This window comes from Vibrio sp. MED222, from assembly GCF_000153005.1.
Lineage (GTDB): Bacteria > Pseudomonadota > Gammaproteobacteria > Enterobacterales > Vibrionaceae > Vibrio > Vibrio tasmaniensis_A.
The window spans coordinates 161,042-218,712 of the sequence record NZ_CH902606.1; the positions used below are offsets into that span (position 1 = coordinate 161,042).

Here is a 57,671-nt window from a genome sequence, read left to right on the forward strand (position 1 = left end):
TGGCATTAATGCTATTGATGTGTGGCTTTTTTGCAAAAATTGCAGTGACCGTTATCGGTGTTTCTTGGGGTATCTCAAACGATATCATTCAATCGCCGTTCATTTTCTCATTGTCATACCTTTTCTTCTTGGTCGTAGTGACTTACGTTTGGTTTGCATACCGCGATAAGTTGACGCTTAAAAAGCGCGCTAAGCAGGTAGAAGAGTCTCGCAAACAAGCCGCTGTATAATTCAGAATTCTAAAAAGGAGCCTTCTTCGGAAGGCTCTTTTTGGTCTTGCCTACCTGAACTCTATTTTTGGTTATGACGGTAGATAAAAGAAACCCCAGTATGGTGACATACTGGGGTTTCTTGTTATTCGAACGACTCGCTTTTAAAAAGAAGGAATCGTTTACTTCTTCATCAACTTCGCTAGATCGGCAAAAGGGTTGTGGGTCGCTGATTGGTGGTCGTCTAAACGAGCCTTGGCATCAACGCCATAGCGGTCATGGTCTGTGTATTTTGAGTGTTCATGATCGTGACAGTAAAGGCACAATAGTTCCCAGTTACTTCCGTCTTCAGGGTTGTTTGTATGGTCGTGATCGACGTGGTGAACGGTCAGCTCTCTTAAGTTCGAGTAAACAAATTCACGCGCGCACTTACCACAAACCCATGGGTACAGTTTCAGTGCTTTTTCACGGTAGCCTTTCTCTTGGCGAGCGTACGCTGCACTCGAGCCAGTGTAATCAGAAGACATTGCCAAATCCTTATCAATTGTAATCTCCCGATTTTATCACAGCTTTCTTTAACCTGTAGGCATGTCGTGACTAAATCATGTTTCGTACTAACCGTTATGTGGCTTAGGTTTGATTGGACACTTATCTTTTACGTGTGCTATCTCATAAAGCAGGTTATTTCTTTCTGGAATAAGCCATGCTTAACAGTTTGAAAAGAAATTGTATTTAGGGGTTTTAACCAAGGGAGCGTGACCTAATATCAGTTAAAGCTACCCTATATTAATGAGGAAATATCATGTCAGAACAATACACACCGCCAAAAGTTTGGGTTAACGATACTGATGGTGGTAACAAGTGGGCAAATATCAATAGTCCTGAATCTGGCGCTCGCTTTGATAAAGAGCTTCCTGTTGGTGACCATGCTTTTCAATTGTATTCTCTTGGTACACCTAACGGTCAAAAAGTCACTATCTTGCTGGAAGAGTTGTTAGCGGCAGGTGTTAAAGAAGCTGAATATGATGCGTATTTGATTAACATTGGTGAAGCTGAACAGTTCTCTTCTGGTTTTGTTGGAGTGAATCCAAACTCCAAAATACCGGCACTCGTTGATAAGTCTGGTGCTGAAGATGTGAATGTTTTCGAATCGGCATCTATCCTGATGCACTTAGCTGAAAAGTTTGGTCACTTCTTGCCAAAAGAAGGGGCAGCGAGAACACAAACCATTAATTGGTTATTCTGGGCGCAAGGTTCAGCACCATTCCTAGGTGGTGGCTTTGGTCACTTCTACGCTTACGCTGATGAAAAGCAAGAGTACCCAATTAACCGCTTTGCGATGGAAGCTAAGCGTCAGTTAGACGTGTTAGACAAACAACTCGCCAATAGCGATTTTGTAGCGGGAGAAGAGCTAAGCATCGCTGATATCGCAATTTGGCCTTGGTATGGCAACCTTGTACTAGGAAAAATCTACGATGCCGCTGAGTTCCTACAAGTTGAGTCTTACACCAACGTTGTGCGCTGGGCGAAGCAACTAGAAGCGCGCGAAGGTTTCCAACGAGGTCGAGTAGTGAACCGTTCATTCGGTGAAGAGTGGGAGCAAGTCCCCGAGCGCCATTCTGCAGAAGACATTGACCGAGTTTTAAAGCTTAAGCCTTAGTCGCTTCAAAATTAACTCGCTGTACATAACTAGAGTTTGTTTTTGATTACTTCGAATAACAGACTCTAGTTTTCTCATTTCAAATTGATCCTTCCGAAAGCAAGCTCACCTATTTAGATTTAGCTATTAAAGGCGGTTTAGGTATAAACTTGCGACATCATAATTCTAAAGGATGGTGCCATGTACCACGGTCATATCTATTTCCCTCTGCGCTTTGCAGAGCAAGCAGAAACACTGCGTCAGAAAATCCTCTCAGAGCGTAAAGATGTGTTAGAGACTTTCCCATTAATACAGCGTTTGGTTGGTCCGCATAAGATGCCGATGTTTGAGATTCACTTTGCGAACAAAGAGTCGGGCATTGTTGAATGGCTTGAAAAAGAACGCGGTGACATGTCGGTGCTTATTCACCCGGTAACAGGCGGTGAAGAAACGCTAGACCACACAGTACGTGCGACTTGGCTTGGCCGTGAGCTCGGTGTGTTTGAATATACATTAAGTAGCTAATTTAATTTGCGCCCGACGGTTTGTAGCTAACCAATGTTCTGAATAAACATAGCTGCTGTCGGGTGTATCAAAGCTCACTAATTTTCGAACGATTTCCTTATTAAATACCTAGCTTCTCCAGCTATTTCCGAGTAACAGCGATACCGCTACCGACACGCCTAATGCGATTAGGATATTAGGTAAGTAAAGACCCCAAATCGCGACACAAACCGCCACGGTTACCACAGCCCATAACAGTGTTTCTAAAATCCAAGTACCCATAAAATAACTCCTAACTAGATTGTGCGACTAGCATAACCAAGCAAGGGTAAACTTTTGGTCACCATAAAATAACCATTTGGGCAAATTGCTACAGTATGACTTTAACGATGAACTCATTGTTGTTGGTTTTATGAGTAAACTGCCAACCTTGGTTCTGACAAACGCGATCAATGAGCTCTAGTCCGATACCAAAAGAGGTTTGTTGTTCAGAGTCGTTTGCTAGGTTTTCATCTTCCAAACGGTTGGTTACCTCAAACTGATGTTCTGTCAGTGTGATGCTGATATCTCCGCTACCACCATGTTGAAATGCATTTCGGATTAAGTTGGTGAGTACAACCTCAGTTAACTCGCGCGGCAGAGTATGTTCTTCTTGCTCAACCTTGGTTTGAATGTCCACTTCTTTGTTTTTTAAAAGATAACGTTGGCTTTCGATAATGTTATTGAGCAGGGGAGTCAGCTTGATTTGCTCATAGTTGGTTTCCATCTCGTTATTACGGCTCATCCATAGCAGAGTTGTCACTAAGGCTTTCATGTTGGTGGCTGAGCGTTGGATTCGTGCGACGGCTCGTTGGCCGCTGTTGGGAATACTTTCAGACAACCGCACCAGCATATCGCCACTGGCTGAAATAGTGGCAATCGGTGTTCTTAATTCGTGGCTAGCTGCTCTTAAGAAAAAGCTCTCACGCTCATTGGCCTGACGCTCACCTTGTACGCTCTTAACAAGCTGTGAAGCCAACTGGTCGATTTCTTTGTATCGAAACTGAGTCAGCCCTTCAGTGTTGCCCACATCCAGAGATTCAGACCATTTTGATAGCGTAATAATCGGTTTGGTGACTCGATGTATCAGAAGGCGAATGATCAAAAATACCAAGAGTAAAAGGGCACCTATAGCGATAAAGGCGTTGTTAATTTGGTTCACTGAATCGGGTGGGTTCAGCTCGAATAGAGTCAAGTAAATCGCTTCATCATATTCCGAAATGATGTATAGCGCTTCTTCGCTACCTGATATCGGATGCTTGGCTGCGTAGAGGTACTGACCTGACTCGCTGTTCGATGAAAGCTCGTAGTGTTCATAAATTGCATCGTTATCAAATGCTTTCCAATCAAAAGCTTGTTGGAACTTAGTGGGCAGTTCCGAATAACTTAGAAAGGCTTGGAATGTCGGGTTTTGATAGTCTGGTAATTGCCCTGTTTCGATGTATTGTTGCTCTGCGACTTCCAACTCATATAAGAATCCATATTTTGCCGATTCATTGAGACCGATGTGATAGCTCTGAGACACCATCAAGCTGTAGATGGCTGTGAGTAATACGACGATGCCAAATAAGTAGAGGTAGATATCACGCTTGATACTGACTCGGTTCATGTTTGCCTGTTTCATGATGACTCCCCATGTAAGACAACACCAATCCCATGAACCGTGTGGATTAGCTTTGAATCAAAGGGCGCATCAACCACTTGTCGAAGCTTAAACAGGTGCGCTTTCATGCTATCAGAGCTTGGCATTTCGTCTTCCCATGCTTCCTCAAGCTTGGCTTTGCTCACCACGTTAGGGCTGTTTCGCACTAACATTACGAGCATTCGCCAACATACTGGCGAGAGCTTCAATAGCTTGCCGTCTCTAATGGCTTGGTGCTTGTCCAGGTCCAGTTTGAGGTCTGCCACGGACAATGAAGTCACTGAACCTTGAGAACGACGCACTAATGCCATCAACCGTACTTTCAGTTCTTCCATCGCAAAAGGCTTCACTAGATAGTCATCCGAACCTACTTCGAACCCCGCGATCTTGTCCTGTAGCGTGTCTCTTGCGGTCAACATTAGGATCGGTGTCGTGACACCTTGTTGGCGAAGTGATTGGCAGACATCAAGCCCGTCCATTTTCGGCATGTTGATGTCCGTCAAAATGATGTCATAACGCCCCTCTAACGCAAGGTTGAGCCCTGCGCAGCCATTGTAGGCAAAATCGAATTCGAAACCGTCGAGTTCCATATAGTCTGCAATGGCTTCTGCCAAGTCACTGTCGTCTTCAATCAGCAGGGCGTTAATGCTCATAAGTGTCCTTACTTTGTTTCTCGTTCTCTTTTCCAAGCCCAAATAGGCGGCTGAATAAGAAGCTGTAGTCGATAATTCCAATTTGGCGCATGCCATAACTGTTGGCACAGTTTAACGTAGCCGTGGAAATATACCTTAAATGGGTTCACAGAGTTGATTCTCGGGAACACGCCATATCTGACTTCTTCCTCTTCTTTAGCGAAGGTACCGAACATCTTGTCCCAAATAATGAAGATGCCTGCATAGTTCTTATCAAGATACTGCTTGTTGGTTGCGTGATGCACTCGGTGGTGTGAAGGCGTATTAAATACCGCTTCAACTGGGCGAGGCAAGCGTTTAACGGTTTCAGTGTGCAGCAGTGTTTGAAACAGTTGAACAAAGGTTTCACACATCAGAACCACAAACGGATTAAAGCCGAGCAGAATTAACGGCAAGTGGAAGAAGAACGGGAAGAACCAATCCAAAGGCCCAAAGCGGTAAGCGACCGAGATATTAAAGTAAGGCGAGCTATGGTGAACTGAGTGCGTTCCCCATGCTAAACCGTTGCTGTGCAAGAATCGGTGCTCCCAGTAGTACGCGAGATCGGCCAAGATCAAGCAACCCAGAATTGTCCAACCGGATATCGGTAGTTGAGTTAGGCTGAAATTCTCGTAGGCGTAAACAAACGCGCCGACATAGGCTAACCCGACAAAGAAAACGGTAACCAACAAGAAGAACAGAGTGACTAAGTTAGTCGCGCTGTCTCCCAACATATTCCAGCTGAGTTTTTTCTTAAAGGCATAGCGGATAAGCTCAAAGATAAACAGAGCCAGAGCAAGCAGCAGAAAATTATCATCTACCCAAGTTTCGGTTAGGATGATGCTCGTTTCTGTGAATGTTTGAGAGAGAAAATTCCCAATGCTATCCATAGTGAAATTCATAACTAAATCCTTTACTGATTGTTCTTATAATAGACGTATAACTCACTAGAATCTGGCAAACCATGCTGGTTCAGCTGGTGATGTTCTATAACCATATCCACTTCTTTTAGAATCGCGATACCTTCCCAAGCATGTGCTAGTTCTTGTTCAGTATGTTCGCCTTTACCTAGCAGAAGGGTGCCTTTGGATTTGCTTGGAATCTTAATTAATGGTTTTTTTTTATTTAATTTTGATTGCTGAGTCGGGAAGCCAATGGTGACAGTAGCCGTGCTGAAGTCGGAACTGATGTCCTGATAGATCACGACCACTTTCTGTTGCTGTGCGATCTCCTCATCTTTTGCTTCCAGGTTTTGGTAGAAATCGACCCACAGTTCAGGCACGTCCTCTAAAGGGATAGTCTTGCTCAAACCTTGCAGGTAAGTGGTATTTACAGTCGCCTGTTGTTTGACCTCTACGGACTTGTTTTTTGGCTGTTTGTCGATTGATGACTTGTTCGTTGATAACTCAGCGATTGGCTGCTCCGTCGATGCATCCGCAATCGCAGGCTGAATATGTAATAGCCCCCAGACAACACCAGTAATACCGACTGTCGTGAGTAATGAAGCGAATAATTTCATGCTCTTTCCTTGTTGTTCATTTTTCTTATCAAGGACAATAAAGGAGGCGAGGTAAACAAAAGGTAACCGAGCTAGTGACTAAGCGAGTCTGTCGTCTAATTTGTTAATACAGCAATTTGGGACACTTTTTTCCATGTTGGATTGGTAATACTGGCGCCATATTCATTTATGGGCTCAATAATGCTATTCAAACATCCCATCTCTCTGCTGACGATTATTCGGCTTAATCCATTAAAGGTCGCCGCGACTTGGTTAATGGTATTGGCTGAAAACGTGATGTTTATTCTGCTGCCACTGTTTATTGGTCACGCCATAGACGGAGTGCTAAACCAAAGCTTTCAGCCTTTGATGATGTTGGCACTGATTCTTTTTGTACTGGTGATCATCAGTGTCGTTCGCCGTTTTTACGATACCCGTGTGTATGGTGCTATTCGCGTAAAACTGGCAAACCTTGTTGAGCGTAACCTGCGCGGTTTGTCTATTTCGACCAAAGACGCCCGGCTAACCATGTCTCGTGAGCTGGTTGATTTCCTAGAAGATGATTTGCCTACTTTGATGACCGCGATAGTTCAGCTGGTCGCGACGGTGGTTATCCTCTCAACGTTTCACTTCTCATTGGTACTTTGCATGTTGTTTGCAGGGCTGTCGATTCTGGTTATCTACGGCGTATTCCACCGAACCTTTACACGACTCAATGGCCAATTTAACGACCAAGTTGAACAGCAGGTGAAACTACTGAGTGGTGTTCGCTTGTCAGCACTTCGTTGGCATTTTGAGCGCTTAAAACAGTGTGAAATCAAGCTTTCAGATACGGAAGCTGTTGTCTATGGGCTGATTTTTATCGTGTTGTTTGGCGCGGTCATCGGCAATTTATGGATGGTGAGTCAGCTTATCGAACCGACCGCTGGTCAAGTGTTCTCCATCGTTACTTATTCACTCGAGTTTGTTGAAACCGCAGTGATGCTACCAATCACGCTACAAACCCTTTCTCGTCTCACTGAAATCAGTCAGCGCCTTAATCACACCGCCACTCAACAGGTTACCAAGGAGATACCTCATGAAATTTAAAAAGCCACTTTCTGTATTAGTCGGTTGCGCAGCCATCTTTATCGCGTTGGTTGTTGTTGATGAATTGGAACCTGAAGCTACCCAGCCAGTGAAGAAAGAAGCCGTCCTTGCCCCAGTTTCAGTGTTAGAGGTGACACCATCACAGCATCAATCGACGTTAACGGTATTAGGTGTAACTGCTGCGCGTTGGCCTGTGCAGTTGAAAGCATCCAGTAGCGCACAGTTGAAATGGCTAGATGAAAGCGTTGAACCGGGGAATTTGGTTAACAAAGGCGATGTGTTAGCAAGGTTAGATACTAGCGCGGTTGATGCGAACTTGGCTCAGGCGTTGAGCTCATTGAAACAAGCAGAATTAGAATTGAAGCAAGCTAAGCATGAGCAAACGGTCGCGTTAAAAATGCTGAACCCGAAAACGAGTTCGTCTTTTGCTCGTAGAGAGCCTCAATTACTTGTAGCGAAAGCTAACCTACAACAAGCGAAACAGGCTTACCTGAGTGCACAGAAGTTGTTGGACGAATCAGTGATTACTGCGCCCTTTAATGCGGTGATCATGAAACGCCATATCAGTCCGAGAGAGTGGATAGAGGCGGGGCAAGTGACCTTTGAATTGGCTGCCAGTGATTCGATTGATATTGAGTTGCCGATTTCTGAAATGCATTGGCAACAAGTTCAAGCAGCCCTTACTGAGCCGAGTATCACAGTGGTGAACCGCTCTGGGGAGCAGTGGTCTGCAAAGGTGCGCTATGTGTCGCCGCAAGTTGACTCGGTCACTCGCCAAAGACAAGTCGTGTTGTCGGTTGAGGCGCCTTATCAAAGCAAGCCAAGATTGTTTCCAAATCAACAGGTTCAGGCTGTGGTTAATCTGGGGCTGAAGGATAACGTAGTCAGCGTGCCTTTAAGTGCGATGACACGAGACGGATATGTGTGGACGTTAGACACCAATGATCGTCTACGTAAAGAGTCGGTAACGCTTATTGGGCAAGGCAGCCAAGAGCTTGATATTCGCTTCAATGATCGCAGTGATAAGGCTCGTCGCGTGGTGCAGTATCCGCTTTCTTCGATGTTAATCGGCAAACAAGTCGCGCCTAGGTTCAATGGAATCCATTCTGAAGCTATGCTCGTGGGTAAATCTGATGTCACACAGATTAAGGAATCAAACCAATGAGTTGGATGACAAAATGGTTTATCAATAACCCTGTTGCTGCCAATTTGTTGATGATGGCGATTGTTATCAGTGGTGTGCTTGCGTTCGGACAATTGCGTGTCGAGTCGTTTCCACAAATCGCACCGTCTTCCATCAGTATCAGCGTTACTTACCCTGGCGGTACCGCGCAACAGATCGATGAGAGTGTTACGCAGAGAATCGAAGAGTCAATCAGCGGTATTGCAGGCATCAAACAGATCACCAGTCAGTCTAGTGCTGGGGTTTCTCAGGTCATGGTCCGTAAAACCAGTAGCACAGATTTAGACAAGCTGTTGGATGACATTCGTAATCAAGTTAACGCCATCAATGGCTTTCCCGTGCAAGCGGAAAGGCCGCAAGTCGTGCGAAACGAATTTACTAATTTAGCCGCGTTCGTGGTGGTGTCTGGGCCGAGAACCGATGACGAACTGCAACCCATCGCCAAGCAACTTGAACAAGCGCTAAAGAAGAATCCGCGTATCTCGAAGGTATCAAATTGGGGAACTCGCCCATCTCAATTGGTTATCGAGCCAGATCCAGACCAACTGAAAGCGTTAGGGTTGGGCTTAGAAGATCTCGCAGAGCTCGTTGAGCAGCGTTCACTTGAGACTCGTAGCGGTGAGCTGATTAGTGACAAAGGCCGAATGGTGATTCGTGGTGACGGATACGCCGATGATCTACAGAAGTTGAATCAGCTTGTTGTGATTTCAGGAAGCAACGGGAAAATACTACTGGGAGACATCGCCAAGTTAAGTCGTGGCTACCAATACAGTGGTTCTATCGTGCGTAACAACGGCTCTAACGCCATCGCATTATTGGTCAGCACGAGCCAAACCGACAATCTGCTTAAAGTCAGCGAAGCGATCAGTGAAACACTGGATGCGCAACGTGCAATTTTGCCGTCGGATATTGAGTTAAATACCATGGCTGACATGGCGCCTTACATTGAAGAGCAGCTATTTCGTTTGAGTGAGAATGCATGGCAAGGCTTATTGATCGTCGTAGTTCTACTTGGGATCTTTCTTGAAATCAGGCTCGCCTTTTGGGTCGCGATGGGCATTCCAATTGCGCTCACTGGAACGTTGGCAGCAATGCAGTTGTTCAACTACAGCATCAACGACATCACTCTATTTGGGTTTATCTTGGTTCTCGGTGTGCTGGTGGACGATGCAGTTGTTGTAGGTGAAGCGATACATGAAAAAAGGACGGGGAACGTCGGTTATTCTCCTAATATCAATGGTTTCTCAAATATAAACAGCCCCTCTGATATAAATGGAAAGACAGCCGCTTGGCAGGGCGTTAACTCAGTATCAGTGGCTACCGTGTTTGGTGTGCTGACAACCATCGCTGCGTTTTCTCCAATGTTATGGATTAACAATGAGTTAGCTAAAGTACTTGCTGGGTTTTCGGCTGTGGTGATCTTCGCTTTGATCTTCTCGCTGATTGAAAGCAAATTTATTCTACCGTCACACTTGGCTCAGCTCTCTGTGAAAAAACCATCGACCAGTATTTTTGCCAAGGTTCAGAATGCGGCTCAAGGCGGCTTGCAGTGGTTCAATCTCAACATTTATAAGCCAATTTTGGAATTTGCACTTGGCTACAAGGTGGCGTCTTTGCTTGGGTTTGTGGCAGTTATCTCACTGGCTTATGGCATGTGGTCGAATGGTGCGATTCGTAGTGCGTTGTTCCCTGAAATTCCGGGGCGTTACATCTCTGCCGTGATTGAGCTAGAGGATGGTGCGCCTTTGCCACTGCAGCGACAAGCCTTGTTGCAAGTTGAGCAAGCAATGGCACAAGTAGAAAAAGGCTTGATGGACGATTACCCATTACAGGAAAAGCCTGTTGTGAACCTGCTTGCTTGGTCTGATGGCTATGGCGAAATCGAAGTCACAGCTGAGCTTACTAACGAATCTTTAAGCTCACTGCCGGGTAATTTATTGTTGAAGCGATGGAGAGAAAACACAGGCCAAATAGAAGGGGCTTATTCAGTTAAGTTCAGCGCCGCAGAGGAGCCTGCTGGCGGAACATTCTTAACGATCTCTTCCAATGATCGTGAGCTTGCTTCTCTAGTTAGTGAGGAGCTAGCGGATACTTTGGCTTCGTTGAAAGGCGTATCGGATGTCTACGACGATGGTCAGGATGGTTTACCGCAAGTTCGATTGGTGTTGAATCAATATGGTCAGCAACTTGGGTTAACTCAAGCGAAACTGGCTAAGTTAGCAGGAGAAGCGTTTGGCGAAAGAGAAGTGCATCGCTTGTTAGAAAACGGGCAAGAGACCAAGGTGCTGCTGCAGTATCCAAGAGATGAGCGCAGAACCTTAGCTCAGCTACAACAGGCTCTTATCATGTTACCTAATGGCGGAAGTGTGATGATGGGGGATATTGCTGAGTTTCGTCATGAGCAAGAACCGCAAGTGGTTTACCGCCGCGACCGAGAGCAAGTGATCAACCTGTATTGGAAGCAGAACCGAGACTTGCAATCACCGGAGAAAACACGTGAGCAACTTGAAGATACAATTGAATCTCTGCACTTACAGTTTCCAAGTGTGACGATAAAAGCGGGCGGCGAATTTGAAGAGATAGGGGAAGTGTCGAACGGCTTCAAATCAGCGATGATACTAACGCTCATCATGATCTACATTTTGTTGGCGGTGCCTTTGAAGTCCTACTGGCAGCCGCTGATTATCATGGTAGTGATCCCGTTTGGTTTTGCGGGCGCGATTTTTGGTCACTACTTGATGGACTTACCTATCAGTATTCTTTCGTTGTTTGGAATGATGGCCATGACAGGCATCGTGATTAATGACTCGTTAGTGTTGATCACGCGCTTTAATAGTGAATACCGCCAAGGGGTGCCGTTACAGCAAGCGTTAGTCATTGCGGGTACTAGCCGCTTGAGGGCGATTTTCTTGACCACCATTACAACGGTGTGTGGATTGTTGCCATTGCTAAGCGAAACCGCAGAGCAGGCGCAATACTTGAAACCAGCGGCAGTATCTTTGGTGTTTGGTGAGCTGTTTGCCACTGCGGTAACTCTGATTTTGATTCCCGTGTTGCTTGGCCTGTTTTGCCGCAAGCCCCCGCTAGTTGAAAATCTAATTGAAAAAGAAGCGGACGAACAAGATTCATTAGAAGAACTCACTTTGGAGCGCTCGTGATTGATTTTATAAAGGACAAAGACGATAGTGAAGCCAAGCTGTCCAATTCAGCGAAGCTAACCGACAGTAAGACTCAAGCCAATGTACCAGAGACCTAAGACTGTATGACGCAAGAGAATAAACCTGCTTTGCATTTAGAACCAGCTTTTAAACTGGTGCCTGAGATTACATTGATTGAATCTTTGCCAGAGCACCTTCAAAAACGCTTTACGCATGCATTGACCTTGATGCATGAAGAGTGGGGTGAGCGTCGTACGTGGGAAGAAATTGCAACAGAGAGCGCGATTTCGCCTTATCACTTTCATCGTCAGTTTACCGAGTTGTTTAATGAAACTCCTGGCCAGTATCTAAGCCGTGTTCGGTTACAAATCGCGGTCGGTTTGTTGATCAATGATGAGCCGTGGAGCGTGATTGAAATTGCTCAGTATTGTGGCTACTCATCGTCACAGTCATTAGGTAAGGCGCTCAAGCGTGAGCTCGGTGTTACAGCAAAACATATTCGAGAAATGGGCTATAACGCGACACCTAAGGAAACGGCAGAATTCATCCAGAAATTAGCACATCCAGGTGTGCAGTCTTCTATGGAGAAAGAGCTAGTTAAGTCTATGCCGATCGAGCTAGTTTGGTATCCAGAACGCGGCATGCAAAAGCTTAAGTTGGAAGATCCTGATTGGGACACGGTATTTGAAATCTATGGTCAGAAGTCGACTCACTTGATGGGCACTACGCCGATCAAGCAAATGAATAATAAATGGGACGACATCGACGCTGAAATTGGAAATTGGCAAGTCGCGAAAGATCGTTATGATATGACCATTCCTGAAGGCTACTACTTATGCAGCGACGTTTATCTGGTTTCAGATGTGGCGTACAGCACAGCGTTAGAAGCTCTGTTTAAGGCGGTTGAGCAACAAGGTTTGAAGTTAGATGTGCAAGGTTATTTGGTAGAGATGATTCGTCAGATCGATATGGATGATGTTGAAGGCGTGACCTTCTCATTCCAGTTGCCCATCTTAACGACCCAAGACAACGAATAATAAAAAGGCTCCTCAATTGAGGAGCCTTTTGCTTTACCAAGGAACAGTTTTACCAAGGAACAGTTTTAACAAGGGACTGTTTTATCAAGAGCCTCTGTTCGTCAGCCTTAACCGCTAAACAGAGTAGGGGGATTAAGCCTCTGCAGTCACTTTAGAATCGCTCATCTTTTTAAGAGCTGCGTAACCAAAACCTGTTACCGCTGTACCTGCTGCAATCGCCACTAGATACATAAGAACTGGAGAGATAGCGCCAGGAATTAGCAGTACGAACAAGCCGCCGTGTGGAGCCATTAGTTGTGCACCAAACATCATTGATAGAGCGCCCGTTAGTGCGCCACCTGCCATACATGCTGGGATAACACGCATTGGGTCTTTCGCTGCGAATGGGATTGCACCTTCAGAGATGAAACATAGCCCAAGAACGAATGATGCTTTACCTGCTTCGCGCTCGCCTGCTTCAAACTTGTCTTTCACTAGGAAAGTTGCAAGGCCCATACCTAGAGCCGGAACCATACCTGCTGCCATGATTGCTGCCATTGGTGCGTAAGTTTGTGAAGCCAATAGACCAACACCGAACGTGTAAGCCGCTTTGTTTACTGGACCACCAAGGTCGAAACACATCATTGCGCCTAGAATCACACCCAGAAGAATCGCATTAGACGTTCCCATGTTGTTTAGGAAGTCTGTCATTGCGCTCATCACGCCTGAAACTGGACCACCAACGATGTAAATCATGACCAAACCAGTGAACAAACTCGCGATAAACGGAATGATCAGAATTGGTTTGAGGGCTTCCATGGATTGTGGAAGTTGAACCTTGTCGGCAATGAATTTTGCTGCGTAACCCGCAATGAAACCCGCTGCGATACCACCTAGGAAACCTGCGCCTGTTGAGCTAGCCAACATACCGCCAATTAGACCTGGAGCCAGACCCGGACGGTCAGCAATAGAGAATGCAATGAAACCAGCAAGAACAGGAATCATCAGTGCGAATGCAGAACCACCACCGATAGTCATCAATGCCGCTGCTAATGTGCCTTCTTCTTTGAACGCTTCGATACCGAATACGAAAGACAGTGCGATGATCAAACCACCCGCAACAACCACAGGAAGCATGTGAGATACACCTGTCATTAGGTGCTTGTACACACCTTTCTTCTCATCAGCAGGCGCTGAATTTGAAGACGCTGTGTGCTGGTATGGCTTAGCTTCAGCGAATGCTTTTTCCATCTCTTGCTTTGTTTTCTTCAAAGCAGGACCTGTTGTGGTTTTGTATAGCGCTTTGCCGTTAAAACGATCAAGAGGAACGTCGATGTCGGCAGCGATGATAACAAGATCAGCGTCTGCGATTTCTTGGTCTGTCAGTTGGTTTTTCGCACCTACTGAGCCGCGAGTTTCCACTTTGATCTGGTGACCTAAGCGTTTGCCTTCTGCTTCAAGTGCTTCTGCTGCCATAAAGGTGTGTGCAACGCCAGTCGGGCAAGCGGTAATCGCTACGATCTTTTTGCTGCCTGTACTTGCTGTTGTAGAAGAGTTTGCTGAAGTACCAGTAATTTCCACTGTAGTCTCAACTTGAGAAGCGTCTAATACCGTTGCTTGGGTTACCGCTTTCTCTAGAAATGCTTTTGCATCTGCTGTGCATTCAGAGATAGCTTCTTGGTACACTTTTTTGCCAACAAAGCGCGCTTTATCAACGTTTGTGTTGGCAGCAATAACAACAACGTCGCTGCTGTCGATCGTGTCTTGTGATACTGGAGAGTTAGGTAATACGCTAGATTGACATTCAATAGCGGCGTTCCAACCCAGTGTTTTTGAAGCTTGCTCTAACAAGCCTGCTGCGATGATGCTGTTTGCTACGCCACTTGGGCAAGCTGTGATGATGGTAATATTCATAATAATCCCTTTGTCCTATTTACTTGTGTCTAACTGACTAGTTGGAGCACTAAGCGCCTGTAATTGGATATTTTGTCGTACTGAATCCAGCTCTTGTTGGCTGGTTACCCCCACACCTACCTGTGAAACTGCTAGAGCAGATAGGGCGGTTGCGAATTGAATAAGTTCTGGTTTTGGCATCTGTTGCATGTGGCCCCAACATAGGCCCGCAACTAAGGTGTCACCTGCACCTACCGTGCTCACTACTTGCATGCGCGGTGGTTGAGCGTGTAACCACTCACCTTGGTTAAGCCACATCACACCTTCAGCACCAAGTGACACAACGATGTTATCGATGCCTTTTTCACTTAGGGCTTGGCCTGCGTGTTGGCATTGGTCGCGTGTAGTTAGTTCGGCGTTGAATAACTGAGATAGCTCTTCATCGTTTGGCTTGATCAGCCATGGTTGTGCATCGAGCCCCGCTTTAAGTGCATCACGGCTGCTGTCGAATAACACTTTCTTGCCCATATCGTGAAGTTTCTGAATCCAAGATGCGCATAACATAGGTGAAACGCCTTGAGGTAAGCTGCCTGCAATCACGAAATATTCGTGGTCTTCAGCTAACCCGAATAGAGTGCGCTCAAACTGCTCGATGGCAATCGGTGTTACCGCTACGCCAGGGAAGTTGATATCGCTAACTTGACCACTTTCTTCTACTAACTTCACGTTGATGCGAGTTGCGCCGTCGACACGAATAAAGCGGTCAGTTGCGCCCATCTGTTCGAACAGTTGGCAGAACGGTTCTTCGTTATTGCGACCAAGGAAACCTGTTACGGTGACTTTAGCGCCAAGCTCTGAAAGTACTTTTGCTACGTTTACGCCTTTACCCGCTGCATGCAGTGAGCTTTTGTTCACCAAGCTAACCGAACCTACGTTTAGCACATCGATGCTACCTGTCAGATCTAGAGCAGGGTTTAGGGTTACGGTAACGGCTTTGATTTGTTTATCAGACATATCGATTCCTTAACCTTCGCCAAGGCCAGAAGCGATAGCTTTGCCAATAGACTCAAGTGCTTGTGCTGCGTCATCACCTTCAGCAACAAATTGAAGCTGGTGGCCGTGTTTAACGCCAAGAGCGATTACTTTCATCAAGCTCTTCGCGTTCACTTCTTTTCCGTCGCCATCTAGGTTTGACACGCGGATTGTTGATTCAAACTTCTTCGCTTCAGCGACTAGCATTGCGCCCGGACGAGCGTGTAGGCCGTGTGCGTTTTTGATTTTGAATACTGCGCAGTTGTCGTCGTCTTGAGAAGCTGTAGAAACCGCTTCACCTTTTAGAAGGCCAATGACTTGCGCTGCATCTGCAGTCAACAGTTGTTGTTGCTTACCTTCGAAAACCATCTTGCTTAGGTTTGCCAGAATCGATTGGTGTGCGCTGTTACAAGCGGCGAATGCTACCAATGCTTTAACTGGTGTGCCTTCGTACTCACAATGGTTCGCTGTTGAAACGAAAGATACGCCAGTGCGAGTTACACCTTTGTCGCTGCCCAACAACCATAGGCCTTGGCCTAGGTGAGTTGGTGTTTTTGTCACAAGGTCGGCAACGAATGCGTTGTCTGTGCAACCTGTGTTCTTAAGTAGGCCGCCCGCAACTGCAGACATTTGAATCATGTCGCTTGCAGGGAACAGTAGTTGAACTAAAGAAGCGTCTAGGTCTGCTTCTAGCTGAACTTCGCCATTAAGTAGGGCGATGATTTCGTCTTCTGATTTTGCTTGCTTTAATTTCTCTTCAACACCGTCTGCCGCTAGCACTTTGGTCAGTTGCTTAAGAATGCCTAAGTGCTCATCAGATTTAGCTGCAATACCAATCGCAACGTAAACACGGTTTCCGTCTGCCCAATCAATACCTTCAGGGAAGTGGTGTACCGCAACGCCCGTCTCTTTCACTAGGCCACGAGTGTCAGTCGTTCCATGAGGAATCGCGATACCGTTGCCAAGGAACGTAGAGTTCTGGTTTTCACGGTTCAGCATTCCTTCAACGTAGCCAGAGTCAACTAAGCCTTTGGCTGTTAGGTCGCCTGCAATATTTTGGATTGCTTGGAACTTATCATTGGCCGTTTGGCCTAGAGTGATGTCAGATTTTGATAATTTAAGCATGGTGCCTCTTTAGCGTATCGCTTGAGAATTTGTGTGTCGCTACGATTCCAACTAGAGCAAGAATTAGTGAACTTTACTCTTTGCTTTACTTTAGCTGAATCGGTTCAGCATTCAGTGTAAAAAAATTCAGCAAAGCCAATTTCGATTTTCAAAATAGTTTTGCTGCGTGTCGTTAATTCGGTCTGATTCGTGGATAACGAAAAGCTAAATAACGAAAGCTTATTAACAACAAATGACGCTCGATTCATTCAAAAGGATGATTGAAGTCACTTTTCAGATTTTGCTGAATCCTTTCAGCTTTTATACTGAATCGATTCAGCATATAATTCAACTAATCCAGGGATCAGATCATTCGTTATATGATCCTACGCACAAAATACAGGTCACTCATATGACACTTGATGAAATCGCTAAGTTGGCTGGAGTATCGAAAACCACAGCCAGTTATGTCATCAACGGCAAGGCGCAGAAATACAGAATCAGTGAAAAGACTCAACAGAAAGTCATGGCGGTTGTAGAAGAGTATAATTACCGTCCAGACCACGCCGCTTCGTCGTTGCGCGCTGGTAATAGCCGTTCATTTGGTTTGATTATTCCGGATCTGGAAAACAGCAGTTACGCGCGTTTGGCAAAATTGATAGAGCAGAATTCACGCAAAGTGGGCTACCAGATATTGATTGGTTGTTCTGATGATGATGCTGAAACAGAACGAAAAGTGGCTGAAGCTTTGGTAAGTCGTCGTATTGATGCCTTGCTGGTTGCGAGCTCAATGCCAGACGCCAACGAGTTCTACTTAAAGTTGCAAAACTCAGGAACGCCTGTGATCGCAATTGACCGTCCGTTAGATGATGAGCACTTTGCTTGCGTACTCAGTGAAGATTTCGAAGCCGCATTTGAACTGACGCATTCGATTCTCGATGACAATATTCATAGTGTTGGTTTGATAGGCGCACTTCCTGATCTAAATATCTCACGCGAACGTCACCTAGGTTTTGAAGCTGCGAATAAAGCACATACTCAACAAACAGGGCTCGCAGAAAACAAGCCGATGGTTGTGGGTTATGGTGAGCACTTTGATAGGGAATCTGGGCGAGAGGTTTTTGAGGGTTGGATTGCAAAAGGCACGGTTCCTGATGCGATTGTGACTATGTCTTACACCTTGTTAGAGGGTGTGTTGGATGTAATGGTTGAAAAACCAGAGCTGATTAATCAAGTAAAACTGGCAACCTTTGGTGATAACCGACTGCTCGACTTCTTGCCTTTTAAAGTCCATTCACTGCCGCAGCAGTTTGAAGTAATTGCCGACAGCGCTTTTGCTTTGGCGTTAAATGCATCCGCTAAGCGTTACCAAGCGGGTATTGAACTCGTGCCGAGAAGTTTAGTGAGACGAGGCTAATTCCAGTTAGTTTAAACAAGCTAGGTTAGACTTGGACACTTAGCTCGAACTTGGAGTTAACTCGAACCAAGCAATAAGCCCAACTCTACAATGGCAACAATGCCGAGCAACAAAGCCAACACTTTCCAAAACTGGATTGGGTTTCGGTTTATCAAAGGTTGCTTGGCTTTGCTTTTCACCAAGCTTTGGTTTGGTGTGTAAAGGTCTGCCACAAAATCCCCCAACACTTGATGACGTTCGCTTGGTGATTCGGCACAGGCTTTTTGTAACACCAAATCCACCCAGCTTGGTAAGTCCGCTCGTTTTTGTGTGATGGGTTGGTATTCCCATTGATGGTGGCGAGATTGCTTAAGCGATTGTGCGGTCATTTCAGAGTAGGGCAATTCACCGGTTAGCATCTCATAGCCGATCACAGCGATAGAGAACAGATCAGAGCTGGTGGTCGCGCTGTTATGTTTGATGGTCTCTGGCGCTATGTAATTGACCGCACCTAGTGGAGTGTCGTCTTTGTCTGCGAGCTCTCCCTCTTCAAGTCCTCTGACTAATACAGCGCCAAGGTCGATGATTTTTATCTCACCATCATGTTGAAGCATAATGTTCTCGGGCTTTAAGTCTCGGTGCACCATGTCTGCGCGTTGTAATACTCGAATACCTTGTGTGATTTTTTCTAGTATGTCGCGTACTTCATTGAGTGACGGTTTTGGATTGTCGTACATCCATTGTCTTAGCGTGATGCCTTCTACCCATTCGCAGATTTGATATAAGAATTGCGAGTTCTCTGGCGTAGGGTAGACCTTCATTACTTTCTTATTGTTTAGCAAGATCCCCGCCCATTGTTCATTAAAGAAAGCTCTCAGTTGCGAAGGGCTATCATGATATTGGACGGAAGGGACTTTCAGCACGAACTCGGTTTGTGTCTCTTTCTGCATCACACGATACACATGGCTTCTAGAGCCTGCATACAACACCTCAAGCACCATAAAGTTGTCGATACTTTGCCCGAGCTTTAACGCGGGTGGGATGGCGCGTTTAGCCAGTTTCTCATGGAATTCAATCAGCGAAGGTTTAGGTAGGTGACTGACTTGCACAATCAAGCAGCTCACGTTGTCTGAACTGTTGTGGCTTAAAGCGGTGTTACAGATCGTTTGTGCGGCGTATTCGAAATCCACTTCAGGTCTATCGATGTGTTCTTTGAAAGTATTGGGAGCAACAAATTCATGCACGCCGTCAGAGGTCAGGATAAAGCAGTCCCCTTTCTTGATAGGCAGGGTTTGGTAGTCAACGTTGAGTTGATTATCCATCCCTAAAGCTCGCGTTAGGTAATGCTTCTGCCCCATATTTTTACGGGTGTGGTCGCGGGTAAGCTGGCGTAATTCTCCATCTCTTAGTAAGTAAATGCGACTGTCGCCAACGTGGAATATATGTGCGGTGTTCGATTTGAGTATCACGCTGCTGAACGTCGAAACGAGGGCGTTGTGGTTCACTTGTTGTGCAGGATGAATGTTAGAAACAGACGTGTTGAAGAGCCAAGAATTGAGTGAGGTTAAGACTTTCTGTGCTGAACGCTGAATACTCCAGCTATTTGGAGTGGCGTAATAGTCGTCGATAAATTGCATCACGCTGGTGTGACTGGCTTTCTGGCCGTGTTCACTGCAACTTGCCCCGTCTGCTATGCAGACGACACTGCCTTTCAACTCTTGCTCAGTACGAGTTTTGGGGTGCTTTACAATGATGGCGTCTTGGTTTTCATCACGTATGCCTTTATTCGAATAACCGCCAAACTTAAGCGTTAATTGGTTGTTTGATTCCGGCGTGACGACTTGCCCTTGGCTGAATGAAATTGTCATAACTGGTCTTCTTCTTAACTGGCCGTCTTCTCATTTGCTTGAGAGCACATCTGAGAAAGAACAAAAGCTCTAGCGAATGCAGAGCCTTTGAACGTAGTACCAAAGTGGTGAAACACACCTTGGTACTACTCCCGATTCAATGAGTGGTTAGCTCGATACGTTAATCAAGGTCACGCTACCGTCGTCATTCACTTCAGCAATTTGGCCGTTAGGCTCTTCCATGAACATCAGAGTAACGAAGCCTAGTACTGCTGTTCCTGCAATCACCAAGAAGAAGGTTTGGTAACTTACGAATGAAAGCACAGTTAGGTAAACCACCGCACCCACGTTACCGTAAGCACCTGTCATACCAGCAATCTGACCTGTCATACGACGCTTGATTAGAGGAACTGTTGCAAACACCGCACCTTCACCGGCTTGTACGAAGAAAGAACACGCCATTGCAGCGACAACCGCTAGCCATACAGGCCATGTGCTGTCGACTTGACCCATTGCAAAGTAACCCACAGCAAGACCAATCGTTAGAATAAGCAGTGTTGGTTTACGACCGAATTTATCTGAAATCCAACCACCACCTGGGCGAGACATTAGGTTCATAAAGGCATAAGCCGATGCAACCATACCTGCAAGAACTGGTGTTAATTCAAAGGTGTCAGAGAAGAACAGTGGCAGCATAGAAACAACAGCCAGTTCAGAACCAAATGTCGCGAAGTACAATACGTTAAGTACCGCAACTTGCTTGAATTTGTACTGGTGAATCTCTGGTACTTCTTCTTTAAATACGTTCTTGTTTACTTTCCAAACTTGCGACACTTCGTACACGTAAAGTGCGGCTAAACCTGCATACACAGAGTAAACCGCCATGTCAGATAACATGTTGATGTTGCTTGGTGATAGCTTCCAAGTCAGTAGCGCTAAAGCGGCATACATTGGGATCTTCATAATAAGTAGGAAGAAAAAGTCACCCTTTGATGTCACTTCCATCGCTGTTACTTGAGCTGGTTTGAAGTAAGTAGAACCTTTTGGTGTATCCGTTACGTTTTTGTAGAACACAAACGAGAACGCTAAGCTCATTACGCCAGTAATACCAACCGCATAACGCCAGCCGTCTTCACCACCAAACGCTAGAGCGAGAGTTGGAAGGGTAAACGCTGCTGCTGCTGAACCGAAGTTACCCCAACCGCCGTAAATACCTTCAGCCGTACCCAATTCATTGTGTGGGAACCATTCAGACACAAGGCGAATACCAACGACGAAGCCAGCACCAATGAAGCCTAATAGGAAACGAGCAATCGCCGCTTGAATGAAAGAGTCTGCCATAGCAAACATAAAACAAGGGATTGAACAGACAGCGAGTAGCGAAGAGTAGACCAATCTTGGGCCGTATCTGTCGGTTAACATACCAATGGCGACACGCGCCGGAATGGTCAATGCAACGTTGAGAATAAGCAGTGTTTTGATCTCTTCAGTAGAAAGACCAAGCGACGTTTTTACCATTTGCAGTAGTGGGGCAAAGTTGAACCACACAACAAAGGTGATAAAAAAGGCCATCCAACTTAGGTGTAAGGTTTTCATCTTACCCGTAAATGAAAGCAGCGAAAATTTTGTGTTATCCATGGTTTAAATCCTTTAAATCTGGAAAATTACCCGGCTTTAGCTCGTGCGTTACTTCCGAAATTCGAACGCATTCATGTGGCTAAACCCTGTGCCGAAATTGCTCACGCTGATAAAGCGTTTACATGATGGTGTCGGCGTTTAGTTAACTGGCGATAGCAAGCGGTGCGAGAACCTGAACCTGTTCTCCTTGCTTGCGAACTTCAAATTTCACGAGCTTGAGATCGGGTTGTTCAAGGCACGCGCCAGTTTCTAAGTGGTAATGCTGCTTGTATAAGGGTGAGGCTACGTAAGGCTCACCGCTTAATGAACCAATGATACCACGTGACATCACATTCGCCTTACCAACAGGATCGTAATTAGAGAGCCCATAAAGCGTGTCACTTCGCTTGCAGTAAAAAATAGCCACTTGGTTATCGTCTACTTTGGCGCAAATACCACCGTTTGGGGTTAGGTCCCGGGTGTTGCATACGGTTGTCCAATTTTCCATGATTTTCTCCTAGTCAAAACATAAAACTAATAATCAATTTAATTAGCGTGATAGCCGACAGCAGTTTTCTTGGGCTGCGCCGCTGTCGACTATCGATATTGGGTTTAGTTGTTACTGATTCACTCACACGTCAATGAGGCTTACGAAACCTCAGTCACTTCGATTTGGTCTGCGTTGGCTAGCTTTTCATCGCGTTGTGAATCAACAGAAGAGCTCAAACTTGGCTTTGGAAAGCGTTGCTCTCGTTCTTTGATGAATGACAGGCTAGTGTCCATTTCTTCGCTGTTGATGTAGTGCTGGAAACGCTTCATTTTTCCAGGGTTTTCGATGGTGGTTTTCCATTCACACTGGTATTTTTCGATGTTGAGAGCGATGTCAGCTTCAAGTTCTTCAGCAACATTGAGCTTGTCTTCAATCACGACTTGCTTGAGGTATTCGATGCCGCCTTCAAGGTTTTCCATCCATACCGACGTACGCTGTAGGCGATCCGCGGTACGTGTGTAAAACATCAGAATGCGGTCGATGTATTGCAGCAGTGTGGTTTCATCAAGGTCGGTAGCGAAAAGGTCACCATGGCGAGGGCGCATACCGCCGTTACCACAGATGTAGAGGTTCCAACCTTTGTCGGTGGCGATAATGCCAAAATCTTTTGATTGGGCTTCTGCACATTCACGAGTACAGCCAGAAACCGCAAACTTGATCTTGTGGGGTGAGCGCAAGCCTTTGTAGCGGTTCTCTAGTCGAATCGCTAAGCCAACACTGTCGTCGACACCGTATCGGCACCAAGTGCTGCCCACACACGATTTCACGGTACGTACCGATTTACCGTAGGCATGGCCAGTTTCAAAACCAGCATCGATTAGCTTTTTCCAGATGATTGGCAGTTCGTTAAGTTGAGCGCCAAACAAGTCGACACGCTGACCACCGGTGATCTTGGTGTAAAGGTCGAATTCTTTAGCGACTTCGCCAAGCACGATTAGTCTATCGGGTGTGATTTCACCGCCAGCAATACGCGGAACCACAGAGTAGGTGCCGTCTTTTTGCATGTTACCGAGGTAGATGTCGTTGGTGTCTTGCAGTTCTATGTGTTGATCTTCAAGGATGTAATCGTTCCAGTACGAAGCCAGAATCGAACCGACAGCCGGTTTACACACAGTACAGCCCAATCCGTTTCCGTGAGAATCTAACAGCTCATCGAAGGTCTTGATTTTGTTGACGCGGATGATGTCAGTTAGCTCTTGGCGAGAATACGCAAAGTGCTCACAGATATCGTTAGAGACTTCCACACCTAGGTTACTTAGCTCGCTATCGAGAACCTGTTTAGCAAGGGCAGAACAACCGCCACAACCTGTTGAAGCATTCGTGGTTTCTTTCAATGCAGCCATCGTGGTGCAACCCGCTGAAACCGCGTCTTTAATGTCGCCTTTGGTCACATCGAAACATGAACAAATCACAGCGCTATCCGGCAGAGCTTCAACACCCATTGCCGAACCTGAATCATCGGCCACGTTAGGTAAAATCAATACCGATGGGTTTTCAGGAAGGGGCATATCGTTTTGTTTGATTTGCAGTAGCGAACCGTAAGCTTCTGCATCACCGACCAATACTGCACCGACAATCTTTGTACCGTCTGCCGAGATGATCAGGCGCTTATAAACTTGTTCAATTTCATCGTTATAGGTATACGACTGAGCTCCTTCCGTCTTGCCATGTACTTCACCAATACTGGCCACATCGACGCCAAGCAGTTTGAGCTTGGTGCTCATGTCGGCACCAGTAAATGCAGCATCGTCAGTGCCGCCGGAGACAATATGCGAAGCCGCGACTTTCGCCATGGAGTAACCGGGTGCGACTAAGCCGAAGATCTTGTTGTCCCAAAGCGCACATTCACCAATCGCATACACGTTGTCGATGTTAGTTTGGCAGTGATCATTAATCACGATGCCGCCACGTTCACCAATGGCGATATCAGAGCTGCGAGCTAGGGCATCTTGAGGGCGAATACCTGCAGAGAACACGATCATATCGGTTTCAAGGTGGGTGCCGTCTGCAAAGTTCATTCTGTAGCGAGCGCTTTCACCCGCGACTATCTCAGAGGTTGCTTTCTCGGTATGAACTTGTACGCCAAGGTCTTCAATTTTTCTGCGCAGTAGGGCACCGCCACCGTCATCTAACTGTACGGCCATCAGGCGAGGTGCAAATTCCACTACATGGGTTTCCAACCCAAGGTTTTTGACTGCGTTTGCGGCTTCTAAGCCAAGCAGACCACCACCAATAACGACGCCAGATTTGCTGCCTTTGCTAGATAGTTCAATGGCGTCTAGATCTTCAATGGTGCGATAAACGTGGCAGTGTTCTTGGTCGTTACCGTGAATAGGGGGAACAAAAGGGAATGAACCGGTTGCCAGAATTAAGGTGTCATAACTCTCGGTATGTCCCGATTCAGTCACAACGCACTTATTTTCAGTATCCAGTTGAGCGACTCTCGCGTTGAGAAGGTAATTGACGCCATTGCTTTGGTAATACTCTTCGCTGGTTAATGCCAAATCATCAGCATTTCCGCGCTTGAAGTAAGCGGTCAACTGAACACGGTCGTAGGCCAACCTTGGCTCTTCACTAAAAGTAATCACATCAAACTCATCACTCTCTGATTGCAGGATGTTGTCGATAAATTTGTGTCCAACCATGCCGTTACCCACAACGACGATTTTCTTCTTGCTCATAATCCATTCCTTATTCTCGGCGTCACCATCACTAGCATCTAATTTCTAGTCGTTAGCAGATGAATACCGGGTTGAGATTCCACTCAATTCATAATCATCAAGAAAAACAAAAATGTTTTTTCTAAGTCTTGGTTTTTAGTGGAGCAAGTAGGGTGCCAGATTGCGGGTTGTTCATTTAAATAAAATTTAATTTATATTTTTCAGTGGTTTAAAATTTGGCGGTGGCACGCAATTACCCCTAAAGTGGTATGTAATTTTTTTGTTAGATTTATATAAATGAGCGTTTGTGGTGCAACTTTCCGCAAGATGGTGCAAAAATTAAGTTTCTATCTTGGTTAAGTTGAAATCTATTCAGTATTGATATTTTGTTTTTTTATTAAGTGATTGTTTTTAATGTTAAATATTTCTTTTTTGTCGGCTGGTATTAAGTGGCGTGCTATTTGCTTGGTTTGAGTTATTACAATTATGGATAATTGAGCGAGAAACGGATGACCGATTCAAACAGCGGTTGGATAAAATCAACCTGTGCTTATTGTGGTGTAGGGTGTGGAATAGAAGCGAGACCGACATCGTTAGGAAAACTAGAAGTACGTGGTGATAAAGATCATCCATCAAACTATGGGAAGCTATGTACTAAAGGGATTGCGCTTGGTGATACTGTCACGCCTTTAGGGCGCCTAACACAGCCTGCTCATATTCAGAATGAGCAAAAACAAGAGCTGGATTGGAACAGTGCCACTCAGTTGGTTGCAGACAAATTCAATCAAACGATTGAAGAATTTGGAGCCGATTCGGTTGCGTTCTATGTTTCTGGTCAGCTGCTTACTGAAGACTATTATGTTGCCAATAAATTGATGAAAGGCTTCATCGGCAGTGGCAACATCGACAGTAATTCTAGGCTGTGCATGGCTTCAACCGTGGTTGGGCATAAGCGAGCATTTGGCGCAGACACCGTACCTGTCTGTTATGAAGATCTCGAGCAAGCCGATCTGGTTGTGATTACAGGCTCCAACCTAGCATGGTGTCATCCGGTACTTTTCCAAAGGCTAAGAGCCGCGAAACAAGCCAACCCTGCATTGAAAGTCATCGTCATCGACCCGCGTTATACCGACACCTGTGAAATCGCAGACATTCACTTGGCATTGGAATCTGGCTCAGACGTGGCGCTGTTTAACGGTTTATTGGGTTACCTCGACGATAACGACAAGCTAGATTCAGACTATATAGAAAACCACACTCAAGGCTTTACTGAAGCGATTCGTTCTGCAAGTCATTATTGTTATACCGAATCAGACTATACCGAATCAAGTAAGGGAGACAAAAGCGTTCCTGAGCTAACAGGGCTTACTGAACAGCAACTTGAACAGTTCTACCAGTTGTTTGCATCTAACGAGAAGGTGCTCACCATCTATTCCCAAGGCGTAAATCAATCCACACAAGGGTGTGACAAGGTAAACGCCATTATTAATTGCCATTTAGCCACTGGGAAAATTGGCAAGCCGGGCGTGGGGCCATTCTCTGTAACGGGTCAGCCGAACGCAATGGGTGGGCGTGAGGTGGGCGGCCTAGCCAATACCTTAGCGGCGCACTTTGAGTTTGGTGATCCGCAATCACACCAAACGGTGAGCGAGTTCTGGCAAACCGACAGCTTAGCCACACATGCGGGTTTAAAAGCGATCGACCTGTTTGGTGCCATGAATGAGGGAAAAATCAAAGCGGTGTGGATCATGGCAACGAACCCAGTCGTGAGCCTGCCTGATAGCGAAAAAATCAAAGCCGCACTAGAGAAGTGCCCATTTGTGGTGGTGTCTGATTGTATTGCCGATACTGAAACCATACGCTTGGCCGATGTGGTGCTGCCCGCGCAAGGGTGGAGCGAGAAGTCGGGCACCGTGACTAATTCTGAGCGTCGAATCTCGCGCCAACGCCGTATATTACCAAGCCCAGGGGAAGCCAAACCTGATTGGTGGATATTAAAAGAAGTCGCGCAAAAAATGGGATTCAAAGAGCAGTTTGAGTATCGCCACGAAGGCGAGATCTTCAAAGAGTATTGCGAGATGACTGCGCTTGGTAATGAAACAGGTAAAGCGCGTGACTTGTGCTTAATAGGGCTCACTCAATTGGATGAAAAAGGCTATGGTGAACTCACTCCGCAACAATGGCCAGTACTTGAATATCAACCAGAGATCATTGAACAGCGCATGTTCACCGACGGCGAGTTCTTTACTGAATCTGGCAAAGCGCAGTTTATCGCGGTTGAGCACGACAAGCCGATTGCTGATACCAGTGTCGAATTCCCACTTATCATGAACACAGGCCGAATCCGAGACCAATGGCACACCATGAGCCGCACGGGCTTGGCCGCAGGTTTAGGCGAACACACACCAGAACCCTTTGTTGCCATGCACCCAGATACGGTTGCAGCACTTGGTTTAGAAGAGTTCGGCTTAGATGAATTTGGGCTAGATGCTTTCAACCACACCACTATTAATCCAGTGGTGAAAGTGCGCAGTGAACAAGGGGAGTGCCAAGCTCGCTTAGTGGTAACCAAAGAGATGCGCCGCGAACAAGTCTTCATGCCTATTCACTGGAATGCACCGACCGCCAAAGACAGCAAACCGTGTGACCTGATCTTGCCTCATACCGATGCGGCTTCAGGCCAGCCAGAGTTTAAACACACCCCAGTGGTGGTTGAGCCGTGTGGTTATCGTAGTGAAGCCGCACTGGTCAGTGACAAAGTGATGGATTGCAGCGGATTTGATTACTGGGTGCGCCAAAGAGTGGAGGGCGGTTTTCTGTATCGCATATCTTCCTCTAAGAACCCAATGGAGTTGGTGATTCAGCTTGCTAACACACTCGATGCTTTACCAGAACCGAATGCAGAAGCAATTAAGTCACTCCATTATCACGGCAACAAATCATTCAAGAACTACGGCTCTGCCAAGCTGGATCAATTTGGCGTGAAGCAAGCGTTCGTAGTCAACAGTAAGCTCGACCATCAAAGCATCGAATGGCTAGTGGAGTGCCTAACCCGAGAAGCCGATCAAGAGTTCGAAGCCGAGTTTTTGAGTGCCATGGCAAAGTAGTTATTACCTCTTATTCATCCATACTTATAACGTAGACGCCGACTATCATGTCGGCGTTTTTGTTTGAGAGCACGACACCCAAGATATGAACAACTCACATATTGGGTGGTTTTCTGCTTTTCGTCATGTCTGATACGAAGATAAGTAGGTAAGATGATGTTATTAAATGGGTTATTGGACCTAGTGCAGCGCGTCTTGGAAACTAGACAGAATTGTTTCAGAGACAAAATTCAGGATTATTCTGTCTAACATAGCTGTTATGTGATTAGGTGTGAATGTTTAGGTAGAGTGGAAAATGTATGAAAAATTCTGAAGTGACGTCCTTATAAAAATACAAGCCCCTGAATCAATTCACACTAGATATTATAGCTTCAGAACGCATTAACTATGCACTACCTGAGTCATTTAATGATCCTTTCGATACGAAATGCTCGTTTCCCAGCAATACCGCCATGACTTCATCTACTAATGTAAATAAAATCGCACGAGCCTTTCCCAATGAGCCAGACATTATGGCATTCAAACTCAAAAATGTAATTCCAGATATTGATAGGTTTCATCATCATTTGAAAACTTTGGAATCGTATTACTGACAGAAAACGCAACTGATATTCTAATGTGGTCTCATTATGCTGATAATCACAATGGAATTTTTATTGAGCTAGAAAGAAACGAGCAGAATGAATTGGGCAATCATGAGGTAACTAGAAAAGTAAAATATACTAAAAGTTATCCGTCATTGAATACAAAAATTTTACTTGAAAAAGATAGGTTTAATGCATCATTGCAAAGAGATTTTATACACAAAATATTTGCAATGGAAATATGAAAAAGAGTTGCGAACTTTTAAACCACAAGGTGATAGAGGTTATCCGTTACCCGGAAAAATCTTATCAATCTCTTTTGGCGTAAGAGCGTCACCAATAGACATTGAAATAGTCAAGAAATTAATAGTGGGCACGGAAATAAAGTTGTTCCACGCTGAGTTAAAGCAAGGGGATTTTGGCATTAAGTTCAAAAAATCACATAATAAAAATGTTAGTTGAAGCGTGTATTATAAAGGCCTCGTAGTAGAGGCCCTTAGGAACTAGTTGTTTGGCGTACCACCAAGACAGATTAGTTCGTTTGCTTCGTCTTTTGTCAAATCACTAAGTAAAAGATCTAGTGTTACTTGAGTACGTCGTTCAGCGGAACCAAATTTATCAATGCCACCGCACTTTACTGTGTCAATTTTTACTAGTGCAATCGTTTGACCTTTATCTTTAACCTCAACATTTAGGTAACGCATATAAGTAGCCATATCCCACCACCAGTTTGCAGAATATGTTAGTTTTGGGGCGTCTGTGGTTTTTGAGTTGGACTGAGAGATATCAATAACTTGGTAGTCATATCCGTATTCGTCTAATTTTGCAGCAATGATTTTTTTAATTGAGTCTTTTGTTCGGCCATCGTCAATTATCAGTAGTTCCTTGTTTTCTAAATACGTTGTATCTAGTTTTTGTAACTCAACAATTGCGTTGTTAGCGCAGCCTGCAAGTAGCATTATTGAAAAAGTAGCGACAAGTTTTTTTAACATTGGTATTTCCAGGGTGGTGTAAATCGCGTGCATACTATCATGCACCAATTACCAATTAAATGGTACGATATTCCTTATTGTGCAAAGGATTGATGAGTATCATTTCCCGTTTTTATTTTGAATGGGGTAAGAATGCCGGGAAGTAGAAAATAGCGAGGTTTAGCCCCGCCAAATAGTGGCTTGGTTAGTTACAAATTGTAATGTCGCCAATAGTGCTACATGTTTTATTATCACGATCGCCATTGATAATAGTCGTGTGTGTGTTAGCAAATACATTCGCTGTGAAAAGAATTGCAATTATTGCGATTGTTTTTTTCATTTTGACGTGGTCGTCCAATCTAACTTTATTTTAAATAGACATAACATAACACAACTCGGTGTCATGCATTGAGAAATTAATTCTTCTAACTGCTCTTCTGAAACTGTTTTTTATCAATGTAGAAGAACGAGTACATTAGTAGAATTAGTGACAATGACGCACACCTGTGCGTGAGTCTACGTGACAACCGTAACTGTCTGTGCCACCAGAGTGTGCGTAAGCAGTAAAAGCTGAAAGAGCTAGAAATAAAGCTAGTGCGATGTGTTTCATTGGTGTTGTTTTCTTATCATGTAAATTAAAGAGCTCGGATTTTAGTGAATTTCCATAAAAACAGAAATGAAAAATTTTTATCGTTACCATTAGAGGTTATGTCTGGCTTCTATTAGTGCCTGGAAAACATCACATAACGAATAAGGATTAAGGTGTTGCGCAGCCAACACTAAATCCCAAGTGTTGAACAAGCCCAAGATAAGGTAGCGATAACAATCTTATTAATCATTTAGCTATTTTCCTGTTTCTTTCGTCGTCACATCTCCTCTGATTCCGAAAATGCCATTCTCTTTATTTGCGATGCCTTTCGGCTAGGTTAAAGTCACCATCAAATTATGAATCGATATCGGATGTGATAATGGGAATTAATCGCATTAATCATTTACCTTGCAAGTATTGATTGGTAAGGTGTTGTTAAAGATAGGTTTATCGTATTTTAAGTTGGTTGGCTTTATGGAGGAGGAACAATGGGAAGTGGCAAAAAGAATATTTGGCTTGAGTCTGATTCGATTGTAACAAGGAAGAGCCCAAAGCCTCTTAAGCTTAATACGTTAGAAAATATCTACGTTAAAGAGCATGGCATTAAAAGTAAAATCACAAGGTCGTTTTTTATTGCGGTTGTGTTTAGTTTACCTATTTTCCTTTTTCGTCCACTTGCTGGTATTGGTGTGTTTTCCATAATTGGCATCGCTGGATACCTTTTAACCAAAAAATATGAGTTACGTGTCGGTGTTTTCAATAACGATGACGTTGGTGTTGTAGAGTCTGGGTTATATTCGTCAAACGAACGCGAGGAACTCGATGAAATAGTAAGGCTCGTGATGGAATATAAAACAGGCAAGTAATAAAAATAAGGACTAATATGATGCGTTACGCTCGGCGGTTATGATAAAAGTACCGTGTACTTGGTTAGCTCTGTGGGGCTCACTTTCTTACGGGCGTTAGGATTGATATTGATTATTTACACATATAATAAGTTGGTTGGTAAAAAGCATGAAACAAGCTGTAGAAATGAAGAAACTTAACTTACCTATTAAGAAGGTAGGTGCCGGAATTGCCGTTGCTTTTGTTCTCTTTAGTTCCGTTTATACTGTTAATGAGGGGCACATTGGTATTGTTAAGCGCTTTAGTGAAGCGAAAACACAGGTAAGCCCAGGTTTACATTTTAAAGTTCCGTTTATCGACAGCGTTGAAGAGATTGAAGTTCGGACACGCAAGAATGAAGAGAAAATGGCCTCAAGCACAAAAGAGCAGATGCCAGTCACGGTCGTCGTATCCGTTAACTAGACGGTAGACAAATCTGCAGCGTTAGATCTCTTTAGACAGTATGGCGGTCTTCCACAGTTTGAAGCTCGCATTCTTGACCCTAGGTTTAGGTCAGCAACTAAGGATGTGATTCCCAAGTATGATGCAGAGCAACTGATTCAAGATAGAGCAAGTGCTATTCAGGCAATTGAATCAAACTTAATTGAAGAAATGGCCGCGTTTCCAGTAAGCGTAGATAATATACAGATTGAAAATATAGCCCTACCAAAAAAATACCTTACCTCAATCGAGACTAAGCAGACTGAGAAAAACTTAGCCGCAGCAGAGAAACATAAACTGGCTAGACAAAACTTAGAAGCTCAAAGAGCCGTAAATACGGCAAAAGCCGAAGCTGATGGTATTGAGCTTATCGCTATAGCTGAAGCGAAGGCGATTAAATTAAAAGGTTTTGCTGAAGCAGAAGCGATTAATGCAAAGGCCAAAGCTCTTGGGGATAACCCATTAATCATTAAACTGACCGAAGCTCAAAATTGGGACGGAAAGCTGCCAGCAACAATGTTGGGTGGTGAAAATATGCCTATTTTAGATATGAGAGCTAAGTAGCATTAGAGAATTAAAGGTAATCCTAATTCAGAAGGGGTGAGATGTTGCACAGTCAGCATTTACCCCTGAAGCTTGCATAAGCCCAAAGTCACTTTGTTAAGCAAACTGTACGATTAGGTTTGAAGGGCACATCGTGTTGAGGTTTCTCTCAAGGCGAGTGAGGCCAAGGTAAGGTTGTGATAGTCATCTTATCAAGCCGCTAGTCATTTGCTGTTTATTGTCGCCATGTTTATTCTTATTCCACAAATGCCCCCAGCCTTGTTCTCGTTGTCTTTCTGCTAAGTGAGTTGGCTCAAGCTTTACACATGCCAAAATCAATATTAAAAATACGGCCGTATGACCTAGTTTATTTAGTGTTCTGTCCAATATTGTGCATTGTCACACGCTTCAGCGCCTATACGCATGAATGGCATATTTACTATTGTAGTCAGTAGGTTAAAGTGGGTGATGCTTTATGAAGCAGGACTTACTATTTTGGCCTGTGGTATGAGGGCTAAAGTGGTTTTTAGCTAGGTCGATACCGTAGAAATAGGTACCGCATAAATGTGGCAGAACCTCGAAAGGGGGGGATCCATGTCATTCGTAATATGGATTTTAACATCGAGGGTTTTGAATGAAAGCAGTAATCGGAAGTCTAAAGAGGTTTTGGAAACGTTATAAAGAAGAAAATCCAACTATACAGCTTAGCGTTCCATTTGTGGGAGGGTTCGCTGCGAACATTCCTTTAGTTGAAAAAGGGAAGATAAAACGGACTAGAACTGGAATAAATGCTCAAGATAAAATCGGTCTTTTTGTCGAATCTAACACTAATAATTTGGTTAAATTCTATAGTCAATATGAGTTAGAAAAAGAATATAAATTCTGTCGCGCACCATATGCTGAAACCATACCTCTAAGAAAAGGAAATAAAGGCTTTTCTTATGGAAAAAATGTAGATGATTTAGAAGTGTGTTTTATTGACGCGAAATACCAGGTTCCCGACTATTTAAAAGAACATTCAGAAAAAGCAGTAGAACTATTTAAAGCCTTAGGCAAGATAAAAATTGATGATACATCAGGCGAGTGGCAAAACGATTACTCAATACGTATCACTAATTTTGATATAACGGAAAACAAAATTCATATCCAACCAGCTACTTACTTTGATCAAGTCGCAACGAATCTAACTTTAGATTGGGCTTCTGGTGTATTAGGGGAAGACCCATTACTAACGATTCGAAATGATTATGAAAAAGCTCATCATGGTCTAATTACTCCTCTAAGATCATCAATACTTTCAAATACTCTAGGTGTGGCTGCTATTGTCGTTAATCCAAATACAAAAGAAGTACTGATACCCATTCGTGGGAATGAACAAGCTATAATGGATAACGGCCTAGGTAAATTCCATTGCTCTGCATCTGGGGTTTTTGCATGGAATGAAAATGATACTATTACGAATACCTTATCATTCGACTTTTTCTGTAAAGGAATAGAAAAGGAAATAAAAAGTGAAATTGGACTTAGACCAGATCAATATAGCCTAATACCGCTTGCGTTTACAAGGGAGCTCGTCCGAGGAGGTAAACCCCAGTTATTTTTTATTGCTGAAACTACATTAGATATTGCTAGTATTCAATCTGAAATGAAAATGGCGGAGGAGAATTGGGAATTTATTAGTATTGAGAGTGTTGATGAAAGTAATCCACTTTATAAATATATCGAGTTCCCTTTAAATGCCCCCCAAGATATGTTCACATATGAAGGATGGATGGCCATGAAGATTGCAATGGCATATTTTTATAGAACAGAACCACCTTTCAACGCATGCTAGCTGATATCCACATAAACGAATAAGGATTAAGGCTTCACGCTAGCAACACTAAATCCCTGAGTGTTGAGCAATCCCGGCACCATTTTATTAAGTAAACTGTACGATTAGGCTTGAAGGGCACATTGCTTTGAGGTTTCTCTCAAGACAAGTGAGGCCAAGGTAAGGTTGTGATAACCACCACAGGCCTCACGCTTATACGCATGAGTGACATATTTGCTATTGTAGTCCGCAATTTAGAGTGGGTTACCGAGTTATGAAGTATGACCTTACCATTTTGGTTTACGGCATGAAGGCTAAAGTGGTTTTTAGCTAGTTAGATAGCGCAGAAATAGATACCACATAAATATTGTAGAACCTCGGAAGGGGAAATCCATGTTATTCGTTATATAGAAAGGGAGGTAGAGTGCTAAATCGTATTGCTAAGTTGTTAATGCATTTATTGGCTTCATCTATAACGGCTTTTTTTGCTGGGATTTTGAGTGTAATTCTAACGATGATGGGAGGCTTTCTAATAATTCCTGCTTTTCAAACTTGGTTTATCATGAAGTATCAAAGAGGGAATGTTTTTATATCAAGTATGATTGCGTTTGCCCCTTGGGTTGCCATTCATTTTTATGCAATCGATCAGCCTAAGCTCACTCAAGTGGTAATCAATCTAGCATGTCAGTCTGCAATTGCTGGGATTATTTTATACGGACTTAGATATCATGCATATCCGAAAGTTATGGATTATTGGTCAGGTAGATAACTTTGTATAACAAGTAATTAAGAGTGAACCCAATTCGAGTTACCACACTCCTAGTAGTGGGCTAACATGCTTCAAATTAGAATGTCGCGTGCTCAGGGACAAGGAGCTTATCCAAGCCCCTGAACAAGAAGACGATCAAAATGCCAATTCTCAGTAGCAGCAGGCTAGGCTCCAGTTTGATTTGAAGTTTCTTTTCCATGATATCCCTTGTGATGCACCAATGATGCGATGAATTAAATGTTTATCAAAGGATATCTATAGTCTTTGTGTTATATTTTTTTCAGTGCCTTATGTAGCAAGAAATGTCTGGTTTGTTTGTTTCTCAACTTTATCTGATTCAAAATCTTGCTGTTTGATCAAGCTAATGGCGAGACTTATTGGCATTGGTTTATAGAAGTAGAAGCCTTGGATGTAGTCGACGCCTAGTTTCGACAAGATCTTCAGTTGCGACTCGTACTCAACGCCTTCAACTATGACTTGCATGCCTAAGGTGCGTGATAGCTGAAGCATGGATTCTAATAGTGGGATACCAAAACTGGATTCGTCGGATATGTTTTTCACGAACACGCGATCAATCTTGAGAATACTGAACGGAAATTGCCTTACAAAGTCTAATCCTGCGTAGCCAGTACCAAAGTCATCTATGGCAATTCTTACACCAAGATCAGATAGCTTTTGCAAGTTGTCCTTAATTTTGACCATATCGGCATCAGAACACTCACCATCCTCTGTCACCTCGAAAACCACTTGCTTGAGAATCTCAGGGTGTCTTTTAAAGATGCTAATCACTTTATTCGTGAAGTTACTGTTGGATACAACGTTTCGGCTGATGTTGACGCTGATGTACTTTGATGCAAATACCTCTTGATTACTTTTCAATGTCGTTAACACTTCATGCAGCACGAAATAGGTCAGCTTCTCAATCAAGCCTAAACTTTCAGCCAATGGAATGAAGATAGCAGGGGAGACGTTACCTTCAATTGGATCGTTCCATCTTAATAATGACTCACAGCCTACGATCTTATTGGTGCTTTGATTAACGATAGGTTGCATGTGAACATGTAGGTGTTTGTTTTTCAGAGCACTGGATAGCGAATATTCTAAGCTACGTTGGCTCTGTTTTTTATGCTTGAGGGAAAGGCGAATAATGGTCGTAATTCCCGCCATAAGAAAGCCAAACCATAAGTGACTCAGCATGAAGTTAATATAATACTGATAACCAATATATGAGGTGACGGTGAATGGGTAGATGTCTGACTGTATCCGTACCGTCGCGTTGTATGAGCCGAGGTCGGTAGGGTGAATGTCTCTTTTGATCACCTCAACTTTAGAGTTAATGCCATGGCTACTCAAATTAGCTTCTACAAGCTCAAAGATGAAGTGCGGAGGAATCATCAGGCTCACTCCCGAGCCTTCCTTAGTCGAGAATATCAGCATGATGGATTGCACCTTAGTAATCGCTGAGTTTGAATACGATAAGGTGGTTAAATTTGGGGCTTCATTGAGCCGCTGCCTGATGGTGTTGTATAGGCGAAATGAAACTTCACCATCAGTGGTTGAACAGTAAAATCGGTTCTCTTTGTCGAACACCGCGGCTTCTTTCACCCAATCAGCTTCAAAAACGTTTTGTCGAAGTTGTCTAACAATCGTGTCGCAAGGCTGATCTGGGGTAATTTCAGATAAAAAACGGTCGAACCTTGATTGAATCCCTTCTAACCTCGTTTCTACTAACCTTGATGTGTCTTCGGTTAACGTTTGGTAATGAGAAGGTGTCAAAGGAATGAGCAATGCCATGAAAAAAAAGAAAGAAATGGCAAAGAAGAACGAAGTTTTGGCAAAATGCTGGTACTTGATATCCATATTAAGAGAAGCGTGACCGATTGGTGTGTGCATGCAACTTAATTTATAAATTTAACGATAATAACGCAAGCTTATGCATAAATAGTGTGAACAAAAGTCTGAGTTATTGATATAAATAGCGTAACGCATGGTCGCACTATAGAAATCAGGATGTTAGATATGCTTCCAAGGTTAAGAGTGTCGTTTTTTTGTTCAGTACTTTTGCGTTTTTTGATGAAGCGGATTGTTACCGGTTTTTATCATCAAATTGAAAACTGTAATTTTTGAAATAATGCGAGTGAGTGGATTTGAGCGTAATGATTAAAAATATGATTTGGATGTTGGTGCGTGTGTTTATCGCGTTTCTGATGATTGCTCCTACCTACGCGATCTTTATCTTGTCTAATTCCGCAACACCACGTCTTTTTGAGACCAAACCAGAAGTGTTAGCTTGGCTTTCGTGCTTTCTTCTTGTGATTGGTTATGTATTGATTAGGTTTTCTAGAACGAGGTATGTGGGAAAATTATTATCGCTTGGTGTATTGGGGGCGGTAGTGTTAATCATGTATGTCGATGAGCGTTATCGGATTTTTGAAGTCAGTGTTCACGCATGGAGCTTATTTTTAGCCGCTCTGTATTTGATTATGCTCTTGTATTTCATTTTCCCGGTTAAGCAACTTAAGCCGCTACTGAGTTTAGTGCCTGTCGCAGGCGTGTCATGGTTTTTAGTTTGGGCCTTAGTGGGCCCAATAAGCTTAACATATGAGTTGATTAGCAGTAAAACAACAATTTCAATTGTGAACTATCAAAAGGTAGTCGACTTGCTACCTGAGTTGTACCTAGATGGTTTCCAGTCAGGTTTGTTTTCCATGCTTCTTGTTCTGTGGTTGTATGCTCTTGTGGTTTTTGGACATAATCCTAAACGCAGTTATCAACAATTGGCGTCTTATGTCGTTAAGATTCGTAATGCTTGGCATTAATAGGGCGCATATATGTGCTTTTGAATTAGGGGATAAATAATGAAAAAGGCTTTAACGGTCGTGTTATTAACGTGTTTACCTTTGCTTGCATCAGCATCCGATGATGTTGTCGATTGCGAGAATGCAATGAATACCATAGAGATCAATCACTGTGCGTCGATTGAGTTGGATACTGCACAAGTGGAGCTTGATCAATACCTTGAAGCGAGCTTTGAACACAATGCTTATGATGCGGAGTTGGTTAGCTCAATCAAGATGGCTCAAGACAGTTGGCAAGCTTACATGACGGCACATTGTGACTCGGTGTATACCCAATGGCGTGATGGTTCAATTCGAGGTCTTATGGCGCTTTCTTGCAAAACTAAGCTGACTAAACAAAGAACGCATGAGGTGTGGGAAAACTTCTTAACCTACATGGACAGCACACCACCAGTTTTGCCAGAGCCCAAGCTGATGAAGTATATGAACTGAGTGCTTATGAGAGTGTGCGCTTGCTTCAACCATTGGCGCTCGAGTCAGCAAGCGATGGGGGATTATCTTACCCTGTCGTTCTTAGTCTCAAGTTTGAAGTGTTACCGAGTAAGGATTCGATTTTGAATAGTGTCAGCGTCACTCTTGTCCAGCTTGAAGTTGAATACAAAAATAAACAAATGAACATCTCGCGAGTCTCTGAGCTTTTGGAAGCTGAGACGGCAGTGGGTGATATCACGTTGCTGCCTGAACTGTTCTCTACTGGATATATCTTTAACGATGCCGCAGAAATTCATGAACTGTGTGAAGACTTCAATAACAGCCCGACCATTGATTCATTAACTGCGCTTGCCACGAAACATCAGACGTTAATCGTTGCGGGTGTCGCTGAGGAAGATAATGGTCAGTATTACAATAGCGTTGTGGTGGTTGATGGTTCAGGTTTGCGTCATAAATACAGAAAAGTCAGTCAAACGAAATTCGACAAAGAGTACTTTTCTAGAGGAAATGAACTTCTTACTTTTGAATACAAAGGCTTGAAGTTCGGTGTCGCGATTTGCTTTGATATATGGTTCCCGGAGATCATGAGACCGTATCAGTCGGTAGACGTTATTCTCCATCCTGCGAATTTTGGTGGTCATCATAGCTTTGCCATTGCACAAGCAAGAGCGTTAGAAGAAGGGTGTCATATCGTGACCTGTAATCGCGTCGGGCAAGATGTGGTTGATGCCTTTACCGCGACATATTGTGGCGGCAGTAGAACCTATTCACCGAAGGGAGACTTAATGCTTCAACTCAGTGAGCATCAGTCTGTTGAAACGATTAATATTCAAGACTTGTCTATTGCGCCTCAATACAATGGTGTTGATGTGTTAGATGAAATACAACAGATAGCGTCTGCGTTGAATCGTTAACAAGACAAGTAAACGCAATAGAATCGAAAAGGGCAAGGTTAGATAACCTTGCCCTTTGTGATTTAGTCTGTGGAGGGCTGAGCCCTAAATCGCTTTTACGCTGCTTCGCTCTACAAGAGTCGGTTCTAGTTCAACGACTTGCGGGTAGGCGTCTGGCGTTTGTAGTCGGCTTAACAGGGTATCGACCGCCGCTTTACCTAAACGGTGCTTTGGCTGGTGGATTGTGCTTAAAGCGGGTGTCATGTACTTAGATAAGTGGATGTCATCGTAGCCAATGATAGACAGGTCATTTGGAATCAATGTGCCATCTTGAGCTGCCGCATGAATCACACCCATCGCCATCATGTCATTACTGACGAACAAGGCCGAAGGCATTTGACCACGAGCTTTCAATGTTTGGTAAGAATCAAAGCCACCATCACATTCGAAGTTTGATTCAACAATCCACTTAGGGTTGATCTCTAAATTCGCTTCTTCCATTGCTTGTTTATAGCCTTGATAACGAGAAGAGGCTTGGTTGCGATGCAGTGGGCCAGTAATACAGCCAATATCCGAGTGACCATTATCGATCAGGTGTTTGGTTGCCATGTAGCCACCTTGATGCGAGTTGTCTTGGATTTTATCACTTGCGAACAGCATTGGACCCCAGTCCATTACCACGACAGGTAACTCTGGGTAGCGCTCGAACACATCGATATGTTGACCTTCAAGCGTTGAACACATCAGCATCAAGCCATCAACACGCTTTTGCAGCAAGGTGTCGATCGAGGATTTCATGCGTTCGCTATCGCCTTCTGTATTACACAAGATAAGGTTGTAGCCTTTCTCATAACAACGACGTTCAACACCTTTCACTACTTCACCAAAGAATGGGTTGGTAGAGGTGGTAACCAGCATGCCCAAGGTTTTGGTTTGCTTCATTTTTAAGCTGCGAGCTAATGCAGACGGCGCGTAGTTGAGTTCTTTGGCCGCACTGTTAACACGCTCAGCAATCTCTTCACTGACAAAACGTGATTTGTTCATCACATGGCTCACGGTAGACGTTGAAACCTTTGCAACCCGAGCGATGTCTTTCATTGTTGCCATATAAAATCCTTGTGGGAATCACTTTTCCACGTTGGGCGATATTCTGCCTGAAAACAGGGGCTTATGCTTGATATTTGTTGTTACCGAATTTGAAGGCTTACATCCGTTAACTACGGTTTAGCTCAAGAGTTAACCCTTCAAATAGGTATCAAGCTAAGCAGACAGTTGCTCTGCCAAAAACGCATCGGTTTCAGCACGGCTTGGAATCGACGTTTGAGCGCCAAAGCGAGTCACTGAAATGGCAGCGGCAGCGTGAGCAAACTTGATCGCACGTTCTAATGGCATGTCTTCAAGTAAGCCTGTGACTAATGCGCCATTGAAAGTATCACCAGCAGCGGTTGTGTCCGTTGCTTCAACGCGGAAGCCTGCGATTAATTCACCTTCGCTAGCTTCATTACCTTGACCACGATGACTAACCCAAACGCCTTTTGCGCCTAGCGTGATCATTACCGTTTCGATGCCTTTCGCGTGCAGAGCCAAAGCTGCCTGATGAGCAGATGCATTGTCCGTCACGGTAATGCCCGTCAGCACTTCTGCTTCTGTTTCGTTGGGTGTAATCACATCAACACAAGCAAGCAATGAATCTGATAATGGACGAGCAGGAGCCGGATTAAGAATCACTTGAGTGCCGCTCTCTTTTGCTACTTTTGCTGCGTATTCAATACCTTCAATCGGAGTTTCAAGCTGAGTCAGCAGGTATTTAGCACTGCGAATCTTCTCTAGGTGCGGTTCAATTTGGTCGTAAGTCAGCTTGTTGTTGGCTTCAGCAGAAAGACAAATGCTGTTTTCACCCGTTGCGGATACTTGAATCATTGCAATGCCTGTCGGCGTGTTGTCTGCCACGATCACGCCGTCGATGTTGATGCCATCTTTAGCGAAGTCTTGACGAATATTGATGCCAAATGGGTCGTCACCGACACAGGCAATAAAGCCAATGTCTGCGTTTAATCTTGCTGCAGCGACCGCTTGGTTTGCGCCTTTGCCGCCAGGGATGACCTGATAGTTACCGCCAATCAAGGTTTCACCCGGACGAGGGAACGAAGGAACTTGCAGTACGTGGTCAGCGTTAACGCTACCTAAAACAATCAGTTGAGTCATGATACGAGCCTTATGATATATCGTATTTGAAAATGCATGGGTCTTTCTCATTACGTAAATTCTTGTTGCGTTAACTGCTCGCCTTGTTAGACGGCTTATGAGAAACAGCGATGCACTGTCTGGGTTGGTTTAATAAGGCAGGGATAGGGGAATCCCTGCCTATGTGTCGCTCTATTTTTTTCTTTATTTAATCGATATTGGATTCAATTACTTAGCGATGATTTTTAGAGGTACAGGTACGTACTCGTCTACTGTCTCGCCTTTCAGTACTTTGTCTGCCATTTCAACACCTAAAGAACCGATTAGATCAGGCTGTTGTGCAACCGTTGCGCCAAGTAGGCCACGGTTAACAGCAGCGATGCCGTCTTCAGTGCCATCAAAGCCAACGATCATTACGTCTTTACCTGAAGCTTGAACTGCGCGAAGTGCACCTAGTGCCATTTCATCGTTTTGAGCGAATACTGCTTGTACGTCTGGGTTAGCTGCAAGCAAGTTTTCCATTACGTTCAGGCCTTTAGTACGGTCGAAATCAGCAGGTTGGCTTGCTAAAAGCTCTAGATCGCTGCCGTTTACTGCGTTCATGAAGCCTTCACCACGTTCACGAGCAGCAGAAGTACCAGCAATACCTTCAAGTTGGATTACTTTCGCTTTCTCGCCTACTTTTTCCATGATGAAGTGACCTGCCATTTCGCCGCCGATTACGTTATCAGAAGCAATGTGGCTCACTACGTCACCACGGCTTGCGCCACGGTCTAGCGTTAGTACAGGGATGTTTGAACGGTTAGCAATACGAATAGCGTTAGATACTGCATCTGAATCTGTAGGGTTAATCAGGATTGCCTTAACACCACGAATGGTTAGATCTTCAATGTTCGAAAGCTCTTTGCTTGGGTCGTTTTGAGAATCAAGAACGATAAGCTTGTAGCCTAGCTCTTCAGCTTTCGCTTCTGCGCCATCTTTCATGGTTACAAAGAATGGGTTATTCAATGTAGACAGAACGATTGCCATTGTATCTTGCGCCTGTGCAGACACAGATACTGTTGTAGAAAGAAGGGCAGCAGAAATAAGAGTCGCTAATTTTTTCATGGTGTAAGTCCTTTATGTAGGGTGAGCTAGGTTGGATAACCCTAGCTCGTTGTTACATTATTTATAGATTTAATGTTTATAGGTTTGTTACTGATAGATCTTTTTATTAAAGGTGCTTTTTCTATGGGTTTTCTATAGATAAAGCAGGGTGTTGCATTGACTCAAACTAGAGTCTTATTTGTTTTTGTTATCGACCAATACTGCCAGAAGAATAACCACTGCTTTTGCAATCATCTGGTAGTAAGAAGATACGTCTAATAGGTTGAGGGCGTTGTTTAGGAAGCCGATTATCAGTGCACCAATCAATGTACCCATGATGCGACCACGACCGCCCGCTAAGCTTGTGCCGCCAAGAACCACGGCTGCGATGGCGTCTAGCTCATAACCCATACCTGCGGTAGGTTGAGCAGATGACAAGCGAGAGGCCACGATGATGCCAGCCACTGCAGCTAGCAGGCCACAGATTGCGTAAACGCCGATTTTCACTTTGTCTACGTCGATGCCTGATAGGCGAGTTGCTGATTCGTTGCCACCCAGTGCGTAAACGTAGCGACCAAAACGTGTGTGGTTTAATAGGTACCATACTGCTGCGAACACCACGACCATGATCCATACTGGAACTGGGATGCCCATTGCGTAGCCTGTACCGAACCAAGCGAATGCGTCTGCTGTGTCAGTGAAGCCTGTTGAGATAGGGCGACCGTCGGTGTAAACCATGGTTACGCCGCGAAGTAGTGTCATGGTTACAAGCGTTGCGATGAAGGCTTGAACTTTACCCTTAGCGATAATCACACCGCTAATAGCACCTAATGCTGCACCAGCTACTAGAGCGGTTGGTACTGCGATCATGACAGGGATTTCCATACCAATCATGCTGGCTGCGAACGCACCACAAAGTGCCAGTACAGAACCAACACTCAAGTCGATACCCGCGGTTAAGATAACCAACGTCATACCCACAGCGATAATCGCGTTAACCGAGGTTTGGCGCAGAATGTTCAGGATGTTGTCGACAGTAAAGAAGTTCGGGTTTAAGAAAGAAACGACAACAATCAGGAAGATCAAAGCAATCAATGACTTTTGATCAATCAGCCACTCTTTGCTGATTAATGGTTTTTTCTTTGGCGCTTCAGTTTCAGTTGTTTTGCTCATGGTTTTAGTACTCATGCTGCGTCCTCGTTGATCTTTTTACCGACCGCACACGCCAGTAATAATTCTTGGTTTGCTTCTTTAGCATCAAATTCACCGCTTACACGGCCTTCATGCATCACCATGATGCGGTCACTCATTCCTAACACTTCTGGCATTTCAGATGAGACCAAAATAATGCTCATGCCGTCGGCTTTAAACTTATTAATGAGTTGGTAAATCTCTTTCTTAGCACCGACATCGACACCACGCGTTGGTTCATCGAGAATCAGTACTTTTGGTTTGGTCATCAAGCCTTTAGCGATAGCCACTTTCTGTTGGTTACCACCAGAAAGGTTGCCAATGATTTGCTCGCGAGTCGGGGTTTTGATGTTGAAGAGCTTGATGAAGTCATCCACGGCGATCACTTCGTCTTTATGTTGGATTTGACCGCTCTTTGTCAGTAGGTCAAGTGAACATAAAGACATATTCTCTTTCACTGAAAGCCCTAGAACTAAGCCATCGCCTTTACGGTCTTCAGAGATGTAAGCAATGCCATTCGCCAAGCCATCTTTCGGGCTTACCGGGTTGATGGTTTTGTTTTCTAGGTTGATGACGCCGCGTTCACTTGGAAGGGCACCGTAAATCACTTTCATCAGTTCGGTACGACCTGCACCCATTAGGCCAGATACACCAAGAATCTCGCCGCGCTTTAGAGTAAAGCTCACGTCATGAACACCAGAACCAGTCAGGCCAATCACTTCAAGGCAGGTTTCACCGTGGCTCTGTCCGATACGTGGATATTGCTCGTCCAGTTTACGGCCAACCATCATCTCGATTAGACCATCTTCGTCGGTGTCTTTTACTTCACATTGTCCAATGAACTTACCGTCACGAAGCACGGTGATGTCATCACAAATCTCAAAGATCTCTTTCAAACGGTGAGAGATGTAAACAATGCCACAGCCTTCATCACGTAGTTCGTTAATTACTTTAAATAGAGACTCAGTTTCGGTATCGGTTAGTGCATCCGTTGGCTCATCCATGATGATGACCTTAGATTCAAACGATAGGGCTTTCGCTATCTCTACCATTTGCTGCTCACCAAGGCTTAGCTGACCTAAAGGAGTTTTTGAACTGTGTTTTACGTTAAGGCGTTTAAGTAGCTTGTCCGCTTCTTGGTACATTTCGTTCCACAAGATACGTCCCATGGTGCCTGTGATTTCACGACCTAAGAAGATGTTCTCGGCGATGGTTAGCTCAGGAATTAGGTTCAACTCTTGGTGAATGATGCTAATGCCGGCTTGTTGTGAATCACGTGGTCCTTTAAATGCTGCGGGTTTACCTTGGTATGCGATAGTGCCGCCGTCCAAGTGGTAAATGCCGGTAAGCACTTTCATCAACGTTGATTTACCTGCACCGTTTTCCCCCATTAACGCCATTACGCGCCCTGGGTAAACGTTGAGGCTCGCCTTATCTAGTGCTTTAACACCTGGGAAGGCTTTCTCAATTGAGCTAAGTTCTAAAATGGCTTGAGTCATGTCGGTTCCTTTACTCGGGGCCAGTTGTATTTGATTGTTTTGGTTCAGTGATGACACTGAGCTGTCGTTGCGCTTAGGTTCAAACGCTAAGCTTGAGTTAAAAGGTTACGCCAGCTTGGAAAATAACATTTGCGTATGGCGTGCATTCGCCAGTGCGAATAACCGCGCGGCTGTCATGCGTTCGCTCTTTGAATTCTTCATGAGTGATGTAAGTAATCGAAAGCGATTTGCCGCAACGCGCTTCTTCTGTCTTAACTAAATCAATCAGTGCAGCGTGATGGTCTGGGCTTACTTTCGCAAACTCTTCTGCAATCACAACGCCTTCAATCTGAGATTCATCCAGCATGGTTTTTACTGTTTGCTGAAAGCTCGGAACACCATGAGTTAAGGCAAGATCAATACGAGTTACGTGATCTGGAATCGGCAAGCCCGCGTCACAAATCGTGATTTCATCTGTGTGGCCAAGAGTCGCCACTAAGTAAGAGAGTTCAGAATTAATTAGAGTACTTTTTTTCATATCACGACCTATCGAAAAATAACGTTTAATGGGTTGAGAACAACTCAAGAAAAGCTATCGAAACGTTTCGATAGTGATAATAGTGTTTGATTTATCATTTGCACTCTTCACTTTGCTAGAGTGTGATAACGATCATCGAAACGTTTCGATGGGGCGTTTTTTAGTGATCTTAATCAACGCCATTGATTGCATAAATACGTTCACCATGGAGATATAAAGAGTGCGCTACGGCTTGTTGCCCATACAGTTTTGACACAATGTAGTGTCGCTTAAATTTAATTAAGTGGGGTCAACCGACAAAATGTAGCCAAACTTGGTGATTGTGGTTATCTGAATGTCTGGTGTTCTTAAGCGCGTAAAAACATTACGCAGATTATAGATGACGTTAGCAAGTATGTGAGGAGAGGTGAGTTCCCCTTCCCAGCACATATCAATAATATCTTCCCTAGAAACGGGATCCCCTAGATTTTCTGTTAGTAAACAGAGCACCGAAAGTAGGTGAGGGCGTAAAGTGATTTTATTCCCCTGTTCATTAGTAATCGTTCGAGAGTCAGTATCAATGATTAAGCCGTTGAGCTCTATTGTGTGGTTCATCGTGTTTCTATTCGTCTTATTCTGAATGGTTGAGATTGAGTTAAGTCGCAAGCTACTAAAGCGTGTGGATTATGCAAAATCACGCCACTCTTGAAAGTAAGCTTGCGTAAGTGCGAGGTGGAAAAACCTAAAAACCGGATGATTTGGAAGGGAATGGATTGTTCAAACAAACGTTAGGTGTTTTTTTATTTCTTTTTGATTCAGGCTCTTATGGTGTTTTAACTAATTCTGTTGTCTGGGGTTATAAAGTGATTACATTTTTATTTATTTTTTTGTTTTCTGTGAGCCTATCATGTTCGCGAATTCGACGGGGTGTCGGGTAACTCTAACAAGATTGTGCAGCACAGGAAGGCGTAACAATCTTGATTTGCATTAAGTAAGGTCAAGTAGTAATGGGCAATAAATTAATTCTAAGCATCGCAATGATGTCAGCATTTGCAGCAAACAATGTAATGGCAGCGGACAGTGGTTTGTATCTAGGTGGTGCCATTGGTACTTCTGGCGTCGATGATGGTGGACTATTTTCATCAATTAAAGAGCCAGTGACGTTTGAAGCAGAAGACAATGCTTACCGTATCATTGCTGGCTATAAGTTTAACCGTATTGTATCACTTGAGCTTCAGTACACGGATTATGGTGATGTGGTTGCTAAATATCCTTTAAGAAGCAACGCTGGCTTTACATGGACTCCTCAAGTCTTTTCGATTGCTGCAAACCTTGGTTATACGTTTGATAATGGCGTTCGCCCATTTGGTACAATTGGCTTATCTTCAATCGATCTCGATATGAAGTATGCAGACGGTTCACGTCCTTCAAGTTCTGATTTCGATGATTCAGGTGCAGGTGTACGAGTTGGTTTTGGCGTTGAGTACACCCCAGAAAAGCTTTCTGAGTTAAGCCTGAGACTTGGTTATGAAGCCGATGCATTTACAGTAGAAGTTGACGAGGGCAACTCTTGGAACCGAAAAAAGGTAGAGAAAGATATCGTATTGGCTTCATTCTATCTTGGCGCAATGTACACATTCTAAGTTTCACACTTTGCTAAACGGTAAATCGGTTTCTAAATGGGGCGTCGGTTGGCTCAACCCGTTTGGCTAAAGTGGAAGGCCGCAGTTTTTGACTGCGGTTTTTTTCATGTTCAACTCAGGTAACTCTCGATTGAAGATGTAATCGAATAGCTAGGCTTCACGGATATGAGCGGTGACAGCAACGATGGCATGGTCAGTACTGAATTGGTCGTGTTCAAAGCTGGGATTGATGAGGTGATGGTCGAGCACTGTGTAGCAAGAGATTTCCATCATGCTTGATGAGTTCTGACAGTCAAATTCGTTCGACATTAAAATGTAATCCAGAACAGAACCAGAGGCACCGTAATAGTGGGTTGGTTTGCGTTGTTCAAGTAAGTCTTGTTCATGCAATTGATGATAAATATCCCAGCTGTCTTTTAACCGGAAGTGGGAAAGCCAATGCTTGCTGTTTTCGTCTCTGTTTATTGAATAACTTAATAGCCCTTTAAACTCGTCGTTGAATAGAGGCTTATTAAAGTCACCCATTAACACAACAGGCTGATCGGTTTGGTAACGATGATTGGTGATGTATTGATGCAGCATCTGAGCTTCAAGGCCGCGCTGCACGCTAGATAACCAAGAGCCAAGTTGCTCTTGGTGGAAGCGAGTGAGCGTGTCACTTTGTGATTTTTCACCTTGCTGAGCGTTATCCACATCGATAGATTCTGCTTTGGGTTCTGTCGGACGTTGTGATTTGAAGTGCACCACATAACAGTCGGTTGAACCTAAATGGGGTAACGTAATCGTGGCATGAACAGGCGTTCTGTTGAATGAGAAATTGTCTCCAAGGTTGAACGCTGTCAGTAACTTCGAATCTGGCGTAACAGGCTGTACATTTTCAATTGGGTAGCGGGATGCGATACCAACGACAGGGGAGGTGTATAGGTAATCATCTTCAACGTCTGCGCTATCGACCACTGCAAAGTATGGATAACCTAGCTCATTCATCAATTGCTCTAAAGACTGCGGGCTAAATATCTCTTGAAAGCCAATCACATCACAATCTAATGAACTAATCGCTTCAGCCATCCAATGTTGCTTTTTCTGCCATTCATCGAAGCTGTAGATGTTCTCAAAATCATAGTAAGCATTCGGCGGTTCGAGATAGTTCAGAAGGTTGAACGTTGCGAATGTTATGTGGTTTGGTTTGTTCAAAGTGTCATTCCATTTAGACCTAAGCAGCAAGGATACTCCAGTAAAGTATAGATTGTTGATTATTTAGAACCTAAATTTCACTTTCAAAGCGAATCAAAGCGAATCTAAACCGTGGAGGCTTATGTCATTCCCGCTAGAGCAATCTCCGTGCTTTCCAACACCACCAAGCTAATTAAAGGAATCAAAGCGATCAGCGTTAACTGCATCCAATAGTTTCGAGCGGTGACGAGTAATTTGTAAATAAACCGTCAGAGATGAAGTGCTGATGGTTTTATTAGTTATTACATGATGTTAGATTTGAACCTATACTTGTTTTAACGGCATGCATTCAAAGCCGATTAATCAACTTGAATATCGAATTCATAACATTTGAAGGGAGAGTCAAATGGGAACAGTTTTTCGACGCAAAGCCTCGCAGCGCACTCAGTTTTTCAGGTCTAATTTAAAGTCCTGTGCAGTTATGCTGCCGCTTATTGTTTTACACCCCTCCGTTACTTACGCTTCTGGTACCCAATCAACTCCTGCTGTCACCGTTATTGAAACCACACAATTGGTTGGTTTTGGTGAAGCAAAATATCCAGCCGATTTTACTCACTTTGATTACGTTAATCCTGATGCGCCAAAGCAGGGCAAAGTGACCTATGGCAGCATAGGTACCTACGATAGCTTTAATCGATTCGGTTCCCGCGGCGTTGCTGCAAGTTATACCGGAGAGATTTACGATACCTTGATGTTTTCTCCGAGCGACGAGATTGATGCGTACTATCCATTGATTGCTTCAAAGGTTCGCTACGCCAGTGATTTCACTTGGATGGAAATCAACATCAACCCAAATGCTAAATTCCAAGATGGTAAACCAATCACGGCTCACGATGTTGCCTTCACCTTTGACAAGTTTTCGAAAGAAGGTGTGCCTCAGTATCGCGTGTATTACAAAGAGATTGAATCAGTAACGGCTGTCTCTGATTTGGTTGTTCGAATTGAGATGAACAAGCCAAACCGCGAGAAGCTGTTTAGCTTTGCGCAAAGCACTCGTGTGTTGCCGAAGCATTTCTGGAAAGACAGAAAGCTGTCTGAACCTCTAAGTGAGCCACCAGTAGGCAGTGGTCCCTATAAGATCATTAGCTATAAATCTGGGCAAAGTGTGACCTACGGCCTAGATGAAAACTACTGGGCAGCAGACCTACCAGTCAACGTTGGCCGTAATAACTTCAAGCAAGTGCAATACGATTACTACCGTGACGACACGGTAATGTTGGAAGCTTTTAAAGCAGGGGAGTTCGATCTTCGAACCGAGAACTCGGCTAAGTTCTGGGCCAACTCTTACACAGGCGCGAACTTCGATAAAGGCTACATCATTAAAGAAGAGATCAACCATGAGAAGCCTGAAACGACTCAAGGTTTTGTCTTCAATATTCAATCTCCTGTGTTCTCAGATCCTAAAGTTCGAGAAGCGTTAACCTATGCGATGGACTTTGAGTGGATGAACAAGAACATGTTCTATGGTCAGTACAAACGTACTCGTAGTTATTTCCAGAACACCGACTATGAAGCGAAAGGCTTACCAAGCGCAGCTGAAGTTGAATTGCTGTCTCAGTACAAAGATCAGATTCCAGCGCGAGTGTTTACCGAAGAATTCCAACCTTCAGTCACCGATGGCAGCGGCCGTATTCGTAGCCAAATGCGTACCGCTTTCAAACTGCTGAAAGAAGCGGGTTGGGTATTGAAAGACAAAGTGATGACCAACGAAAAGACCGGCAAGCCGATGTCATTTGAGTTGCTGATTTACAGCCCAACCACGGAACGTATCGCAACGCCGGTTCAAAAGAACCTTAAGCGCATGGGTATTGAGATGAAGATCCGTACCATCGATACGACTCAGTACATCAAGCGCTTGCGTGATCGTGATTTCGACATGGTGTCGTCGTCATTTTCCGCAAACCCTTACCCTAGCCCGAACTTAATGATCGTTTGGAACTCTAACTACATTGATTCTACTTACAATACTGCAGGTGTTATCGATCCAGTGGTTGACGCGTTAACAGAAGAAATTGCGCGTAACCAACAACATCCTGAAAAGCTTCTTACTCTCGGTCGTTCACTGGACCGAGTATTGCAGTGGAATTTCTACAACATCCCGCAATGGCACGTTGGTGAATATCGCGTAGCAATGTGGGACAAGTTTGAGCGTCCAGATGTATTGCCTAAATACGATTTAGGTATCGATACATGGTGGATTTCAGAAGAGAAGGCGGCATTGCTTCCTGAAAAACGTCGCTAGGAGTTAGTTAGCATGGCCGCGTATATATTTCGACGTTTATTGTTGGTGATCCCCACGTTGTGGGCGATCATCACCATCAACTTTTTCATCATTCAGATCGCCCCTGGTGGCCCGGTGGAGCAAGCTGTTGCCCAATTAGAAGGGCATAACTCTGGAATTATGGAGCGCTTTTCTGGTGGTGGACAAGAAGTTGATTTAAGCGAAAGTGACCAAGCGTCTGCCAGTGGCTATAAAGGCTCACGCGGGCTTGATCCTGAAGTGGTTGAAGAGATCAAAAAGCAGTTTGGTTTTGATAAGCCAATTCATGTTCGTTACTTCGATATGTTGAAAAACTACGCGACCTTTAACTTCGGTGAAAGTCTGTTTAAAGGCGGCAACGTTATTGATCTCATCATCGAGCGACTGCCTGTTTCCATCTCCTTAGGGTTATGGAGTACCTTAATCATCTACGTGATTTCGATACCTTTAGGCATTATGAAGGCGATACATCACGGATCTCGGTTTGATATTTGGTCGAGTGCGGTGGTGATTGTTGGCTATGCCGTACCGGGCTTCTTGTTTGCGATTATCCTGATTATTTTGTTCGCGAGTGGTAACTACTTCAGTTGGTTCCCATTGCGTGGGCTCGTGTCGAGTAACTTCGACCAACTTAACTGGTATCAGCAAATTGGTGACTACTTCTGGCACTTAGCTTTGCCTATTTTCGCTATGGTCATCGGCGGTTTCGCCACACTCAGTATGTTGACCAAAAACTCCTTCCTTGATGAAATCAATAAGCAATATGTGGTCACCGCGAGAGCGAAAGGCTTGGACGAGAGCAGTATTCTCTACAAGCACGTTTTCCGTAACGCCATGCTGATCATTATTGCCGGTTTCCCGAGTGCATTTATTAGTATTTTCTTCACGGGTTCTATGTTGATTGAAGTGATGTTTTCACTCGAAGGCATCGGCCTGCTTGGCTTTGAGTCGACTATTCAGCGAGATTACCCAGTGGTGTTTAGTTCTCTCTATATCATGACCTTGCTTGGCTTGGTGCTGAGCATTATCTCCGACCTGACGTATACCTGGGTTGATCCTCGAATTGATTTTGAAGCGCGTTAATGGCGAACGAATAACAAGGTATTGATAATAAATGTTTAACAACCCTTTAGCTGAAGCTCGTTGGTTACGTTTTAAAGCAAACAAGCGTGGTTTTATCTCCCTTTGGATATTTACCATCTTGTTTGGATTGAGCCTGTTCGCGGAGATCATTGCCAACGATAAACCACTCTTGGTTTCTTATGATAATCAGTGGTTTGTACCTGTTATCAATGAGTACGCCGAGACAGAGTTTGGTGGCGAGTTTGAAACCGAAGCCGACTACAAAGACCCGTATGTTATCGAACTCATTGAAGACAACGGTTACATCGTGTGGCCAATCATTCCTTTTAGCTACGATACGATAAACTTCGATATTTCGGGCGCGGTGCCATCGGAGCCAGATTCAGTGAACTGGCTTGGAACCGATGATAAAGGGCGAGATGTATTGGCTCGCATCATTTATGGGTTCCGTATCTCTGTTCTGTTTGGTTTTATTCTGACGATTGTATCGAGCGTAGTCGGCGTAGTTGTCGGGGCAACGCAAGGTTACTACGGTGGTTGGGTCGACTTGTTTGGGCAGCGCTTCATTGAAGTCTGGTCTGGAATGCCGACCTTATTCTTGCTGATCATTCTGTCGAGCTTCATTGAACCGAATTTCTGGTGGTTGCTAGGGATTATGGTGCTCTTCAGTTGGATGAGTTTGGTTGGGATTGTGCGAGCTGAATTCCTACGTTGTCGAAACTTTGATTATGTAAGAGCCGCGCAAGCCATGGGCGTTGACGACAAACGCATTATGCTTCGCCACATGCTACCCAACGCGATGGTGGCTTCGTTAACCATGATGCCGTTTATCCTTTCAGGCTCGGTCACCACATTAACGTCGTTAGATTTCTTAGGCTTTGGTTTGCCTGCGGGTTCGCCTTCATTAGGTGAGCTATTGGCGCAAGGTAAAGCTAACTTGCAAGCGCCTTGGCTTGGCATTTCTGCTTTCGTCGTACTTTCATTGATGTTGACGTTACTTGTCTTCGTTGGTGAAGCGGTGCGTGATGCTTTCGACCCACATCAACAGAAGTAAGGATAGGTTATGACTTCAAATACAGTTCCTGCTTCAGGGTCAACAGCAGAGGCTTCGAATGCATCTCCAGTTCTGACCATAGATAAATTGTCTGTCGGGTTTGGGCGTAAAGACTCGATAGAACAAGTGACGCAAGACGTCTCGTTGGAGATATACAAAGGTGAGACACTCGCGCTGGTGGGCGAGAGTGGCTCCGGTAAATCGGTTACGGCTAACTCAGTGTTAAAGCTGCTACCTAAAGGCTCATCGCACTACTTAAACGGTAAGATCAATTTCTCTGGCACCGATATTCTGAGTTGTTCTGAAAGGCAATTGCGAGGGATTCGTGGTGGCCGCATTGGCATGATCTTTCAAGAGCCTATGGTTTCGCTTAATCCACTTCATCGAGTCGGTAAGCATCTGGTTGAAACCCTCGCGATTCACCGAGGTATGCGAACCAATAAAGCTCAAGCCTTGGCGATAGAGTGGCTTTCAAAGGTGGGTATTCGTTACCCAGAGCAGAAGATATCAGCGTACCCACACGAGCTATCAGGTGGAGAGCGTCAGCGTGTAATGATCGCAATGGCTCTGATTAACGAGCCAGAGCTGCTTATCGCTGACGAGCCGACGACTGCGTTGGATGTATCAGTACAAGCGCAGATTCTCGACCTGTTAAAAGATCTGCAACAAGAGCTGGGTATGGCGATGCTCTTTATCACACACGATTTGAGTATCGTTCGTAAAATTGCCGACAGAGTGGCGGTAATGAAAGATGGTCGCTTGGTTGAAAGCAATGACTGCCATACCCTGTTTAATGCTCCAGCTCACCCTTATACGCAAAAGCTTATCAACTCTGATCCGAAAGGCTTGCCCGTTCCAGTTTCTCCGGAAAGTGAACCTCTGCTCGATGTTAATCAACTTCGTGTTTGGTTCCCGATTACGGGCGGTTTATTCAAGCGAACCATTTCTCATGTCAAAGCTGTGACCGATATGGAGTTCACTTTGAAGAAAGGGCACTCAATCGGTTTAGTTGGCGAAAGTGGCTCTGGTAAATCGACAACCGGTATGGCGATACTCAAATTGGTGCAAAGTGAAGGTTCAATTACTTACGCAGATGAACAAATTCGGGGCTTAAACCGCCAACAGATGCTACCGTTTAGAAGCCGTATGCAAGTGGTCTTTCAAGACCCATTCTCGGCGTTAAACCCGAGAATGTCGGTTGCTCAGGTGATTGGCGAGGGTTTGTTAGTGCATCAACAATTGGACGACACTGAACTCGACCAACGCATCTGCGATGTAATGAAAGAGGTCGACCTAGACCCTGAAACTCGTCACCGTTACCCGAATGAGTTTTCGGGCGGTCAAAGGCAACGTATTGCGATTGCTCGTGCTTTGATCCTTAAGCCAGAGTTTATCTTGCTCGATGAACCAACATCGTCACTCGACAGAACCGTTCAAGCGCAAGTACTGGATTTGCTGAAGTCACTTCAAGAAAAGTACGGCCTGACCTATTTGTTTATCAGTCATGATCTGAATGTCGTGAAATCCTTGTGTCATTACACCATCGTCATGAAAGCTGGCGAGGTAATAGAGAAAGGTGACACTGAGACTTTGTTTGGTAATCCGCAGCATGAATATACTAAACAATTGGTGTCTTTATCTGAGGTTGGCACGCCTTAATCGATGAATTTCGATTCAATGTGAAAATCCAAAAAAGAGCCTGATCACTGATGATCAGGCTCTTTTTATTTAGAACGTCTTAGTTTATGCGTGGTACTAGAAAACGATATTCGTTCTTAGGCCAAACAACGCGACTTTGCTTTGAGTGCTGACTGCAGGTGTGACGTATTGCGCATCCGCGGTAAAGGTTAACCATGGCGTCGCTTGGAACGCGTAGTAGATCTCAAAACCTTGCTCGTCTTTTAATTCAGCTCCTAGTGGCAAATCGCTAATGCTGTTTTGTAACGCATTAGACAAGTTGTAGTAATAGTAGCCCGCGCCCCATTGATCTTGAGGTCTGTCGAAGAAGAAAGCGTTGCCTCCAAAGCCGCCAACAAACGTTCCATCAATGATATTTGGATTACCGTCTGCCGCTGCTGCTCTTAGATAGACCGCGATGGTATCGTCATTGTTCTCGTAGATATTGTGTGTTGCTTGAGCTCGAATGTTGTACTTATATTTTGCAGTTTCACCCAAAGACGAGTAATCCACTCCTTCTTCAGTGCTGTATGTACCAGACATACCAAACGTAGAACTTCTATCGAACAGTTTGAATGAGTGAGTCGCACCTAATGAGAAGTTCACGCCATCATCAAACCAATCATTGAACCCTAAATTGTCATCGTATCGATCTCTTGGATCATAAATCATCGCCATGATTCGTGTATCGCCGATGGTGTGGTTCAGGATGCCGCCAATAAATGATGGCGGTGTCACGCCACTTGGTGGAGCAGAAAAAGCAATGTTCATGAATCCATGACGAGTTGCACCACCGTAGAATGGCGCATTTCGTAGTAGCTCAAACGCGTCGATCTTGCCAAAAAGTAGGTTGGTGTTGTCATCAAACTTGTGTGTGTAATACAAGGATGAGAAGAAAGGGCTGCTGCTGTCTGCGTAATGGGCTGAATTAGGTACTGACAAACTCGAGAAGCCAAAGTCGTTCGCATCTCCGTTTAGATAGATCAACTGGGTGCGAAAGGTGCCGTTATTCCATAGGCCTGCATTTTCGGTATCAAGCGCTGCAAACAGATCAAAACGGTGTGTGAACTCATTTGAATTTGATGGTGAGCCATAAACCGCCGATTGGTAAACGTTGGTGTATTCAGCATCGAGCGAGAGTCCGTTGTCTTTAATGTGACTACGATTTCCTCCCCAATCACCGGTTAATGTATCAGAGTATGGTTGGCTTGCATTAGCTAAAGACGATAAAAAAAGTGGAGCTAAACAAAAGGGTAATGATAAAAATTTCATAATTAAATCTTATTGTTAGAACGTAATCTGGCTAAGCGCATTGAGATAGATAAGCAGGGCTGTTTAGCGTGCTGGCCAGTTGTGAATGGCGTTGATGTTTAAACAGTGCACTCAATGCATCAAACGCTTCTGAAATGGACAGATAACCTTGCTGATAAGCGAAGGAAACCGAACTTGCTTTACCGTCGTTGAGGTCGTGTCTTGAGATCGCAATGCCATGGTTTTGCGCGAGTAAAAACAATGCATCCGCGTTAAGAGGTTGCGAGTCCGCATTCTGCTGGTGACGCAACTTGTTGACGAGTGAGTGAATACGCTCAATACATTGGCTAAGTCGGTGATAGCGAGAGGTGTTCACCGTTGTCGCAATATGCTGGCAAACCTTTACCAATGCCTCCATTTGATCTGTTTTCGCTGAAGACGAAACCATCTTTTCAATAACTGCATTTAGCTCGGCAAGATATTGCGTTCTAAGCTGGGGTAATACCGTCACTTCATCATCCTTAATGTATCCGCGTAGCTCCTTGCCAAGTGACTCTAGATAACCCATATCTAATTCCCAAATGGTAGACATAGTATTGACCTGAGTTGTAATTGACCGGGTCATGTTATCGATTTTGGTGATGATAAAACTAATTTTGAAGTTTTTATGTTTTTATTAAGCTATTGTATTTATTGATTTTTCATTGCATTTCATCTGCTTAATAGACGTTTCAATACCGGTGTCATCAAAGGAAAACAAAAGAGAAGATTGGCTGATGAAGAAGGGTACAGTTATGGTGGTAAACAGCGCAATTAAATCAGATTTATGTGGCTTTCATGAGGCGAGGTGAGATGCTACGAAAAGAGGTTAGCCAGTTAAAATGAGAAGGTGTGGGGCTTTTATCTTGCCTAGTGCCAAGTGTGATGAACACACTTGTTCACGGTATGAGCTCAATTCGCTAGAGCCAGTATTTAGAAAGCTGCACTTGTTGAGCTATGTTGTGGCTAATAGATTGCACCACCAAACAGCAAATGTCCTCGATGATCTGTGAAGTGTTGGGATATTTGGTTGTGATGTGGAAAGCAGTGAGATAGGGGATTGAAGGTGTGCGAGCGTGTCGGATTGAGTTTGAGATCTTTGTATAGAGATAATTGAATATAGGAGGTCTGTATCGCGGAATCGGTAAACATGTATCATAAAAAGAAAAAGTGATAGCGGACGCTGAGGTCACACTATCACTTTTTGAGAACAATGAAGCTTAAGCTATTGAGATACTTTCGCTCAGCTTAGAGCAATGTTCATCGTTATTGTACCTACGTTATTTCTGTTGAATCGCCGTAAGAGCATGTTGGAAGTACAAGCTTGTCGCACACACATCGTGGTCATGATCATGATGGTGGTGATGACCGTGAGCGTTGTGGTATCTGTTGATTACATTCACAACTTTCATATTTTGCTCAGTCATGGCTAAACCAGAGTTACTGTTTTTTACAGGAGCAGGGATACCTTGGTAAATCGTTGCTTCAACTTTTATCTTGTTGATGTCTTCAGGTTTTACTGTGTATGGGTTGTCGTCAAGTACCGTAAAGTTGGCCGTTTTACCGATATCAATGGTACCAACTTCATTTTCTAGACGTGCTGTGTATGCTGCATCAATCGTGATTGCGCGCATTGCTTCATCAACTGTGATGCGCTCTTGAGGTCCCATTACCGTTTTGCCAGACAGACCAATTCTGTTTACAGCAGCCCAAACTAACCCTAGTGGTTGCGCTGGTGCCATTGGTGAATCTGAGTGCAATGATAAAATACCACCCGCATCGATGAATGAACGTCCACGCGCCATCACTTCTGCACGCTCTTGACCGATACCTTGTTCAGAGTAAAGCTCAGCCAGAATATGTGTGTAGTAAGGGTTTACACTAAAGTTTGCGCCAAGTTCAACGGCTTTAGGGATGTCGTCTTTATCGGTAATACCTAGGTGATGGAAGCTGGTTCTGTGATCGTCTCTGCTTTTTTCTTTGTTGAGCTTGTCGACAATGTTCAATGCAGTCTCAAAGCCTAGATCACCATTGGCATGGATAACAATCGTGTAGTCGTCTTCCCAGTAGGGGCGCATACTTGCTTCAAGATCTTTAGGCTCTTGCAACCATTCACCTGAGTGACCATCGGTGTAACCATCTTTAAGTTGCATTAACTGGCTGTACATTGCGCCGTCTGCAAACAACTTAACGAATTTAGGTAGCCATTTGATCTGTTCGCCTTGATAAGACGGGTGCTGAGTCAAACCTTCGGCAATCGCTTTACCTTTGGCAGGGTCGTTTTCTGCCATCATGTAGGTAAAGTTACCAGCTGGCATTAACCAGTAATCCATTGGGAAGTTA

49 protein-coding genes and 4 pseudogenes (1 of these 53 cut by a window edge) are annotated in these 57,671 nt (G+C 44.3%); 23 read left to right on the forward strand and 30 right to left on the reverse strand.

The features are described 5' to 3' along the window. Positions 1-230 (forward strand): annotated as a pseudogene (locus tag MED222_RS20485) (NADH:ubiquinone oxidoreductase); the annotation flags it as partial. A 161-nt stretch (positions 231-391) separates the two neighbouring features. Here the strand turns inward: MED222_RS20485 and MED222_RS20480 are convergent. Continuing rightward, positions 392-736, reverse strand: coding sequence for a YajD family HNH nuclease (locus MED222_RS20480; protein ID WP_004730279.1), 345 nt, complete (start codon positions 734-736; stop codon positions 392-394). Positions 737-1,011: 275 nt separating this feature from the next. Between MED222_RS20480 and yghU the strand changes: the two genes are divergently transcribed. Together yghU and MED222_RS20470 are read left to right on the forward strand one after the other, a co-directional pair. Next, positions 1,012-1,869 (forward strand): glutathione-dependent disulfide-bond oxidoreductase, encoded by an 858-nt coding sequence (gene yghU, locus MED222_RS20475; protein WP_009844872.1) that lies wholly within the window; start codon positions 1,012-1,014, stop codon positions 1,867-1,869. A gap of 180 nt (positions 1,870-2,049) precedes the next feature. Next, entirely contained in the window at positions 2,050-2,373 is a 324-nt protein-coding gene (locus MED222_RS20470; RefSeq protein ID WP_009844873.1) for a DOPA 4,5-dioxygenase family protein, read from the forward strand. Between the two features lie 108 nt (positions 2,374-2,481). On the opposite strand, the gene MED222_RS22390 is transcribed toward MED222_RS20470, so the two are convergent. The 5 genes from MED222_RS22390 to MED222_RS20450 all read right to left on the reverse strand — a co-directional run bounded on the left by MED222_RS22390 (position 2,482) and on the right by MED222_RS20450 (position 6,223). After that, entirely contained in the window at positions 2,482-2,634 is a 153-nt protein-coding gene (locus tag MED222_RS22390) for a hypothetical protein (protein ID WP_009844874.1), read from the reverse strand. A gap of 88 nt (positions 2,635-2,722) precedes the next feature. Further along, a complete protein-coding gene (locus MED222_RS20465; RefSeq protein ID WP_009844875.1) occupies positions 2,723-4,015 on the reverse strand; it encodes a sensor histidine kinase in 1,293 nt (430 codons plus the stop codon). Next, positions 4,012-4,686 (reverse strand): response regulator transcription factor, encoded by a 675-nt coding sequence (locus tag MED222_RS20460; protein ID WP_009844876.1) that lies wholly within the window; start codon positions 4,684-4,686, stop codon positions 4,012-4,014. Before MED222_RS20460 ends, MED222_RS20465 begins: the two co-directional genes overlap by 4 nt. Positions 4,687-4,694: 8 nt before the next feature. Further along, on the reverse strand, positions 4,695-5,606 hold the full coding sequence (locus MED222_RS20455) for a sterol desaturase family protein (protein WP_009844877.1): 912 nt from the start codon (positions 5,604-5,606) through the stop codon (positions 4,695-4,697). An 11-nt stretch (positions 5,607-5,617) separates the two neighbouring features. Beyond that, entirely contained in the window at positions 5,618-6,223 is a 606-nt protein-coding gene (locus MED222_RS20450; protein ID WP_009844878.1) for a hypothetical protein, read from the reverse strand. 180 nt (positions 6,224-6,403) lie between these two features. Between MED222_RS20450 and MED222_RS20445 the strand changes: the two genes are divergently transcribed. From MED222_RS20445 to MED222_RS20430, 4 genes are all read left to right on the forward strand, one after another. After that, positions 6,404-7,291, forward strand: a complete 888-nt coding sequence (locus MED222_RS20445) for an ABC transporter six-transmembrane domain-containing protein (protein ID WP_009844879.1) — start codon at positions 6,404-6,406, stop codon at positions 7,289-7,291. Continuing rightward, a complete protein-coding gene (locus MED222_RS20440; RefSeq protein ID WP_009844880.1) occupies positions 7,281-8,456 on the forward strand; it encodes an efflux RND transporter periplasmic adaptor subunit in 1,176 nt (391 codons plus the stop codon). The genes MED222_RS20445 and MED222_RS20440 overlap by 11 nt, the downstream gene beginning before the upstream one ends. Next, positions 8,453-11,632: an efflux RND transporter permease subunit gene (locus MED222_RS20435; protein WP_009844881.1), complete on the forward strand. Its 3,180-nt coding sequence runs from the start codon at positions 8,453-8,455 to the stop codon at positions 11,630-11,632. Before MED222_RS20440 ends, MED222_RS20435 begins: the two co-directional genes overlap by 4 nt. A gap of 104 nt (positions 11,633-11,736) precedes the next feature. Beyond that, positions 11,737-12,669, forward strand: coding sequence for a helix-turn-helix transcriptional regulator (locus MED222_RS20430; RefSeq protein ID WP_009844882.1), 933 nt, complete (start codon positions 11,737-11,739; stop codon positions 12,667-12,669). Between the two features lie 132 nt (positions 12,670-12,801). On the opposite strand, the gene fruA is transcribed toward MED222_RS20430, so the two are convergent. From fruA to fruB, 3 genes are read right to left on the reverse strand one after another with little or no spacing between them, the layout of a single operon-like run. Beyond that, the gene (gene fruA, locus MED222_RS20425; protein WP_009844883.1) at positions 12,802-14,562 is read right to left on the reverse strand and encodes a PTS fructose transporter subunit IIBC; all 1,761 of its coding nucleotides are present in this window, start codon (positions 14,560-14,562) and stop codon (positions 12,802-12,804) included. Between the two features lie 15 nt (positions 14,563-14,577). After that, positions 14,578-15,555, reverse strand: a complete 978-nt coding sequence (gene pfkB, locus MED222_RS20420; protein ID WP_009844884.1) for a 1-phosphofructokinase — start codon at positions 15,553-15,555, stop codon at positions 14,578-14,580. Positions 15,556-15,564: 9 nt separating this feature from the next. Then, a complete protein-coding gene (fruB, locus tag MED222_RS20415; protein WP_009844885.1) occupies positions 15,565-16,698 on the reverse strand; it encodes a fused PTS fructose transporter subunit IIA/HPr protein in 1,134 nt (377 codons plus the stop codon). Between the two features lie 391 nt (positions 16,699-17,089). On the opposite strand from fruB, the gene cra reads away from it, so the two are divergent. Continuing rightward, positions 17,090-18,094, forward strand: coding sequence for a catabolite repressor/activator (gene cra, locus MED222_RS20410; RefSeq protein ID WP_009844886.1), 1,005 nt, complete (start codon positions 17,090-17,092; stop codon positions 18,092-18,094). Positions 18,095-18,150: 56 nt separating this feature from the next. Here the strand turns inward: cra and MED222_RS20405 are convergent, their stop codons facing one another. From MED222_RS20405 to nirB, 4 genes are all read right to left on the reverse strand, one after another. Continuing rightward, on the reverse strand, positions 18,151-19,941 hold the full coding sequence (locus MED222_RS20405) for a bifunctional protein-serine/threonine kinase/phosphatase (RefSeq protein ID WP_009844887.1): 1,791 nt from the start codon (positions 19,939-19,941) through the stop codon (positions 18,151-18,153). A 147-nt stretch (positions 19,942-20,088) separates the two neighbouring features. Next, entirely contained in the window at positions 20,089-21,558 is a 1,470-nt protein-coding gene (locus tag MED222_RS20400) for a NarK family nitrate/nitrite MFS transporter (protein ID WP_009844888.1), read from the reverse strand. A gap of 142 nt (positions 21,559-21,700) precedes the next feature. Continuing rightward, positions 21,701-22,045, reverse strand: coding sequence for a nitrite reductase small subunit NirD (nirD, locus tag MED222_RS20395; protein WP_004730303.1), 345 nt, complete (start codon positions 22,043-22,045; stop codon positions 21,701-21,703). Between the two features lie 140 nt (positions 22,046-22,185). Next, complete coding sequence (gene nirB / locus MED222_RS20390; protein WP_009844889.1) at positions 22,186-24,768, reverse strand: nitrite reductase large subunit NirB; 2,583 nt, start codon at positions 24,766-24,768, stop codon at positions 22,186-22,188. Positions 24,769-25,241: 473 nt separating this feature from the next. Between nirB and MED222_RS20385 the strand changes: the two genes are divergently transcribed. The 3 genes from MED222_RS20385 to MED222_RS22395 all read left to right on the forward strand — a co-directional run bounded on the left by MED222_RS20385 (position 25,242) and on the right by MED222_RS22395 (position 28,900). Then, positions 25,242-27,854: a molybdopterin oxidoreductase family protein gene (locus MED222_RS20385; protein ID WP_032555002.1), complete on the forward strand. Its 2,613-nt coding sequence runs from the start codon at positions 25,242-25,244 to the stop codon at positions 27,852-27,854. A 616-nt stretch (positions 27,855-28,470) separates the two neighbouring features. Next, positions 28,471-28,683: a DUF2971 domain-containing protein gene (locus MED222_RS22790; protein ID WP_083783993.1), complete on the forward strand. Its 213-nt coding sequence runs from the start codon at positions 28,471-28,473 to the stop codon at positions 28,681-28,683. After that, positions 28,631-28,900, forward strand: a complete 270-nt coding sequence (locus MED222_RS22395) for a hypothetical protein (RefSeq protein WP_009844891.1) — start codon at positions 28,631-28,633, stop codon at positions 28,898-28,900. The genes MED222_RS22790 and MED222_RS22395 overlap by 53 nt, the downstream gene beginning before the upstream one ends. 41 nt (positions 28,901-28,941) lie before the next feature. Here the strand turns inward: MED222_RS22395 and MED222_RS20380 are convergent, their stop codons facing one another. Both MED222_RS20380 and MED222_RS22255 read right to left on the reverse strand, forming a co-directional pair. Then, entirely contained in the window at positions 28,942-29,430 is a 489-nt protein-coding gene (locus MED222_RS20380; RefSeq protein ID WP_032555003.1) for an Sbal_3080 family lipoprotein, read from the reverse strand. Between the two features lie 463 nt (positions 29,431-29,893). Beyond that, positions 29,894-30,019: a YHYH domain-containing protein gene (locus tag MED222_RS22255; protein ID WP_102257609.1), complete on the reverse strand. Its 126-nt coding sequence runs from the start codon at positions 30,017-30,019 to the stop codon at positions 29,894-29,896. 467 nt (positions 30,020-30,486) lie between these two features. On the opposite strand from MED222_RS22255, the gene MED222_RS20375 reads away from it, so the two are divergent. Beyond that, positions 30,487-30,864 carry a hypothetical protein gene (locus tag MED222_RS20375; protein WP_009844893.1) on the forward strand — a complete coding sequence of 126 codons (378 nt, stop codon included), beginning with the start codon at positions 30,487-30,489 and terminating at the stop codon, positions 30,862-30,864. A 166-nt stretch (positions 30,865-31,030) separates the two neighbouring features. Continuing rightward, a pseudogene (locus tag MED222_RS21175) lies at positions 31,031-31,888 on the forward strand (prohibitin family protein). A 330-nt stretch (positions 31,889-32,218) separates the two neighbouring features. On the opposite strand, the pseudogene MED222_RS22580 reads toward MED222_RS21175, so the two are convergent. Then, a pseudogene (locus tag MED222_RS22580) lies at positions 32,219-32,440 on the reverse strand (IS110 family transposase); the annotation flags it as partial. A gap of 61 nt (positions 32,441-32,501) precedes the next feature. Between MED222_RS22580 and MED222_RS20370 the strand changes: the two are divergent. Beyond that, positions 32,502-33,701, forward strand: a complete 1,200-nt coding sequence (locus MED222_RS20370) for a hypothetical protein (RefSeq protein WP_009844896.1) — start codon at positions 32,502-32,504, stop codon at positions 33,699-33,701. 167 nt (positions 33,702-33,868) lie between these two features. On the opposite strand, the pseudogene MED222_RS22260 reads toward MED222_RS20370, so the two are convergent. Next, a pseudogene (locus MED222_RS22260) lies at positions 33,869-34,035 on the reverse strand (IS110 family transposase); the annotation flags it as partial. Between the two features lie 69 nt (positions 34,036-34,104). Between MED222_RS22260 and MED222_RS20365 the strand changes: the two are divergent. Beyond that, complete coding sequence (locus tag MED222_RS20365; RefSeq protein ID WP_102257611.1) at positions 34,105-34,449, forward strand: hypothetical protein; 345 nt, start codon at positions 34,105-34,107, stop codon at positions 34,447-34,449. A 76-nt stretch (positions 34,450-34,525) separates the two neighbouring features. Here the strand turns inward: MED222_RS20365 and MED222_RS22695 are convergent, their stop codons facing one another. Both MED222_RS22695 and MED222_RS20360 read right to left on the reverse strand, forming a co-directional pair. Next, the gene (locus tag MED222_RS22695) at positions 34,526-34,648 is read right to left on the reverse strand and encodes a hypothetical protein (RefSeq protein WP_009844898.1); all 123 of its coding nucleotides are present in this window, start codon (positions 34,646-34,648) and stop codon (positions 34,526-34,528) included. An 89-nt stretch (positions 34,649-34,737) separates the two neighbouring features. Further along, positions 34,738-36,309, reverse strand: a complete 1,572-nt coding sequence (locus MED222_RS20360; protein WP_032555124.1) for a cyclic diguanylate phosphodiesterase — start codon at positions 36,307-36,309, stop codon at positions 34,738-34,740. A gap of 296 nt (positions 36,310-36,605) precedes the next feature. Here MED222_RS20360 and MED222_RS20355 point away from each other — a divergent pair, with 296 nt between their 5' ends. The 3 genes from MED222_RS20355 (at position 36,606) to MED222_RS20345 (ending at position 38,653) form a co-directional block, all read left to right on the forward strand. After that, positions 36,606-37,268 (forward strand): hypothetical protein, encoded by a 663-nt coding sequence (locus MED222_RS20355; RefSeq protein ID WP_083783997.1) that lies wholly within the window; start codon positions 36,606-36,608, stop codon positions 37,266-37,268. 39 nt (positions 37,269-37,307) lie between these two features. Further along, positions 37,308-37,739 carry a lysozyme inhibitor LprI family protein gene (locus MED222_RS20350; protein WP_009844901.1) on the forward strand — a complete coding sequence of 144 codons (432 nt, stop codon included), beginning with the start codon at positions 37,308-37,310 and terminating at the stop codon, positions 37,737-37,739. A 122-nt stretch (positions 37,740-37,861) separates the two neighbouring features. Then, a complete protein-coding gene (locus MED222_RS20345; RefSeq protein ID WP_032555126.1) occupies positions 37,862-38,653 on the forward strand; it encodes a carbon-nitrogen hydrolase family protein in 792 nt (263 codons plus the stop codon). 84 nt (positions 38,654-38,737) lie between these two features. Here the strand turns inward: MED222_RS20345 and MED222_RS20340 are convergent, their stop codons facing one another. The 7 genes from MED222_RS20340 to MED222_RS20310 all read right to left on the reverse strand — a co-directional run bounded on the left by MED222_RS20340 (position 38,738) and on the right by MED222_RS20310 (position 45,703). Beyond that, the gene (locus MED222_RS20340) at positions 38,738-39,739 is read right to left on the reverse strand and encodes a substrate-binding domain-containing protein (protein WP_004730338.1); all 1,002 of its coding nucleotides are present in this window, start codon (positions 39,737-39,739) and stop codon (positions 38,738-38,740) included. 153 nt (positions 39,740-39,892) lie between these two features. Continuing rightward, on the reverse strand, positions 39,893-40,837 hold the full coding sequence (gene rbsK / locus MED222_RS20335; protein WP_009844903.1) for a ribokinase: 945 nt from the start codon (positions 40,835-40,837) through the stop codon (positions 39,893-39,895). A 207-nt stretch (positions 40,838-41,044) separates the two neighbouring features. Continuing rightward, positions 41,045-41,923: a ribose ABC transporter substrate-binding protein RbsB gene (gene rbsB, locus MED222_RS20330; RefSeq protein ID WP_009844904.1), complete on the reverse strand. Its 879-nt coding sequence runs from the start codon at positions 41,921-41,923 to the stop codon at positions 41,045-41,047. A 174-nt stretch (positions 41,924-42,097) separates the two neighbouring features. Then, positions 42,098-43,090 carry a ribose ABC transporter permease gene (gene rbsC, locus MED222_RS20325; RefSeq protein ID WP_009844905.1) on the reverse strand — a complete coding sequence of 331 codons (993 nt, stop codon included), beginning with the start codon at positions 43,088-43,090 and terminating at the stop codon, positions 42,098-42,100. Then, positions 43,087-44,592, reverse strand: a complete 1,506-nt coding sequence (gene rbsA / locus MED222_RS20320) for a ribose ABC transporter ATP-binding protein RbsA (RefSeq protein WP_009844906.1) — start codon at positions 44,590-44,592, stop codon at positions 43,087-43,089. The genes rbsC and rbsA overlap by 4 nt, the downstream gene beginning before the upstream one ends. Before the next feature lie 97 nt (positions 44,593-44,689). Further along, the gene (gene rbsD / locus MED222_RS20315) at positions 44,690-45,109 is read right to left on the reverse strand and encodes a D-ribose pyranase (protein WP_009844907.1); all 420 of its coding nucleotides are present in this window, start codon (positions 45,107-45,109) and stop codon (positions 44,690-44,692) included. A gap of 279 nt (positions 45,110-45,388) precedes the next feature. Beyond that, positions 45,389-45,703, reverse strand: a complete 315-nt coding sequence (locus MED222_RS20310; protein WP_009844908.1) for a winged helix-turn-helix domain-containing protein — start codon at positions 45,701-45,703, stop codon at positions 45,389-45,391. 392 nt (positions 45,704-46,095) lie between these two features. Between MED222_RS20310 and MED222_RS20305 the strand changes: the two genes are divergently transcribed. Next, entirely contained in the window at positions 46,096-46,731 is a 636-nt protein-coding gene (locus MED222_RS20305) for a porin family protein (protein WP_009844909.1), read from the forward strand. Between the two features lie 150 nt (positions 46,732-46,881). Here MED222_RS20305 and MED222_RS20300 read toward each other — a convergent pair whose 3' ends face one another. Beyond that, entirely contained in the window at positions 46,882-47,925 is a 1,044-nt protein-coding gene (locus MED222_RS20300; RefSeq protein WP_009844910.1) for an endonuclease/exonuclease/phosphatase family protein, read from the reverse strand. 385 nt (positions 47,926-48,310) lie between these two features. Here MED222_RS20300 and MED222_RS20295 point away from each other — a divergent pair, with 385 nt between their 5' ends. The 4 genes from MED222_RS20295 to MED222_RS20280 are packed head-to-tail and all read left to right on the forward strand — an operon-like array spanning position 48,311 to position 54,020. Then, entirely contained in the window at positions 48,311-50,206 is a 1,896-nt protein-coding gene (locus MED222_RS20295; protein ID WP_009844911.1) for an extracellular solute-binding protein, read from the forward strand. 12 nt (positions 50,207-50,218) lie between these two features. After that, the gene (locus MED222_RS20290) at positions 50,219-51,307 is read left to right on the forward strand and encodes a microcin C ABC transporter permease YejB (RefSeq protein ID WP_004730359.1); all 1,089 of its coding nucleotides are present in this window, start codon (positions 50,219-50,221) and stop codon (positions 51,305-51,307) included. A gap of 31 nt (positions 51,308-51,338) precedes the next feature. Further along, complete coding sequence (locus tag MED222_RS20285; RefSeq protein ID WP_009844912.1) at positions 51,339-52,361, forward strand: ABC transporter permease; 1,023 nt, start codon at positions 51,339-51,341, stop codon at positions 52,359-52,361. A 9-nt stretch (positions 52,362-52,370) separates the two neighbouring features. Continuing rightward, positions 52,371-54,020 carry an ABC transporter ATP-binding protein gene (locus MED222_RS20280; RefSeq protein WP_009844913.1) on the forward strand — a complete coding sequence of 550 codons (1,650 nt, stop codon included), beginning with the start codon at positions 52,371-52,373 and terminating at the stop codon, positions 54,018-54,020. Positions 54,021-54,116: 96 nt separating this feature from the next. Here MED222_RS20280 and MED222_RS20275 read toward each other — a convergent pair whose 3' ends face one another. The 3 genes from MED222_RS20275 to MED222_RS20265 all read right to left on the reverse strand — a co-directional run. Beyond that, the gene (locus tag MED222_RS20275) at positions 54,117-55,310 is read right to left on the reverse strand and encodes a carbohydrate porin (protein WP_009844914.1); all 1,194 of its coding nucleotides are present in this window, start codon (positions 55,308-55,310) and stop codon (positions 54,117-54,119) included. Positions 55,311-55,341: 31 nt separating this feature from the next. Continuing rightward, entirely contained in the window at positions 55,342-55,881 is a 540-nt protein-coding gene (locus MED222_RS20270; protein WP_228012653.1) for a hypothetical protein, read from the reverse strand. A 727-nt stretch (positions 55,882-56,608) separates the two neighbouring features. Beyond that, positions 56,609-57,671, reverse strand: partial view of an amidohydrolase gene (locus tag MED222_RS20265; protein ID WP_009844916.1) — the 3' portion only. Its footprint extends 845 nt past the window's final position; the window shows 1,063 of its 1,908 coding nt (coding positions 846-1,908); its start codon lies beyond the right edge, outside the window; it ends in the stop codon at positions 56,609-56,611.

What these genes read in the sequence shown, in the direction of transcription:
- MED222_RS20480 (WP_004730279.1), bottom strand. Translation starts at nt 736, where the DNA reads ATGTCTTCTGATTACACTGGCTCGAGTGCAGCGTACGCTCGCCAAGAG.
- yghU (WP_009844872.1), top strand. Translation starts at nt 1,012, where the DNA reads ATGTCAGAACAATACACACCGCCAAAAGTTTGGGTTAACGATACTGAT.
- MED222_RS20470 (WP_009844873.1), top strand. Translation starts at nt 2,050, where the DNA reads ATGTACCACGGTCATATCTATTTCCCTCTGCGCTTTGCAGAGCAAGCA.
- MED222_RS22390 (WP_009844874.1), bottom strand. Translation starts at nt 2,634, where the DNA reads ATGGGTACTTGGATTTTAGAAACACTGTTATGGGCTGTGGTAACCGTG.
- MED222_RS20465 (WP_009844875.1), bottom strand. Translation starts at nt 4,015, where the DNA reads ATGAAACAGGCAAACATGAACCGAGTCAGTATCAAGCGTGATATCTAC.
- MED222_RS20460 (WP_009844876.1), bottom strand. Translation starts at nt 4,686, where the DNA reads ATGAGCATTAACGCCCTGCTGATTGAAGACGACAGTGACTTGGCAGAA.
- MED222_RS20455 (WP_009844877.1), bottom strand. Translation starts at nt 5,606, where the DNA reads ATGAATTTCACTATGGATAGCATTGGGAATTTTCTCTCTCAAACATTC.
- MED222_RS20450 (WP_009844878.1), bottom strand. Translation starts at nt 6,223, where the DNA reads ATGAAATTATTCGCTTCATTACTCACGACAGTCGGTATTACTGGTGTT.
- MED222_RS20445 (WP_009844879.1), top strand. Translation starts at nt 6,404, where the DNA reads ATGCTATTCAAACATCCCATCTCTCTGCTGACGATTATTCGGCTTAAT.
- MED222_RS20440 (WP_009844880.1), top strand. Translation starts at nt 7,281, where the DNA reads ATGAAATTTAAAAAGCCACTTTCTGTATTAGTCGGTTGCGCAGCCATC.
- MED222_RS20435 (WP_009844881.1), top strand. Translation starts at nt 8,453, where the DNA reads ATGAGTTGGATGACAAAATGGTTTATCAATAACCCTGTTGCTGCCAAT.
- MED222_RS20430 (WP_009844882.1), top strand. Translation starts at nt 11,737, where the DNA reads ATGACGCAAGAGAATAAACCTGCTTTGCATTTAGAACCAGCTTTTAAA.
- fruA (WP_009844883.1), bottom strand. Translation starts at nt 14,562, where the DNA reads ATGAATATTACCATCATCACAGCTTGCCCAAGTGGCGTAGCAAACAGC.
- pfkB (WP_009844884.1), bottom strand. Translation starts at nt 15,555, where the DNA reads ATGTCTGATAAACAAATCAAAGCCGTTACCGTAACCCTAAACCCTGCT.
- fruB (WP_009844885.1), bottom strand. Translation starts at nt 16,698, where the DNA reads ATGCTTAAATTATCAAAATCTGACATCACTCTAGGCCAAACGGCCAAT.
- cra (WP_009844886.1), top strand. Translation starts at nt 17,090, where the DNA reads ATGACACTTGATGAAATCGCTAAGTTGGCTGGAGTATCGAAAACCACA.
- MED222_RS20405 (WP_009844887.1), bottom strand. Translation starts at nt 19,941, where the DNA reads ATGACAATTTCATTCAGCCAAGGGCAAGTCGTCACGCCGGAATCAAAC.
- MED222_RS20400 (WP_009844888.1), bottom strand. Translation starts at nt 21,558, where the DNA reads ATGGATAACACAAAATTTTCGCTGCTTTCATTTACGGGTAAGATGAAA.
- nirD (WP_004730303.1), bottom strand. Translation starts at nt 22,045, where the DNA reads ATGGAAAATTGGACAACCGTATGCAACACCCGGGACCTAACCCCAAAC.
- nirB (WP_009844889.1), bottom strand. Translation starts at nt 24,768, where the DNA reads ATGAGCAAGAAGAAAATCGTCGTTGTGGGTAACGGCATGGTTGGACAC.
- MED222_RS22790 (WP_083783993.1), top strand. Translation starts at nt 28,471, where the DNA reads ATGTGGTCTCATTATGCTGATAATCACAATGGAATTTTTATTGAGCTA.
- MED222_RS22395 (WP_009844891.1), top strand. Translation starts at nt 28,631, where the DNA reads ATGCATCATTGCAAAGAGATTTTATACACAAAATATTTGCAATGGAAA.
- MED222_RS20380 (WP_032555003.1), bottom strand. Translation starts at nt 29,430, where the DNA reads ATGTTAAAAAAACTTGTCGCTACTTTTTCAATAATGCTACTTGCAGGC.
- MED222_RS22255 (WP_102257609.1), bottom strand. Translation starts at nt 30,019, where the DNA reads ATGAAACACATCGCACTAGCTTTATTTCTAGCTCTTTCAGCTTTTACT.
- MED222_RS20375 (WP_009844893.1), top strand. Translation starts at nt 30,487, where the DNA reads ATGGGAAGTGGCAAAAAGAATATTTGGCTTGAGTCTGATTCGATTGTA.
- MED222_RS20370 (WP_009844896.1), top strand. Translation starts at nt 32,502, where the DNA reads ATGAAAGCAGTAATCGGAAGTCTAAAGAGGTTTTGGAAACGTTATAAA.
- MED222_RS22695 (WP_009844898.1), bottom strand. Translation starts at nt 34,648, where the DNA reads ATGGAAAAGAAACTTCAAATCAAACTGGAGCCTAGCCTGCTGCTACTG.
- MED222_RS20360 (WP_032555124.1), bottom strand. Translation starts at nt 36,309, where the DNA reads ATGGATATCAAGTACCAGCATTTTGCCAAAACTTCGTTCTTCTTTGCC.
- MED222_RS20355 (WP_083783997.1), top strand. Translation starts at nt 36,606, where the DNA reads ATGATTAAAAATATGATTTGGATGTTGGTGCGTGTGTTTATCGCGTTT.
- MED222_RS20350 (WP_009844901.1), top strand. Translation starts at nt 37,308, where the DNA reads ATGAAAAAGGCTTTAACGGTCGTGTTATTAACGTGTTTACCTTTGCTT.
- MED222_RS20340 (WP_004730338.1), bottom strand. Translation starts at nt 39,739, where the DNA reads ATGGCAACAATGAAAGACATCGCTCGGGTTGCAAAGGTTTCAACGTCT.
- rbsK (WP_009844903.1), bottom strand. Translation starts at nt 40,837, where the DNA reads ATGACTCAACTGATTGTTTTAGGTAGCGTTAACGCTGACCACGTACTG.
- rbsB (WP_009844904.1), bottom strand. Translation starts at nt 41,923, where the DNA reads ATGAAAAAATTAGCGACTCTTATTTCTGCTGCCCTTCTTTCTACAACA.
- rbsC (WP_009844905.1), bottom strand. Translation starts at nt 43,090, where the DNA reads ATGAGTACTAAAACCATGAGCAAAACAACTGAAACTGAAGCGCCAAAG.
- rbsA (WP_009844906.1), bottom strand. Translation starts at nt 44,592, where the DNA reads ATGACTCAAGCCATTTTAGAACTTAGCTCAATTGAGAAAGCCTTCCCA.
- rbsD (WP_009844907.1), bottom strand. Translation starts at nt 45,109, where the DNA reads ATGAAAAAAAGTACTCTAATTAATTCTGAACTCTCTTACTTAGTGGCG.
- MED222_RS20310 (WP_009844908.1), bottom strand. Translation starts at nt 45,703, where the DNA reads ATGAACCACACAATAGAGCTCAACGGCTTAATCATTGATACTGACTCT.
- MED222_RS20305 (WP_009844909.1), top strand. Translation starts at nt 46,096, where the DNA reads ATGGGCAATAAATTAATTCTAAGCATCGCAATGATGTCAGCATTTGCA.
- MED222_RS20295 (WP_009844911.1), top strand. Translation starts at nt 48,311, where the DNA reads ATGGGAACAGTTTTTCGACGCAAAGCCTCGCAGCGCACTCAGTTTTTC.
- MED222_RS20290 (WP_004730359.1), top strand. Translation starts at nt 50,219, where the DNA reads ATGGCCGCGTATATATTTCGACGTTTATTGTTGGTGATCCCCACGTTG.
- MED222_RS20285 (WP_009844912.1), top strand. Translation starts at nt 51,339, where the DNA reads ATGTTTAACAACCCTTTAGCTGAAGCTCGTTGGTTACGTTTTAAAGCA.
- MED222_RS20280 (WP_009844913.1), top strand. Translation starts at nt 52,371, where the DNA reads ATGACTTCAAATACAGTTCCTGCTTCAGGGTCAACAGCAGAGGCTTCG.
- MED222_RS20275 (WP_009844914.1), bottom strand. Translation starts at nt 55,310, where the DNA reads ATGAAATTTTTATCATTACCCTTTTGTTTAGCTCCACTTTTTTTATCG.
- MED222_RS20270 (WP_228012653.1), bottom strand. Translation starts at nt 55,881, where the DNA reads ATGTCTACCATTTGGGAATTAGATATGGGTTATCTAGAGTCACTTGGC.